This is a genomic window from Ruegeria sp. HKCCSP346, assembly GCF_017872595.1.
GTDB lineage: Bacteria > Pseudomonadota > Alphaproteobacteria > Rhodobacterales > Rhodobacteraceae > Ruegeria.
Map to the genome: position 1 here is coordinate 1 of NZ_JAEDOT010000011.1, position 57,671 is coordinate 57,671.

Annotated in this window: 46 protein-coding genes and 1 pseudogene (1 of these 47 running past the window's edge); 20 read left to right on the forward strand and 27 right to left on the reverse strand. The window is 57.0% G+C overall.

Translation table 11 applies throughout. The annotated features are described in order from the left end of the window. On the forward strand, positions 1-194 hold a 194-nt coding region (locus tag I9185_RS19165), incomplete at its 5' end, for a hypothetical protein (protein ID WP_210093853.1). 141 nt (positions 195-335) lie between these two features. Here the strand turns inward: I9185_RS19165 and I9185_RS19170 are convergent. Together I9185_RS19170 and I9185_RS19175 are read right to left on the reverse strand one after the other, a co-directional pair. Further along, a complete protein-coding gene (locus I9185_RS19170; protein WP_210093854.1) occupies positions 336-1,355 on the reverse strand; it encodes a ParB N-terminal domain-containing protein in 1,020 nt (339 codons plus the stop codon). Between the two features lie 77 nt (positions 1,356-1,432). Beyond that, positions 1,433-2,845 (reverse strand): AAA family ATPase, encoded by a 1,413-nt coding sequence (locus tag I9185_RS19175; RefSeq protein ID WP_245223642.1) that lies wholly within the window; start codon positions 2,843-2,845, stop codon positions 1,433-1,435. A 400-nt stretch (positions 2,846-3,245) separates the two neighbouring features. On the opposite strand from I9185_RS19175, the gene I9185_RS19180 reads away from it, so the two are divergent. Beyond that, positions 3,246-4,253: a replication initiator protein A gene (locus I9185_RS19180; protein ID WP_210093855.1), complete on the forward strand. Its 1,008-nt coding sequence runs from the start codon at positions 3,246-3,248 to the stop codon at positions 4,251-4,253. Positions 4,254-4,257: 4 nt separating this feature from the next. Here I9185_RS19180 and I9185_RS19185 read toward each other — a convergent pair whose 3' ends face one another. The 4 genes and pseudogenes from I9185_RS19185 to I9185_RS19200 all read right to left on the reverse strand — a co-directional run bounded on the left by I9185_RS19185 (position 4,258) and on the right by I9185_RS19200 (position 8,060). Continuing rightward, entirely contained in the window at positions 4,258-4,470 is a 213-nt protein-coding gene (locus I9185_RS19185) for a hypothetical protein (RefSeq protein ID WP_171172364.1), read from the reverse strand. A gap of 464 nt (positions 4,471-4,934) precedes the next feature. Then, positions 4,935-5,990 (reverse strand): tyrosine-type recombinase/integrase, encoded by a 1,056-nt coding sequence (locus tag I9185_RS19190; RefSeq protein ID WP_171637963.1) that lies wholly within the window; start codon positions 5,988-5,990, stop codon positions 4,935-4,937. A 244-nt stretch (positions 5,991-6,234) separates the two neighbouring features. After that, positions 6,235-6,342, reverse strand: a pseudogene (locus I9185_RS19195) (IS6 family transposase); the annotation flags it as partial. Positions 6,343-6,425: 83 nt separating this feature from the next. Further along, positions 6,426-8,060, reverse strand: a complete 1,635-nt coding sequence (locus I9185_RS19200; protein ID WP_209835511.1) for a hypothetical protein — start codon at positions 8,058-8,060, stop codon at positions 6,426-6,428. Positions 8,061-8,719: 659 nt separating this feature from the next. On the opposite strand from I9185_RS19200, the gene I9185_RS19205 reads away from it, so the two are divergent. The 3 genes from I9185_RS19205 to I9185_RS19215 all read left to right on the forward strand — a co-directional run bounded on the left by I9185_RS19205 (position 8,720) and on the right by I9185_RS19215 (position 12,058). Then, positions 8,720-8,953, forward strand: a complete 234-nt coding sequence (locus I9185_RS19205) for a hypothetical protein (RefSeq protein ID WP_209835510.1) — start codon at positions 8,720-8,722, stop codon at positions 8,951-8,953. Between the two features lie 239 nt (positions 8,954-9,192). Further along, complete coding sequence (locus I9185_RS19210; RefSeq protein ID WP_171637864.1) at positions 9,193-10,380, forward strand: glycosyltransferase family 4 protein; 1,188 nt, start codon at positions 9,193-9,195, stop codon at positions 10,378-10,380. A 214-nt stretch (positions 10,381-10,594) separates the two neighbouring features. Then, positions 10,595-12,058 carry a glycosyltransferase family 39 protein gene (locus I9185_RS19215; protein ID WP_171637866.1) on the forward strand — a complete coding sequence of 488 codons (1,464 nt, stop codon included), beginning with the start codon at positions 10,595-10,597 and terminating at the stop codon, positions 12,056-12,058. 10 nt (positions 12,059-12,068) lie between these two features. On the opposite strand, the gene I9185_RS19220 is transcribed toward I9185_RS19215, so the two are convergent. The 5 genes from I9185_RS19220 to I9185_RS19240 all read right to left on the reverse strand — a co-directional run bounded on the left by I9185_RS19220 (position 12,069) and on the right by I9185_RS19240 (position 19,192). Then, positions 12,069-13,067, reverse strand: coding sequence for a glycosyltransferase family 2 protein (locus I9185_RS19220; protein WP_171637868.1), 999 nt, complete (start codon positions 13,065-13,067; stop codon positions 12,069-12,071). Positions 13,068-13,270: 203 nt separating this feature from the next. Continuing rightward, entirely contained in the window at positions 13,271-15,112 is a 1,842-nt protein-coding gene (locus tag I9185_RS19225; RefSeq protein ID WP_171637870.1) for a glucosyltransferase domain-containing protein, read from the reverse strand. Positions 15,113-15,160: 48 nt separating this feature from the next. After that, positions 15,161-15,988, reverse strand: coding sequence for a class I SAM-dependent methyltransferase (locus tag I9185_RS19230; RefSeq protein ID WP_209835505.1), 828 nt, complete (start codon positions 15,986-15,988; stop codon positions 15,161-15,163). 175 nt (positions 15,989-16,163) lie between these two features. After that, complete coding sequence (locus I9185_RS19235; protein ID WP_171637872.1) at positions 16,164-16,877, reverse strand: methyltransferase domain-containing protein; 714 nt, start codon at positions 16,875-16,877, stop codon at positions 16,164-16,166. Between the two features lie 269 nt (positions 16,878-17,146). Beyond that, positions 17,147-19,192: a right-handed parallel beta-helix repeat-containing protein gene (locus tag I9185_RS19240; RefSeq protein WP_210093856.1), complete on the reverse strand. Its 2,046-nt coding sequence runs from the start codon at positions 19,190-19,192 to the stop codon at positions 17,147-17,149. Between the two features lie 555 nt (positions 19,193-19,747). On the opposite strand from I9185_RS19240, the gene I9185_RS19245 reads away from it, so the two are divergent. Both I9185_RS19245 and I9185_RS19250 read left to right on the forward strand, forming a co-directional pair. Continuing rightward, positions 19,748-20,929 carry a right-handed parallel beta-helix repeat-containing protein gene (locus tag I9185_RS19245; protein WP_210093857.1) on the forward strand — a complete coding sequence of 394 codons (1,182 nt, stop codon included), beginning with the start codon at positions 19,748-19,750 and terminating at the stop codon, positions 20,927-20,929. 115 nt (positions 20,930-21,044) lie between these two features. Continuing rightward, positions 21,045-22,403, forward strand: coding sequence for a hypothetical protein (locus I9185_RS19250; protein WP_171637877.1), 1,359 nt, complete (start codon positions 21,045-21,047; stop codon positions 22,401-22,403). Here the strand turns inward: I9185_RS19250 and I9185_RS19255 are convergent. From I9185_RS19255 to I9185_RS19270, 4 genes are read right to left on the reverse strand one after another with little or no spacing between them, the layout of a single operon-like run. Further along, positions 22,400-23,080: a polysaccharide deacetylase family protein gene (locus I9185_RS19255; protein ID WP_171637879.1), complete on the reverse strand. Its 681-nt coding sequence runs from the start codon at positions 23,078-23,080 to the stop codon at positions 22,400-22,402. The genes I9185_RS19250 and I9185_RS19255 overlap by 4 nt on opposite strands. After that, the gene (locus tag I9185_RS19260; protein ID WP_210093858.1) at positions 23,077-24,120 is read right to left on the reverse strand and encodes a GNAT family N-acetyltransferase; all 1,044 of its coding nucleotides are present in this window, start codon (positions 24,118-24,120) and stop codon (positions 23,077-23,079) included. Before I9185_RS19260 ends, I9185_RS19255 begins: the two co-directional genes overlap by 4 nt. A gap of 7 nt (positions 24,121-24,127) precedes the next feature. Further along, a complete protein-coding gene (locus tag I9185_RS20630) occupies positions 24,128-25,330 on the reverse strand; it encodes a GNAT family N-acetyltransferase (RefSeq protein WP_210093859.1) in 1,203 nt (400 codons plus the stop codon). After that, entirely contained in the window at positions 25,327-26,286 is a 960-nt protein-coding gene (locus I9185_RS19270; protein WP_210093860.1) for a glycosyltransferase family 2 protein, read from the reverse strand. Before I9185_RS19270 ends, I9185_RS20630 begins: the two co-directional genes overlap by 4 nt. Before the next feature lie 156 nt (positions 26,287-26,442). Between I9185_RS19270 and I9185_RS19275 the strand changes: the two genes are divergently transcribed. From I9185_RS19275 to I9185_RS19285, 3 genes are read left to right on the forward strand one after another with little or no spacing between them, the layout of a single operon-like run. After that, the gene (locus I9185_RS19275) at positions 26,443-27,540 is read left to right on the forward strand and encodes a GNAT family N-acetyltransferase (RefSeq protein ID WP_348539751.1); all 1,098 of its coding nucleotides are present in this window, start codon (positions 26,443-26,445) and stop codon (positions 27,538-27,540) included. Between the two features lie 27 nt (positions 27,541-27,567). Then, complete coding sequence (locus tag I9185_RS19280) at positions 27,568-28,200, forward strand: hypothetical protein (RefSeq protein ID WP_171637889.1); 633 nt, start codon at positions 27,568-27,570, stop codon at positions 28,198-28,200. A 14-nt stretch (positions 28,201-28,214) separates the two neighbouring features. After that, on the forward strand, positions 28,215-29,378 hold the full coding sequence (locus tag I9185_RS19285; protein ID WP_210093862.1) for a DegT/DnrJ/EryC1/StrS family aminotransferase: 1,164 nt from the start codon (positions 28,215-28,217) through the stop codon (positions 29,376-29,378). A 7-nt stretch (positions 29,379-29,385) separates the two neighbouring features. On the opposite strand, the gene I9185_RS19290 is transcribed toward I9185_RS19285, so the two are convergent. Then, complete coding sequence (locus I9185_RS19290; RefSeq protein WP_210093863.1) at positions 29,386-30,933, reverse strand: oligosaccharide flippase family protein; 1,548 nt, start codon at positions 30,931-30,933, stop codon at positions 29,386-29,388. Between the two features lie 375 nt (positions 30,934-31,308). Here I9185_RS19290 and I9185_RS19295 point away from each other — a divergent pair, with 375 nt between their 5' ends. After that, on the forward strand, positions 31,309-32,571 hold the full coding sequence (locus I9185_RS19295) for a nucleotide sugar dehydrogenase (protein ID WP_210093864.1): 1,263 nt from the start codon (positions 31,309-31,311) through the stop codon (positions 32,569-32,571). Further along, a complete protein-coding gene (locus I9185_RS19300) occupies positions 32,558-33,814 on the forward strand; it encodes a glycosyltransferase family 4 protein (protein WP_245223643.1) in 1,257 nt (418 codons plus the stop codon). Before I9185_RS19295 ends, I9185_RS19300 begins: the two co-directional genes overlap by 14 nt. A gap of 6 nt (positions 33,815-33,820) precedes the next feature. Here the strand turns inward: I9185_RS19300 and I9185_RS19305 are convergent, their stop codons facing one another. From I9185_RS19305 to I9185_RS19335, 7 genes are all read right to left on the reverse strand, one after another. Further along, positions 33,821-34,921 (reverse strand): acyltransferase, encoded by a 1,101-nt coding sequence (locus tag I9185_RS19305; protein WP_210093865.1) that lies wholly within the window; start codon positions 34,919-34,921, stop codon positions 33,821-33,823. A gap of 44 nt (positions 34,922-34,965) precedes the next feature. Further along, entirely contained in the window at positions 34,966-36,513 is a 1,548-nt protein-coding gene (locus I9185_RS19310; RefSeq protein WP_210093866.1) for a hypothetical protein, read from the reverse strand. Between the two features lie 167 nt (positions 36,514-36,680). Beyond that, positions 36,681-38,300, reverse strand: coding sequence for a VPLPA-CTERM-specific exosortase XrtD (gene xrtD / locus I9185_RS19315; protein ID WP_210093867.1), 1,620 nt, complete (start codon positions 38,298-38,300; stop codon positions 36,681-36,683). Between the two features lie 132 nt (positions 38,301-38,432). Next, entirely contained in the window at positions 38,433-39,866 is a 1,434-nt protein-coding gene (locus tag I9185_RS19320; protein WP_171637903.1) for a hypothetical protein, read from the reverse strand. Positions 39,867-40,022: 156 nt separating this feature from the next. Then, complete coding sequence (locus tag I9185_RS19325) at positions 40,023-40,634, reverse strand: polysaccharide biosynthesis/export family protein (RefSeq protein ID WP_170346999.1); 612 nt, start codon at positions 40,632-40,634, stop codon at positions 40,023-40,025. A 122-nt stretch (positions 40,635-40,756) separates the two neighbouring features. Further along, positions 40,757-43,210, reverse strand: a complete 2,454-nt coding sequence (locus tag I9185_RS19330; protein WP_171637907.1) for a tetratricopeptide repeat protein — start codon at positions 43,208-43,210, stop codon at positions 40,757-40,759. 69 nt (positions 43,211-43,279) lie between these two features. Further along, positions 43,280-43,969, reverse strand: a complete 690-nt coding sequence (locus I9185_RS19335) for a sugar transferase (RefSeq protein ID WP_348539750.1) — start codon at positions 43,967-43,969, stop codon at positions 43,280-43,282. Between the two features lie 655 nt (positions 43,970-44,624). On the opposite strand from I9185_RS19335, the gene I9185_RS19340 reads away from it, so the two are divergent. The 4 genes from I9185_RS19340 to I9185_RS19355 all read left to right on the forward strand — a co-directional run bounded on the left by I9185_RS19340 (position 44,625) and on the right by I9185_RS19355 (position 48,746). Beyond that, positions 44,625-45,482 (forward strand): AAA family ATPase, encoded by an 858-nt coding sequence (locus tag I9185_RS19340; protein WP_171637909.1) that lies wholly within the window; start codon positions 44,625-44,627, stop codon positions 45,480-45,482. Positions 45,483-45,612: 130 nt separating this feature from the next. After that, the gene (locus I9185_RS19345; protein WP_171637910.1) at positions 45,613-47,022 is read left to right on the forward strand and encodes a lipopolysaccharide biosynthesis; all 1,410 of its coding nucleotides are present in this window, start codon (positions 45,613-45,615) and stop codon (positions 47,020-47,022) included. 31 nt (positions 47,023-47,053) lie between these two features. Then, a complete protein-coding gene (locus I9185_RS19350; RefSeq protein WP_171637911.1) occupies positions 47,054-47,881 on the forward strand; it encodes a CpsD/CapB family tyrosine-protein kinase in 828 nt (275 codons plus the stop codon). Next, the gene (locus I9185_RS19355) at positions 47,862-48,746 is read left to right on the forward strand and encodes a glycosyltransferase family A protein (protein WP_171637912.1); all 885 of its coding nucleotides are present in this window, start codon (positions 47,862-47,864) and stop codon (positions 48,744-48,746) included. The genes I9185_RS19350 and I9185_RS19355 overlap by 20 nt, the downstream gene beginning before the upstream one ends. A 59-nt stretch (positions 48,747-48,805) precedes the next feature. Here the strand turns inward: I9185_RS19355 and I9185_RS19360 are convergent, their stop codons facing one another. Next, entirely contained in the window at positions 48,806-49,372 is a 567-nt protein-coding gene (locus tag I9185_RS19360; RefSeq protein WP_171637913.1) for a VPLPA-CTERM sorting domain-containing protein, read from the reverse strand. A gap of 632 nt (positions 49,373-50,004) precedes the next feature. On the opposite strand from I9185_RS19360, the gene I9185_RS19365 reads away from it, so the two are divergent. From I9185_RS19365 to I9185_RS19375, 3 genes are all read left to right on the forward strand, one after another. Next, positions 50,005-50,715, forward strand: a complete 711-nt coding sequence (locus I9185_RS19365; RefSeq protein ID WP_170347013.1) for a methyltransferase domain-containing protein — start codon at positions 50,005-50,007, stop codon at positions 50,713-50,715. Between the two features lie 200 nt (positions 50,716-50,915). Further along, entirely contained in the window at positions 50,916-52,403 is a 1,488-nt protein-coding gene (locus I9185_RS20635) for a hypothetical protein (protein WP_209835491.1), read from the forward strand. Further along, complete coding sequence (locus I9185_RS19375) at positions 52,400-53,425, forward strand: glycosyltransferase (protein WP_171617578.1); 1,026 nt, start codon at positions 52,400-52,402, stop codon at positions 53,423-53,425. Before I9185_RS20635 ends, I9185_RS19375 begins: the two co-directional genes overlap by 4 nt. A 38-nt stretch (positions 53,426-53,463) precedes the next feature. Here the strand turns inward: I9185_RS19375 and I9185_RS19380 are convergent, their stop codons facing one another. Both I9185_RS19380 and I9185_RS19385 read right to left on the reverse strand, forming a co-directional pair. Beyond that, complete coding sequence (locus I9185_RS19380) at positions 53,464-54,849, reverse strand: sensor histidine kinase (protein ID WP_171637917.1); 1,386 nt, start codon at positions 54,847-54,849, stop codon at positions 53,464-53,466. Next, positions 54,839-55,504 (reverse strand): response regulator transcription factor, encoded by a 666-nt coding sequence (locus tag I9185_RS19385; protein WP_171637919.1) that lies wholly within the window; start codon positions 55,502-55,504, stop codon positions 54,839-54,841. The genes I9185_RS19380 and I9185_RS19385 overlap by 11 nt, the downstream gene beginning before the upstream one ends. Positions 55,505-55,661: 157 nt before the next feature. Here I9185_RS19385 and asnB point away from each other — a divergent pair, with 157 nt between their 5' ends. Beyond that, a complete protein-coding gene (gene asnB / locus I9185_RS19390; RefSeq protein WP_210093868.1) occupies positions 55,662-57,608 on the forward strand; it encodes an asparagine synthase (glutamine-hydrolyzing) in 1,947 nt (648 codons plus the stop codon). Between the two features lie 15 nt (positions 57,609-57,623). Here the strand turns inward: asnB and I9185_RS19395 are convergent, their stop codons facing one another. After that, positions 57,624-57,671, reverse strand: the final stretch of a protein-coding gene (locus I9185_RS19395; RefSeq protein ID WP_245218223.1) for an NAD(P)/FAD-dependent oxidoreductase. Its footprint extends 1,437 nt past the window's final position; the window shows 48 of its 1,485 coding nt (coding positions 1,438-1,485); the start codon falls outside the window, past its right edge; the stop codon is at positions 57,624-57,626.

A 57,671-nucleotide genomic window follows, 5' to 3' on the forward strand; every position in this document is an offset into this window, starting at 1 on the left:
CTGCGCCCTTCCTGGTAAAGCTAATCCGGATACTCCCCTATTTCCCAAAAAAAAACAACGAATTACAGTTTGGCTTTAACGGCATTATCCCCGCAAGCGCAGCAAATCGTGGCATCTCAATACCAAAAACAATCTCACCAAGTGCCATGAGCACACCAATGCAACCGGTTCTGGCGCGGACTTTTGATCGTTGATGTTCCTGGCTATATCGGGTGGTGGCTCCAGGATCAGGGCCCATCTCTTTCTGGGTCACGACGTAATGCCCGCAAAAAATCGAGCGTGCAGCGTGCTACAAGAGAACCAGGCCTCTCAGCCTCTGTTTCGCGCGCGAAACATCATGTGCCGCGCGCGTGCAGCCAGGCTTTCAGCTCCGCAAGAAATGTCTCGGACATTCCCTCGCCGGACAGGGTGACCTGTGCACCGTTTCGACTCTGTTTCAACTGAATGCCGCCGAATGTCTCTTTCAGGGGGGGCTTGGCAGCAGGTGGGTTTTCCCCATTCGACCCCAGGCCGTTCACTGCACGGGTCAGAGCTGAAATCTCGGCTTCCCCGCTCTGAGGCGCGGCCTTCCGCAGAGCGGTGGTGATCAGGGAAGCTGCTTTTGCCTCCTCTTTCAGAACTTTCGCAATCGACAGCCCCAACCGTTCAGGAATAGCTGACGCAAAGCGCAGATGGTCATCCAGGGCATGATAGATCGCGATGAACGAGCCGATCTTGGATCGCTTCGCCCGGCTGGCCGAGGCGAATAGCCCGCGCAGGGCCGCAGTCTCATCCGGGTAAACGCCCTGCTCTGCCGCGCGCGCCACGATCCGGGCGCGCTCGTAGTAGCTCAGCCCGACACGGATTTCATTTTCCTCGACCATGGCCACATAGGCATCAGATGCGCTCTGCGGCTGCCTGAGAAAGGCACGCACGGTCTCAAAGCGGGCCTCGCCCGTAGTATCCTGCGCCAAAGCCCGCAGCGCTGTCAGACGCCGCCAGCCCGAGATCAACCCGTACCGCCCGCCTTCCAGTTCCACGACCTCGATCGGGGTTTGCTGGCCTCGGGTCTTCAGGCTTTCCTTCAGCGCCTCCATGTCCGCGTCATCTGCCGCCATGCGGTCACGCACCAGGTAGGTTTCCTCGATGGCGTCCAATGGCAGATCCTGCACCAAGCGCCCTTCGGCCCGCGCAGCACGCAATTCTCCGGACAGCTCTTCCAGCGCTGCCTGAACCGCCGTGGCCCCGGCCACCTGCGCAACCGGCGGCGTGGTCCGGGGGGCGTCTGTGGGGAACATGGGGTTCAGCCCGGGGGCAGGGCGGCTGTCTTCCAGATAATCCGGCCGGGCAGGGGTCAGTCGTTTGCGTTTTGCCATTGGTTTCTCCTTTTCCTGCGCGGATCAGACTCGGTTTCGGGACGTGGCAGGCGTGTTTCGCGCGCGAAACATCGCGATCAGAGCGACAATTCCGGTGTTCCCGCCTCTTCGGCCTGCCGGGCCCGTTCTTCGCCCCGCCAGACGCCGATCAGCAGCTTCTTGAACGAGGCATAGGTGGCATCAAAGGTTTCCCGCCCGCGCACATAGGTCTCGCGGTTGAAATCGCGGTAATCGGCCTCGTAGATACCGTTGACCTGTTCCCCCGCCTGCCCGATCAGCGCCGTGTAGCCCTGCCAGTGCGGCGACAGGGTCCGGCCCAGATAGGCCTGCATCAGCCCGGCCAGTTCCGCTTGCTGGCTGCCGTCATAGCGGGTGATGATCGTGCGCACCGCATCCCACTGAAACGCCATCTCGGGCCGCCCCAGGGCACGGGCAGCCATGTTCTCGCCATCCTCGATGGACTGGAAGGTGGAATGCAGCATGTCAAAGAACCGGCCAGTGGAATCAAACTCCAGGAACGACGCCCCCATGGGCACCAGCAGGATATCCGAGGCCGCAAGCCCGTTGATCGTCAGATAGCCAAGGGCAGGGGGGGTATCGATGAAGATGATGTCATAATCGTCCAGCACCCCATCTTCGTCCAGCGTATCTGTCAGCGCATCCCACAGCTTCCAGCTGCGGCCCTGCATCCGCCAGACGGGTATCTGGAATTCCGCCCAGTAGAGGTTCAGCTGCGCGCCGATCAGATCGATATTCGGCCAATGGGTGGTCTGGATCAGATCGCTGCTGCGGGTCTTCAGCGCCTCGGACAGGGTATCGTCGATCGGATGCGGGGCCTCACCCCGGTCAAGACGCCCCTGATTGTCGCGGCGCAGATGGGTGGCGTAGTGACGGGCGAGCAGAGGGAACACCGTCTGCCATTCATCGCTGACCTTGCCGCCAAAGATCGACGTCATCGAACCCTGGCTGTCCAGGTCGATGACCAGCACCTTGTAACCGTCCAGAGCCGCCGACATGGCCAGATGCGCGCAGGTCGAGGTTTTGCCAACACCACCCTTGAAATTGGCCACGGACACGATCTTGGCGGGCAGACCCTCGGGGCGGTAAGGGCGGTATTCTTTTGCCTTGGATCCTTCCGAGGCGAAATGTGCCCGCAGCCGCAGAACCTCATCCAGCGTGAACCATTTGGCACCGCCTTCGGTTTCGGACTGTCCCTGCGGCAGATCCGGATTGCCCTTCAGGACCCGGCGAAAATGAGCAGGCGCGACAGGGATCAGATATTTGGTGATTTCCCAGGTTGAAAACAGGCGCAGCTTTTTCTGACCGTTTTCTTCCAGCCCCCGGTTCGCCAGGTCGCTACGCCCCCGCGCACAGGCATCCGCGATTTGCGAGAACTCATGTGTTCCGGTTGGGTCGCCCAGTTCAGCATAGGCCAGATCCGGGTCGATATTGAAATACGGGGGAAGCCCCTCGGACGTTGCTGCTCGCATTGAAATACTGCCCATGTGCTATGTTTTAGCCAATATACCACAAAAGGAAGCATGTGAAAGCAATATGAGCACAAAACTGGATTTTCTAAGCAAAATTAAGGGGTAGAAAGCCTTCGAGACGCTGCTTTTGGGCCTATAGCAAAAAATGTTCAGTTAGAATCCTGTTATCTTATTAGTTACGGCTGAATTTGAATTCTATTAAGTGTAAGAAAAAAAAGCGGTTTTTGTATTTCTCGTAGATCATACTGAATCTGATCCCACGATAGGGTGACTCTGATCCCACGTTGCAGTGACTCTGAACCCACGTTCCGGCGGCTTTACGCATCTTGTGGATAACTCTACGGTGAGCGTCAATAAAACCACGAACAAAGATTCGGGCAGGACATATGGGCAGGGCAGTATGAGCGGGTCAGGGGCGTTGTTGCCTGACCGGCACCCAACGGGCGATTTTTTTGTATGCGATATCTTCGATGCGCTGCCCAAGACAGATATGGGTTCGATGGAGCATCCTATGTTTTCGCTCTCGACCCGGCCGGACCGGCGCATCCTCAATTACGAACATAACGGGGTCGAGATCACGGTGACGCCTTCGGTGCGCGGTCTGGCGACGATCCACGACAAGGACATCCTGATCTTTTGCATCAGCCAGCTGATGGCGGCGATCAATGCGGGCCGGACTGTCAGCCGGGTGTTGCATCTGAAGGCGCATGATCTGCTGGTGGCCACCAACCGCGAAACCAGCGGTGACGGTTACAAGCGTCTGCGCGAAGCGTTCGAGCGGCTGGCCGGCACAAGGATCACCACGAACATTGTGACCGGTGAAACGGAAACCACCACGGGGTTCGGCCTGATCGAAAGCTGGGAAATCGTGCGTCACACAAGGGCGGGGCGGATGGCCAGCGTCAGCGTGAAACTGTCGGACTGGCTGTTCCGCGCGGTGCTGGCGAAATCGGTGCTAACCCTCAGCCGCGATTACTTCCGCCTGCGCAAACCGCTGGAGCGGCGGATTTATGAGCTGGCACGCAAACATTGCGGGCGTCAGCCCGAGTGGCGGATCTCGGTCGAGGTGCTGTTGAAAAAGTCCGGCTCGGCCTCACCCCGGCGGGTGTTCCGCAAGATGATCCGTGACATGATCGCAGCCGATCACCTGCCCGATTATGAGATGACCGAAGAGCCGGGCGACCTGATCCGGTTCTCGCGCCGGGGTCAGGTGGTCGAGGGGCCGGACAAGCCGATCCTGCCGCCGCAGGCGCTGGAGGAGGCCAGGGCGATGGCGCCTGGCCACGATGTCTATGCGCTGGAAGCGGATTGGCTGGCTTATTGGGCCGCGTCAGGCCGCCTACAGATCAGAAATCCGCAGCGGGCGTTTCTGGGCTATGTGGCCAAAAGGGTCGCCGGACGGGACTAGGCGCTTAGCTGGAATAGGCGGGGTTTTGTTTCTGCACGCGTGTCTTCACGATTTTGACAGCGCCGATAACAATGAGGGCTGCAATGATGAACAGCCAGCCAAAGAGGATGTAGCTGCCCAGAGCCATCAGGATGGACGCACCGGAAATCAAAGCAAACCCGCCGGCGCACAGGCCAACTAGAATGGCTATCCCGATAATTCCAATCATCTTCTCCAAGTCCTCCGGCTATGGTCTTGGTCTGGTCAAACCCAGGTGGGCGCCGTCATGCCATTGAGCAGATGCCCAAAATGATTCCGCGATGAAATCATGGCAAAACTTTGAACCACCAGAGGTTAAAATTTGGTTATTTTTACCGGAAGGAGCATTGCTCCACTACTCGTGCGACACTGCGTGTTTTTTTGTTGAGACATGAACATGTCTTGCTTTTCTGATGTGTAACTTATGAGGGGCAGCCATTTATGGCAATGGAGGTTCGTCAAGACGTGCAAAGGTCCGCCTATCTTGATTTCAGAATGCAGCCGGTTTCGCCCATGGCCATTTTGACCGGTGCCGCCAATTCTTCCGTGCTTTTCCGATGGCCTTATTCAAAGGCAAGCAAACGCCCGGGACTCAATCAGAGTGCCGAACGGAGAGAGGCGCGAACAGAGCTTCGCCCCATGCCGCCAGAAGGGCGCTTGGATCTACCCCAACAGATCCGTCGCCGGGTTTTCGGCGATATCCACGTCGTCATAGTATTTCTGCGCCTGCGCCACAGATCGGTGCAGCGACAGGCGCATGGCGGCCTGGATCGGCGCACCGTCCAGCGCGGCCTGGGTCAGAAAGCCAGACCGCAATCCATGCGGCGAGGCGAAATCCTCGGGCAATCCGGCCAGCCTGAGACGATGTTTGACAATCTGATAGATTGCATCCGGGGTCAGGCGGCGTTTCAGCACCCGGTCCGCCTTGGAGATGGGGCGGAATAGCGGGCCACCTGTAATCTCACCAACCTCGATCCAATGCACCAGCGCCTGCGCGGCGCGGCCTTTCAGGATCAGGCGTGGCGTCTCTCCCTTGGCCGTGGTCTTGGTTTCCAGCAGCGACAGCCAGGCGACGCCGGATGTGTCGAACTCCTTCAGCGACACGTCCTCGCGCATCAATCCGGTGATCTCGGACCGGCGGCGCCCGCCGCTGGCCCAGCCCAGCATCAGGATCGCCCGGTCGCGGCAATCGCGCCGCGAGCCGCGGCAGGTGGCCAGCAACTGTTCCAGCACGCCACGGGTGATGGGATGGGCGGATTTCGGGGCAGGGGGCCGGGCGGCCGCCCGGCGCGCCTTGGCCCGGGCCTGTTTCACCTGCGGCGCATCAAACGGGCTGGTCAGGTTCTTCATCCGGTGAAAGGCCAGCCAGGAGGCAATGCGCCGGTCCAGCGTCGACGGCGCCGGGCAGGCCAGCGATTTGCGCAGCCCCCGCGCAATCAGCACCTCCGCGGTTTGACGCGCAATATCTTCATCGGGCGCATCACCCAGATCGCGCGCATGATCAAGGATGAAGGCCAGCGCCGTGGCCTCACTTTCGGGCCAGTCCAGCGCCACCCCGAAGCGCGCCATTTTCCACGCCGTCACATAGATCAGATCGCGTTCATAAGCCCGCAGCGTATTGGCGGGGGTGCCGCGGATATAAAGATCACTCAGCGCGTCCTGATCTGCCTGCGACAGGGCAGGGGCGGCGGCGGGGAGATATGGGGCAGGGGGCTTCATGGCGGCCACTCTGCGCGCAAATCGGCGGGAAATCAATCACATCTGATAAGGGATACTTATTGGGTATGAAAGAAAGATATTTGGCTCGAACAACAAGTAAACAAAATCAAAAGATAATGAGCGTAATAATGGTAGCACCCCTAATCTGGCGGGCCTTCTGAGGATCTGTTGCAACTTTTAGCCATTGACGTTCTCGGAGTTAGCAAGTGAGTAATTGTCGGTCGTATCAATTCGAAAGCAAGTTCATGATTTCTTCCAGATCACGGCACGACACCAAATAACGCAGGTAAAGGAAAACGGCGTGCAATATTATTTCCTTTGGAAAATGCGCGCCCTTGAATGACATCGTCACAGTTTGACTTTTCCGAAATCCGCCGCGCCACTTTCACGAGGACCAACCTCGAACAGAGGGTCTCAAAGCTTGCGACAGAGCCTTTATGGTCGTTGAGGGTCGATCCTGTCTGCCCCCTCCGGCAGGATACGCCCGATTAGAAACTCGTTGTTCGAAAATACTGTGGTGACGCAATCCGCTGCGGCCGTACCTGACCGAAGCCGGATTACGGCGTAATCCGCGCGCAGCGCAGTGTTCTTGGTACATTCCCCGTCAAAGAATGCGCGACGTGCCTGCAATAGCTGATACCAGCGCACTACATCAGGTTTGCTGGTTGGAATGTATTTGAAATTTACGACAAACCCTCGCCCACTCAATCGTTCCATCCCGCCGGGAAACGGATCGCCCTCCAGAATTGATCCTCCTGCAATTGCCTCCTGCACCACGATTGCCGCATTCGGTGCCGTGTTGGTGCGGATCCATGATAGAATATCGCGTTCGGAGGCGCTGAGAGCGGCTTCGAGCCTGATATGTGGGGGATACCGCGTGACGATTTGCGCCAGACTGCCCAAGGCCTGGGGCAGTAAGAGCAACAAAACTGCGGTGCAGGTTGCCAGAGCGAGCCGCGGTCGCTGGTCCTGCTCGACCAGTTCCGACAGCATATGCGCCAAAGCCAGAAGCGACATCAGACAGATTAGCCCGGCAGGACGCAGCAGATAGAAGGGTGCCAGCAAGTAGCGGCCATCGTCCAGCATGTAGATAACAAGCGCCAGAAGGACATATACATTCAGCCCGATCAACCAGATCAGCAAAGCCCGGTCCCTGAACCGGTCGCGTAGCATTACGAGCGCAATCAAAAGCGCCAAATGCACGCATGCACCGGGCAGCCAGGCTTTGAGGAAATGGCGGATGCCATCGAGAAGGGGAGCAACATGGAAGTGCGCTGAAAGTTCTGTGTAGATCGCGTTTAGCGAGCGATCGAGGCCCGAGGTATCGACCTCCACCCCGATCCGCTCCCGGATCAAGACAAAGAATAACGGCAGGATCAGCAGGAAGAATCCGATCGCGAGACGTGCGGATTGCCACATGCGACCTGTTTTCAGAAGGTGCAGCAGAACCAGTGTCACAGCCCAGAAACCACCGACCAGAAAATGCATGTAGGTTGCCACTGCCAACGCGATCATAGCCATTATCCAGCGGCCGTTCAGCGCTGAGGTGATCGCGAGGAATACCGCAGCGTAGGCAAAGACCTTCGCCTCTATTGTGTCGAACATCCATTCATTGCCAAGAATACCTTGAGCGCTTTGACAAAATATCAGGAGTGAGAGAGCCAGTTCGGCCACCCGCAATCCGAAATCGCGTGCGATGGCGGCAACCCCCAAGGCAGAGAGCAACCAGAGTGTCAGTGCGAAGATCGTCTTAGCGGCTTCAAAGCCTGCCAGTGTGATAACGTTGCCGATCAGCAAAAAGCTGACGATGCGTCCCTTTGAATCGTCGAAAACCGCATGGCTGTCTGTGAATGCGTCGGGTTGCGCAAATCTATAGGAGAGATCGAAATAGTTGATCTCGTTACCCGACCATTGCACTGGCCACATAAATGGACCGATGACTGCGATTGCGGTTAGAGCAAGTAACCAATAGCTACGGCTCGTTGCAATGTCGCCGACCTGCCCCAGCGCTCCTTTCATCAGCCCCCCCATAGCACAGGTTGCCATTGCAGTTGCAATTGATATCCGCATTCATCTTCCTATGCGCATGCGGTCGCGGTTTGGTGAGATATAACATGGTGCTGTAAATTTTTTGAAATATTTATATAGCTTTGAACGCTGGAGGTGATTTTGGGAGGCGTGGTTTGGTGTTTCGCACCCTGAAAACTGGACCGTTTGAAGCTGGAGTTTTCCGCTAAGCTTCCCAAACTGGGATAGGAGCGGAATCGCATGAAGGCATCAAAGTCCACGGGGATGCAATAGGCGTTCATCCTGAAGCAGGGCGAGTAAGATCGCTGTTTCATCAAGAGGCTCACCTGGTCGATGTTGGGTGTCAAAGCCTTCGTATCATCCGCAGTAAAATCAACGAGCCTGGAACGGGGGCGCAGCGACCTCCAGATGCTCCAACACATCTACTTGCAAGCGAAAGGAAAAGGTGGTGCTCCGCCGGTGCGGCTCATTGACGGATTTTATAACATTCCACGGTAGATCGAATTTGTAACACAACCACCTTATCCTGTCATACTCTTCAATAGGAAGTCGGGGGTGATTTTAGAAATCCGTATTTTCTATAATTGTCCTCGGAACAGTTTTGCTCTTGGAGGCAAACTCCACGCCGGGATAAGGGTCCCGCGTCTTTCTTAACCAGCAGGCGTGTGTCCGTCGTCAGGGATTTTGGGACAGATGGCGACGTGAGCTATGAGAAGATCGTGTCGCAGTATTTCTATGTCTTCTATGCGCCTGACAAACTGTCGGCGGAGCAATTTGAAAACATTGGAAACTTCTCACTCAATTCGATTAAAATGCTGGAATCCCGGGTTCAGGAAATCCTGCTTAGTGTGATTATGGGGAACGAGTATATGGACAAAGATTTCAGTGCAGCAATGGAACGCTTTAGCACAGAACTTCTGCCGCAACCTTCCTAGGATGCCGAAGGCAGACGCCTCGCGGGCCTTGATGCGCCATGTGGGTTCCCTCTCTGTCGACGATACCTTTGACGTATTACGCACCTGCCATATGATGGCTGTGTTTCAACATGGCTCAGCCTCGTACCATATCAGATCAACGGTGCTGAATCTGCAATCGATTTGGTAAAACCTTTCCGGGTGGCGGGTTTGTGTGACGTCCGCATGTGCCCCGGACAAGGGGGTAAGGGGTTTCGTCTATGGCCTATGTTTCAGGGCAACCAGAGCAGGAGGTGGATATTGCAACCGGACGTTCCACCCGGCCACTACGCGTTCTGCAATTGGGACCTGCGTTCGAACGAGGTGGAATTCAGCGCCATATTCTGGACCTGACGAGTTATCTGCGGGATCGAGGGCATCATGTCGAACTGGGTGGACCGCCCGGTCCATGGGGCCGGGAAGGGCGCGATGTCGGGTTTCATGCGTTGGACCTGAAACGTGTATCGGAAGACGAGGGTCTCAGTATGATGAGACGGCTAGGAGCCGCCGTGGGCTGTGCGCAAAAACTGCGAAAGATTGTCGCCCGCGGCCGTTTCGACCTTGTTCATTCTCACGAAACCGCCCCCGCACTTGTCGCCCGGCTGGCGCTTGCCGGCCAGCCGACCCGCCGCCTTTTCACCTTTCATGGTTCAACGCCCGAACGGTATGGCGGGGTGGCGCGCAGTGCTCAGTTCGCAGCTCATGTCACTGCTTGCCCCAGCCATAAAACCCTTGATGCATTGATCGATCGTGGCCTGCCGCGGGCGCGCACAGCCCAGCTTGGGCTTGGTGTGCCACCGCCACCGGATCAGGATCCCGCTGCAGTTCTGGCGCTGAGACAGGAACTTTTGCGCGACGAGAAAGGTGTGTTGATTTTCAGCCCGGCCCGGCTGGATCCGCAAAAGGGTATCGACCTGATGATCGATGTGCTGGCCCGGCTGGTGAAGGTGCGCCGCGATATCGTGCTCGCGCTGGCAGGTCATGGTCCTTTGGAAGATGTGATTTCGGGTTGGATTGCCTCGGCGGGGGTGAGTGAAAATATCCGGGTTCTGGGGCCGATCGATACCGTCCCCCTGCATATGGCCGCCGCGGATTTCATGCTGCTCACGTCCCGTTGGGAGGCGCTGCCGATTTCAATCGTCGAGGCCTTTCACGCCGGTTTGCCCGTGATAGCGACCGATTGCGGCGGTGTGAGTGAACTTGTGTCTGAACAGGTTGGGCGGCTTTGCCCGGTTGGCGATGCCGAAGGGCTGACTGCTGCTGTGCTGGAGCTTGCGGGGAACGAGGAACTGCGCCGGGAACTGGGGTCCAACGCTCGTGCACTGGCACGTGAGGACCGTTTCGACCCAACCCATGTGCATGAACGGATCGAACAGATTTATCGGCAGATGCTGGATGGGGTGGCATGACAGAGTGCAGGAAGTAGAAACAATAAGGGAATATTTTGTATATTATCGAGTATTTGGGCTGCTTTGAGGTGAAACCGCCTGCATCCGAGCCTTGTGTCAGTATGCGCCCCGGATACGGTGGGGTGCGAAAGAAGGACCGGCACCTGCATGCGCCGCGTCCAGGCCGACGATTTTGCCGGGTGCCTGACCTGAACCGAGTGGACTGGAGAAGCCCATGAAACAGCCTTCCCCCGCGCTTGACCGCAACGATCTGGCAATACTCCTGTTCATTCTTCTTCTTGCCGCAGTCCTCAGAAGCGCCGGGCTGAACGCGCCCCTGTGGTATGACGAAATCCGGACCGTCGATACGCATGTCAGCCTTCCGTGGAATGAGATGATGCGCGAATATTCGATGAACCATCATTACTTTTTCAGCATGAAGGCAAAGCTGGTTTCCCAGATCTTCGGAGATCAGGCCTGGGCATACCGGTTTCCGGCCGTCCTGTTCGGCGTCGGTCTTGTCGGGGTAATCTGGTGGCTGGCAAAAGAGGTTGCAGACAGCACGATTGCGCATGTTTCTGCCTTGCTGGTGGCCCTGTCCTATCATCAGGTCTGGTTCTCTCAGAACGCGCGCGGATATACCGAGCTTGCATTCTGGAGCACGCTTGGCTTCATTTTCTTTCTGCGGGGGATGCGCCAGCCAGCGACCGGCACCTGGGTTGCATTCGGCTTTACCGCCGCGGCCGCTGTTTTCACGCATCTGACCGGTGCATTTTTCTTTGTTGCACTGGGTCTCATCTGGCTGCTTTCCCTTGTGACCGGGTTCGGCCGGGGCACTTTGACCCGCGAATGGGTGCTGCATCCGCTGGTGGGTGTTGCGGTTGCGCTGGTTCTGGTCCTGCTTGCATATCTGCCGATCTTGCCAAGCATAGCGGGCACGGTGAGCGAGGTTTCGGCGACATCCGCCGTGGACCCCATGCAGGAATACCAGAACCCGCTCTGGACAATTGTCGAAGGTTTGCGGACCGCGGTTGGGGATACCGGCCCGCTGATGTTGTTCATCGCGATCGGTGGGCTGGCCGTCATCGTCTTCGGTGCCGTGGGGGCGCATGCGGTGCAGCCGTTGTTTTTCCCGTCCATCGCCATGCATATCGCCGTGACGCTACTGCTTCTGCTGTCGCTTGAGATGCGGATCTGGCCGAGGTTCTTTTTCGTCGATATCGGGCTGATCATTATTCTGGCCGTTGTGGGGTGTCGATACGGTGCTGATGCGGTGGCACGGTGGGCTCAACAGCCCCGGTTTGGATCGCCGCTCTTTGCGTTGGGCGTTCTGGCGATGATCGTGGTGTCCGTGTTCTTGGTGCAGCGGAACTATTCTGCTCCGAAACAGGATCTGGCGGGGGCTTTTGCGCTTGTTGAAGAAACCCGCAGCCCGTCAGAACGGGTATATGCGATCAACCCGGGCGGCCCCCTTTTCGAAGACCACTTCGACGCCGACTGGGGAACCATCGGGGATGCGCAGGACTATTCCGAGGCCATGGCCCAACCTGGCCCTGTGGCGCTGGTTGTTCTGTTCCCAGACCGGATGTTCCGTGCCATTCCTGATCTGCAACGTGATGCGGAAGGGCGGCTGGAACGCGTGCACGCGTTTGCCGGGACGCTGGGGGACGGGCAGGTTCTTGTCTACCGGCGCAGATGAGGCCGAGGGATCAGGATGAATGACCGTCCAGGGGCTCAAACCCCAGGCTGCTTTCGACAATGTAAAGCGGGCGTTTCTGAGCCTCTGCATAAAGCCGCCCCAGATATTCCCCGATGACGCCCAGCACGACAAGTTGCAGGCCACCGATCAACAGCACTGCAACCATCAATGAGGCATAGCCGGGTACATCCACCCCGTAGACAAGGGTGCGTGAGATCAGGAAAACACCATAGATGATCGCGGCCAACGCAGTCAGCATGCCGACATAGCCCGCAATCCTGAGAGGTACGGTGCTGAACCCGGTAATACCGTCCAGCGCAAAGTTCCAAAGGCGCCAGTAGTTGAATTTGGTCTGCCCCGCCGCACGCTCGGGGCGGTCATACGCCACCTCGGTGTGCCGAAACCCGACCCAGGCAAAAAGGCCCTTCATAAAGCGGTTGTGCTCACGCAACTGAACAACAGCCTGAACCACGCGCCGGTCCATAAGGCGGAAATCGCCGGTATTGGCGGGTATCGGTACCCCCGAAAGCCGGTTGATGACCTGATAGAACTTCAGCGCTGTCCAGCGTTTCATCGCGGTATCGCTGTCGCGGTGGCGCCGGACGGCATAGACGACATCGAACCCTTCGCGCCATTTTTTCAGAAATGTCTTGATCAGTTCGGGGGGATCCTGCAAATCCGCGTCTATCGGAACAACGGCTTCACCCGCAGCTGCATCCAGCCCCGCCGTCAATGCGATTTCCTTGCCGAAATTACGTGAAAAATTCAGCACCTTGATACGATCATCGCGCTCATGCGCGGCGGCCAGAAGCTTGGCAGTTGCGTCTGTGCTGCCATCGTTCACGCAGATGATCTCGTAGCTTTCCCCAAGCTGATCGAGGAATTGCCCCAAACGTTCGAACAGGGCCGGCAGAACCTCTTCTTCATTGAACATGGGCACGATGATGCTGAGCGTCGGAGCGCTTTGGTCCAAGGCTTTTTCCCGGGACGGAATTGTGGGGGAACTCATGTTTAAATTTACCATAACGCGTAGCCTTTCCCGTGCGTCCGGGGATAAGTGACCATGGTTTTGCCTTGGGCTCAAAAAGTTCTGTGTGCGTGCGTATTTTTTCGAATTTCAGTGTCTTTTCACAGTCACTAAGCACCTCACGCCGTGCATCGGTGATGACAAAGTTTTTAGTTTGGCGTCATTTGGCCAGTCAGGCGCACGCCTTATTCTAGGTTGCCGGATGGATTCTCTATCGCGCCAAGTGTCAGCTTTTCGGACCAGGTGACTGCACCATCCCCGTTCACCATTGATACTTCGATCTCATTTGGTACCTCTCCGTTCCAACCTGCGGTATAGAAACACCCGCCATGTATGGTGTGGCCATGGTCTTGGATTGCGCTGCGAACGGTTGGCATCGCGGTGCTTGTAACGTCAATTCTGTCCCCTCGAAGGGGGGACGCACAGATCTCCGAGAGCCGCAGAACTGCTTTTGGCGTGACGCAGATACGACCGATTTCGGGCTTGTCGCTGTCAGCGCACATGAGGTTGCCGGAAAAGCCGGAGCTTTGCGACAGGCAGACATAGGCGGCACCATGATGCAGATAGACGGAATTTTCGGCTGGGAAGGCCTCGCAGGCCAGCGGTCCTTCATACAGCCCGCCCTCGGCGTACCAGTCCAGGTCATACATGTCCTTGAAGATGCCCGGGCGGGAGTTGCCAGCGTGAAATACGGTCCAGCCAATCATGTCCCCCCAAGCCAGATCGGGGTAATCTGTATGGCCGACGATGCGGAATGGCGCGCCGTCATACCCTTCCAGCTCCGCGAGCCGTGTCATGATTTGTTCGGCAAGCGTCTCATCACGGTCCCCCATTTCGGACTGATCGCTCCAGACGAAAGGCGCCATGAAGGCGTATGTGAGTGCAACGATCAGGGGCAGGCCCAGAATGACCGGTGCCGTGAACCCTCTTGCCCGTATTTCGGCATCAACGGCCAGGTAGAACACCGCAGCCAGTAAGCCGACATAGGCTACGGCCCGTGACGGTATCCACTGCCCATCGTAGGAGAACCAGATCAGCAAAGGCAGCAAGAGAATACCGGTCATGCCAATCAGGATGCGCAGGGCATGCACCCAATTGTGCGGGTTCCGTACAAGGACAGAAATGCTCAGCCCAACGCCCAGCAAGAACCCAATTCCGATATAGGCGCTGTTCAGGGTCTTGATTTCCCAGGGTATTCTTTGTAGCGACCCCCGCCAGATTTGGCCAAGCAATTGAAGGGCTGTTTCAAGCTTGCCCTGCAACTCGTGGAGAGAGGGCATCGCGATACGGTTGGTCGTGGGGACATGATCATGCAACTGGGCAGCCAGATGGGCCTGCGCAAAATAGACCAGAAGGCCAAGACATGATCCAATTGCCGACAGCAGGATGAATGTGCCCACATCTGTGGTCTTGTATCGGTCGGTTCGGATCATCGAGACAAACAGGATCACGGCGCCAAAAGGGACGAAAGGCTGATAGAGTGCTGCACAAAGCGCGATGCATTGCGCACCGATCAAAAGCCAGATCACCCGCGCGCCAAACGCATGAAGGATGCCGCGTTCAAAACATTTGAAACCGGCAACGGAAAGCAGCAACGCCAGTGGGAACGCAAACACGTGGCTCGAAAAAGTAAGGGCGTTGATCATGTAGATGTGATGAACGCCAAGCGTGAAAATCAAAAAGGTCGCGAAGGGCCGGGTGTCACGATCGCCGGACTGCCGCGCCAGAATCCACGACAGCAGAAGGAAAACGCCTGCCGCTAGTCCAGTCTGCAAAACGGGCAGAAAACGTTCCTGGAGAACATGGACATACAGCACCTCCATCGCCCAGCGACCTTCCTCGGTCGTCCAGTTAAGAGGCATCCCGCCCTCGGGTGCACCATGGACCTGACGCCAGTCATCGGGGTTTCTGCCATCCCTGATCAGGCCCGGTGCGGTTGTGAGTGCATAAATGAGCAGGCTGGCGGAAATCGCATGCGGCCAGCGGAACCTAGTCGAGAGGATATGTGCGGGTCGTGCAATGCTCATGCTATACATTTCCCACAAGAAACGTGCACACAGCTGTCTCTGACCCGGTCAAAAATACTCTTTCAACCTGCGGGCGCGCTTCATGTTGGATGGCAGCGACACGATGTTTCGTACCAGCCTGGCTGCGGCACGCATCCCCGGAATGGCCTTGAGCGCCGAGAGCCCTTTGGATGTTTTCAGAAGAGCTTCGTAGGTCTGATTGTCCGCATGCCTGAAGTCTTTGGCATGCAGGTCCTTGCCAGCGTTTTCTGTGGGCGCCGATGCGACCGAGGTCGCCTTGCGGTTCACGTCAAAGACGACAAAAGACTCAAAGAAGCTAATCCCCCAGGCACGCTTTTCCGAGGTGTCAGGCGTCAGCCGCGAGAACCGATGGTTGATACGGTCCACCATGTTCATGGCATATTTGATGAAGGAACGGTGCCTGAGGCCGAACCCTTCCATGTAAGAGGTATGCGTGTCTTCGACCACAAGCATCCCGCCATCCTTGATGTGTGGCAACAGGCATTCCGTCGTAATGATCTGTTGTTCATAGGTGTGGCCGCCATCATCCAGAACGATGTCGATATCACCGACTTCCCTTACGATTTTTTCAAGGAAATCCGGATCGCTCTGGCTGCCGATGAAAATCTCGAACCCTTCCTGTTCCCAGCGCTTTGCATCGGGGTTCAGTTCAACGCCGATGATGCGGGCCTGAGGGCCAAAGAATTCCCGCCACATGAAAAGAGATCCACCACCCAGAACGCCGATCTCAACAAACGTGATATCCTTTCCGATGTAAGGAGAAAAAAGTTTGTCATACACATCGAAGTAAGTGGAATGCTTACTGCTTTTGTATGGGCTGTTCATATAGGCCTGATAACTTTTCGACTCTAACATCTCTACGTCCTCGGATCTCAACTTGTCATGCGCTCCACCTGTCGAAGCGGGTATTCATAAACTGGGGCGTCAATTCCATTACTTCGTCTGTTTGGCTGTTTTGTGGCTCCGCTCTTTCCACAGCCTCCGGTCTTGCTGGTTTCCTGTCAAACGCCGTGGGCCCGGTCTGGGGCACTTACTTGCGCGTTATGATGATGGCATAGGAAGAATAAACCGCCCATTGGTGCCGGGCGCACAGGCGCGCCAGCCCGTTATCCAGCTGCCGCAGGCCGAAAATCTTATCATAGTAATGGTGCCCGTAATATTCATGTACTTCGATGCTCGAAAACCCGACATCCGCCAACGCCTTTCGCATGTACGGGGTCGAGCCGCGACACAGTGAGTAATAGGCGGGGAATTTGCCGGTATTCTGGCCATCAAAGCGCCGGGGCTGCAACAGTTGAACCGCCTTGCGTGTCAGTTGTTCGGGAAACAACCAGTTGATCAGGAACGGCGAGGCGAAAATGGTCGGCACCAAGTGAACAGCAACGCCACCATCCGCCAGAAGGTGATGCATGTTTTTGTGGAACTGCTTGCCGTCGGGCATATGCTCGCCACAAAACTTGGACATGATCAGATCGAACCTCTGATCCACATGGCTGACATCGCCGCAGGCGTTGATCTGAAGGGTGTCGAACTCATCGGAAACATGGGAAAGTTCTTCGGCACTTATGTCACTGATCGTGAAGGATGTGACATGATCGGGCAGTGTCTTGTCGCCGGTCGATCGGCTGGTCGTGCCACCGATTTCCATGATCCGGGCCGGTTTTTCATCTGTTATGATGTTCCAGACCGTATCCAGATAATCCTGTCTGCAATCCGTGTGCCAGCGTATTTCTGACTGTACCATTTACTCTCCCAAAAAACCCGTAACCTTGCGCGGCGTTCGAAACGGGGCCAAATCGCGATAAAAAGATTTTTGCAATACGCCTTTTAAGGCAGTGACATGGCTGTTTGACCAATCTTTAGATGAATGCTGGCAGCATTCAAAGAACGTATGCACCCAAGCTTACATAACTGGCAATGCCGGTGGTCAGAATAGATATGGGCGGGTCCGATTTCCCGGAACCCGCCCATACAGTAGTGATCAATAAGTTGCTTTTCCGGCGATCTTTGCCGTTACGCGAACAAATCGGAATACGGCTCGACAAACGGGGTCTCGTCACCGATCGCAAAGGTGTCGACGCTATCACCAACGTACCAATCCCTTTCCCGACCGCCGGCGAAATCGAAATCCGTATTGGTTTCGTCCAGGACAACGGCACCATCGACCAGAACCTGAAGGCGATCGGTGTCCTGATCGACCATCAGAGTGACCTGATGTGTTTCACCGTCGCTCAGATCGACATCCGTGATCTTGAAGCCGTCGCGGAACCCACCATCATTGTTGTCGACTTTTGCGACCAGATGCCCTTTCTTGTTCAGCTTCAGGCCGAAATTCGAGTGGTTCCACACAAGCCGCTCGGCTGTTGTGTCGCCTTCTTCCCGCGTCACGTCGATCGAGAAGCTGACCTGCTCAGCGTCAGAAATCCCGTCCAAGTGCCCGATGTTCCCCCGACTGTCCTGATTGGTGATGTCGATCACCGACATTTCGTCTTGTGAGCTGTCAGCAAGGACAAGTTCGGAGTCGGTGTCAGGCTGCTCTGAACCCGTGTCGGGTTGTTCCGAGCCTGTATCAGGTTGCACGGCGCTTGTATCGCCTTCGGCCTGCGTCGCGTCGACCGGGGAGGAGACTTTGCTGATGTCAGAAATTCCGTCCTGGTACTCAACGCTCTCCGGGCTGTCCTGATGGGTTATGTCGATCATCAGTTCGCCCTGCGGTTCGCCACTAATAGGCTCGGACCCGGTGTCGGGCTGTTCAGACCCGGTATCAGGTTGCTCGGACCCAGTGTCGGGCTGTTGGACTCCGCTGTCCGGAGACGTGGTGCCACTGTCGGGAGACGTGGTGCCACTGTCGGGGGACGTGGAGCCGCTGTCCGGGGACGTGGTGCCGCCCTGCTGCGGAGTGGTGGAGCCCGAGGCGCCATACGAATGGGCCGAACCGGCGTTCAGTGTGTCAGCCAGGCTGCCTGGGATGACGACATACTGGTTGTAACCATTCCCCTGCGCCGTTGCCTGATAGGTGAAGTTCTGGTCGTACTCACCGGGCTGGATCAGGGCGTTGTTGCTGACGTTCCAGTCGGATTGCCCGTTATACCCTACGATCTGAGATGTAATGTTCTGATCGATGGTGACGTTTGTGGAACCAGAGGAAACGTTGATCACCGGAATCTCGATCCCGCCGGTCAGCGTCTTTTCGTCCACGTGCAGAACCGAATTCTGGGTGATCGTAAGCCCATCCACACCATAAAGGGAAATGCCGTGGAAGTGGCCATTATAGATCGTGTTCCCTTCGATCAGCACGTTGTGGTGGATCACATTGGGATCGTTGATATCCTTGCCGTCACCACCAGCCCAGATGGTTTGGGTAAAGTCCCCGTTCCCCATGTCGAACACGTTGTTGCGGATGGTGATGTTGTCACTGCCGCTGCCGTTGGCGCGCTGAATCTGGATCATGTCGCGGTGATCGCCGGACCCGGCTGCGCCGCCGAAATCGTGAATATAGTTATTCTCGACCAGAATGTTGTCGACATTGTCGAAGACCAGACCGTCGGACCGTATCGTGTGGATATCACTGCCGGTTACGCTGACCCCATTGGAGTTCACGGCAATGACTGCTTTCCACCACTTCAAGAACTCGGTGTTGTCGATAGTGACATTGGTCGAACCGCTGATTGTCAGGCCTGTTCCATAACCGGTACCATCTGCGGATGTGCCTGTGCCGCTGGCAACGTCGCCATCGAAGATCGAGTTTTTGAACGCGATGTTCTGGCTGTCATAGACACTGAACGGACTTTGGAAATGGTAGTCGCCACTATTGTAAGTGTAGTCGAACTTGATGCCGTCGAATGTGACGTTCGATGATTGCTTGACGTGAATACCGGAAAAGCTGGCTTGCGCATTCGGATCCGCGGATTGGATCGTCACATTCGATGCGAAATTCGTGTAGTGGAGGTTGAGCTGACCGTAATCGCCCGCCGCAAGCAGTATGGTTTCCCCACCTGTCGCCTGAGACAAGGCCTGGTTCAGCTCTGCCGCAGAGGTTACCGTGATTGTCGTCGACATATTTCACCTTCTGTTTCATAGGCGCTGTGAGTGGCAGCGCACGAGTTCCCGCACACCCAGGACGGATGGAACAGCCGCCCGAGGGCGGCAGAGTGGCCGAAATATGGCTATGTTTGGAAATTGTTGCCTGTATCGGGACAATTCTGCCCCTGTGCGTTTATTTCCGAGTGAACTCGATACTCGATACCGGGAATTGTTCCACTTCCCTTAGCGGTTGCCTAGGGTTTGGCGAATTGATTCCCGTAGGGCAACAATGGCCACAAAATAGCCATCATTCAGGCATGTCCTTGCGTATGGGCGATAGGCATCGGCAATGAATTGCCCGGTGCCGTAAGGGAAACCTGGGCGTTGCAAGGGCTATTCGGACGTGCCATGGCGCCAGACGGGCAAGCAGGCGCGATAGACAGTGGAACCCGCCTTGCCTACACTTTCCTGCAAGTGTGGTTATCAGAAAGGTGCGTTATGGCCGGGTCCCGGATTCTCGTCTTGGCAGGGGCGCTACTGCTCATGTTGGGTTTTGATGTGGCGGCCCAGCCCCCCTGTCAGGGGCGAGACGTGCGAACGCACCTTCCCGCAACTCAGACCAAGGGGCAGCGGGTCGCGAATGCCGCCGATCTTGGCGCAGCCCTGCAAAATGCCCGGGGCGGGGAAATCTTTCTTCTGGCGCCTGGGAATTATGGAACCCTTAGGATGAACACGGCATACCGGTCACCCGTGGTGATCCGGTCCGCCGATCCTGCCGCACCGGCCTGCTTTACCCGTCTGGTTCTGGAAGGAGCCAGGAATGTGCATCTGGATGGTGTCTATTTCGATTACACCTACAATGGGGGCGATCCGCATTTCATTGCCTATTTCGTCATCCTGAACAGTACGGACATTGTGATATCGAATTCCGTGTTCGACGGTGGGACTGCAAGGGGAACAGGGTCCGAGGCGGACGGGTACAGTATCGGGATCGGCCTGAAAATCGAGCGGGGCGGGAACCTGACCCTTTCAGGCAACGAATTTCGCAGATGGTGGACAGCAGTTCTGTCCGTGCAGTCGCGGCAGTTTGTCTTTACGGGCAACAACATTCACACGATCCGGTCCGATGGGGTTGACGTCGATGCTGCGGATGGCCTGAGAATCGAGCGGAACCGGTTTCACGATTTTGGCGGTGCGGCTGGATCTCAGGATCACCGCGACATGATCCAGATTATGCGGGTATCGCCCCGGGGATCTTCGGACATCGTCATCCGTGACAATATATTCGACATGGCCGGCGGCGATTTCACACAGACCATCTGGGCTGGCGGAGACGGCAAGGACCTCGGCAACCCAGTCATGCGACACCGCAATGTGCTGGTTGAAAACAACATGATCTACAATGGTCATATTCACGGCATTTCGATCCATGGCTCGGACAATATCTCGATCAGAAAGAACTCGGTGATCCATGTGCCCGGCGGTCATTCGGTTCCGGTCATCAACATTTCTCCGGATTCGACCTCGGTGGTCATTGAGCAGAATGCGGTGGCCAATGTCATCGGGCACGAGAACCAGCGCGATTGGGTTGTGCTCAACAATGCGTTGATTCAAGATCAGACCCCCTCTCAGGGTGGGCATTATGACAGCCAGTTCATCTATTACGCGCAAGGCAGGAAAGACGGATACAACGAATACGGCGTGCGCCCCGGCAGCCAGCTTGATCGCCTGAATGCGGGGTCCAGCTTGTCGCAATCCTACCCCTCGCGATGAGGACATTGCGGGCAATGTTGTGGAAAAGTGATTGGCTTCGGGCGCGCGGCCAGAATACTGACAATATGTTGGTGCAATCTGTAATATGTTATCCGTTTAAAGGCAGGAATTTTAGATGACAGCCGTTTTGTCAGCGAAAGCCAGCGCCCCGGCGACAAAGCCGGTCGTTCTCGCCTTGCTCATTGTCTCCTTCGCGATGCCGTTCTATTTCCACCTGGGGGGGCTCAAGCTCAGCGGGTATCGGGTGATCCTGCTGCTGTTCATGTTTCCTGCGATCATCGGATGGCTGAGCGGCAAGGCCGGAAAGATCAGGGCCGTTGATATTCTGGCGATCATGTTCAGCTTTTGGTCGGCCCTGTCCATTTCTGTCAATAATGGTTTGGCGCAAATGTGGCAGTTCATCGGGATGTTCATGATCGAAACCCTGGTGCCCTATTTTATTGCCCGAACCTATATCCGGAACCTGGAATCGTTTCGGTACTTCGTGAAATGCCTGTTTCTGCTTATCCTCATTTTGCTGCCCTTTGCCTTGTTCGAATCCTTTACGGGCAAGACCCCGCTGTTGAACCTGTTCGGCAAGGTTCTAAGCGTTTATCAGAAATGGATTTTCGAACCTCGGCTTGGGTTGCTGCGGGCGCAGACAACGATGCCGCATCCCATCCTGTTCGGCGTGTTCTGCGCGCCGGCCTTCGCGCTGACCTGGTATGTGCTGGGATGGCATAAATCGTTCTTCAAGAAGGTTGGCCTGACCTCGGTAGTAGGGGGGGCGGTGTTCTTTTCCCTTTCATCGGGTGCGTTTCTGAATGTCGTCATTCAGTTGGCGTTGATGGGATGGAACTGGATTTTTAGTTTCCTCAAGAAGAAATGGAAAGTTCTGCTGAGCATATTCTGCGTTCTGTATTTCATTGCCGAGATTGGCTCGAACCGGAGTATGTTCCAGATTTTTGCAACCCATTTCACGCTGACCCCCGGTACGGCATGGGCCCGCATCCATACGTTCAATTTCGCATCCGACGATATTCTGCGAAACCCGATCTTCGGTATCGGCCTGAATGACTGGACGCGCCCCCACTGGATGGTACTGCTGAGCAGCGTCGACAATTTCTGGCTGGTGGTCACATTGCGACATGGTTTTCCGGCCCTGTTCCTTCTTGTAGGCGCGATGATTGTCACGTTCTTTAAGCTTGGCAGCAGAAATCTGACCGGGGCAATGGCGGATGCGCGCCTTGGATATCTGATTTCGCTTCTGGGCCTTTGTGTATCTGCGGTGACCGTCCATCTTTGGGATGCCACGTTCTGCTTTCTGATGTTCCTGCTGGGTGCGGGGGTCTGGTTTTTGGATGCGGATGACGGGTCCGGTCAGGATGGGGACCAGGCCCAGGCCGAGGAAGGAGGGCGGAAGATGCGGTATACCCGGTTTCCCAAGGCCCTGCCCGGAGAACTGTCTACCGGGCGTGTCGCACGCGCCCGCTAACCTGTGGTCGTCCAGCGCCGACGGGTCATGCCCAATGCGCGCCGAAAGCGGCGCGCGAGCGGCATGTGACCCGACAAGATCGCCTTCAAATCCTGATCGCTCATATCCTCGCGCAGCGATGTGCGGGGGCGTATAAATGCGTTTTTGCGCCAGATGCCTCCGTCGCTTGACCAAGCCGTAGTGTAGCCCGCATCGCGCAGCGCACGTAACACCCGTGTATCGTAGCGGCCAAAGGGAATGCCCGCTTCGACCACCGGGCAGCCGCATATCATTTCCAACTGCGCGCGGGATTCGCTGAGTTCTCGGATCAGAGCAGCGTCATCCAGTGTCGGCCAGGCAAGATGGTCAATTCCATGGCTGCCGATTGTCATATCCGCATTCTGCAAGCGACGCAGATGGTCTGCATCCAGTGATCCGGCCTGTCCGATCCGTCCGGTCAGAACAAAAAACCGGGCCCGCAGGCCTCGGGTAACAAGTGCTGGCAGGGCGATGTCATGATCAGAAAGATTGCTGTCATCGAAGGTGATGGTGAACCGGCTCGGATTGGGGGCCGCAGCGATCCGGTCCAGAACCCGCTCAAACTTGCCAACGGACAGCCAGTAGGGGGCCTCGCCCGGTTCCAGAGAGCGTTTTGGTGTTCCGATGCCGTGAAAGTTGATACCGATGGGCTTTGTCATGAGCGCAGCTTCTTCAGGCGGGCGTGAATGGTTTCGGCGATGCTGATCAGGGCAGAGCTTGCGCCGGCAGGGCGGAACTCGTACGGGCCCGCTGCGCGCAGCTCTGTGCCGCCCGTGCGCAGCTTGTAACGTGTGACGGAAGGGTTGGCTTCAGGATCTATCCCGCCCAGGTCGAAATACTTCAGGCCCAGGTCGCGACAGCGCAGCATGGAATGCCACATCAGATAATGCCCGGCATTCAGGCGCCGCCCGGTGTCCAGAGTGGCCCCGAACAGATAGACGGCATTGGACCCAGCCCGTCCCAGCGTCATCGCGGCAATGTCGGCCCCGTCCTTGCGGGCAAACAGAACCTCATGGGCAAAATCAGCCCCCTCAAGGCCATAATAGAATTCTGGCGGGATATCCGGCCGAAAGCCTTTGGCTGCCTGAACCTCGGTATACATCGGATGAAACCGGTCGGCTGCCTGTGCAATCGGCACGATATCCAGATCAAGGCCGGCTTTCAGCGCATTGCGCAGGGGGTTGCGCCATTTTCCGTGCAGGGCACGCATCAGTGTATCTTCGTCCTGGGTACAATCCACGACCACGGTTCGATAGGTCGGGGATCGATCGGTGGGCAAAAACGCTTCGCTACGGGCCAGCTGATCCAACAATGCAACATCATGCCAGGGTGTGGCCGGAAACCGCAGGCGCAGGATATGCCCGCTCTCCTGAGCATACGTACGCAGTGCGGACAGCACGGCACGCAGTGTTGCAGCGTCGGGATCAGGCCGATCGACATGCAGCACCAGCGGTCCGGCGGCAAGCCATGCAATGCCACGCCGCAGGCCAGGAACATGTTTGATGCGCAGACATGCGGCGGCAACAGGCTGCCCGTCCGGGGTGGTGAGCATCAGGAACTGTACGTCTGCCCCGATCCGGCGGGCCGCCGCGCGGGCATAGGTCAGGCTGTGTTCAAGGGTCAGGTCGCGGAACGACGCGCTGAGGGCGGGCCACTTGTCTTCAGGCAGAACCCGTGCAGAGAACTGATATGCGATCATATCCGCCTCATATTCTTGTTTTGATCCAGCTGGACCACAGCGATTTGTTTTTCAACGGGATCACGGCCCTCAGCCGGGGTGCAACCCGCCCGAACCAGAGCCTGTAATAGACCAGGTGCAACACACGCGCCCAACCAAGGCAGAGCTTCAGCAAGACAGGGGATATTCCTGATCGCCGTGAGACGATCAGGCGATGAGTGGGCACCGATTCACCGCCATAGACCAGCTTGTAACCATATGCGCCAATCCCGGCTTCGATCCGCGTCACGCCAGCGGCGATCAGCTGTTCGATCATCTGAACCAAGCCGATTTTCCCAAGGCTGAGGCGTTCCAGTTCCGGATCGGTCGATCTGGCGGGCAATCGCCAATGGCAGGTCTGTCCCGCGACCAGACAGAATTGGGTGGCAAGGGGGCCGTTTCGACCATGTTGTTCGACGAACCAGGTTTCCTGCCCCTGCTGGGTGGCGTCTGCCAGATCGCAGTAGAAGGCGGCGCTGCCAGGCCAATCCGCGAAATGGCCTCCTTTTCCAACCTCCTGCCATTGCCGGTTGTGGAAGGAGACGAAATCCCTGAACTGATGCGCATCAGGATGGACCATCCGCGTTGTCAGGCCGTGGTCATTCTGTAGATGTTTCAGATCCCGTCGATACTGACTCCGCCGTTTCTTGGACAGGTTGGCAAGATAGCCCTCAAACGTATCGGGCAGTTCAAAAACCGTATGGGTGCCAGCCGGCGTGTCGGTCAGCGCCAGCCCCGGTGCCACCCCATTGCGGATGGCTGCCAGCATGGTGCCGCGTTCCGAGGCGGGGGTGAAACTGACCAGATGCGCCCGGCCATCGCCGAGAAGGCCGTTCAGGGCCTCGGCGCAGCTGTTCTTTAGCGCGGTTTCCGTGGCGGCCAGTTGGAAAATCACCGTGTTGGGATCGGTTGCGGCCAATTTGGCGATACGGACCCTCACAGGCCCCAGCCAAACCGGATAGATCATGAACGGCAGCAAAGCGACCAGCTGCCCCTGGGCGTCATATGCCACAAGGGTCCGGAGCGTTTTACCGCGCCCGAAATGAGCCCACCAGGTCAGGACCCAGACCGGAGCGGCATAGATGTCCGCGCCGGTCTGTCGGGCCAGTGCGGCCCACGCATCGGTCATGCGTTCAAGGCCCGTGACCCCATCAACCCATTTGAATGTCAGCCGGACGTCTGTGTCGGTCACTCTGTCGGCTCCTGGCTGGTCAGGTGATAGCGCAGCGAGGCCCGGGCCAGACGCCGCCGCGCGGCAGCTTCTTCCCGCCGATTTGCGACCGACATGACAAAGCGCAATACGGATGACCCCACAAACACCATCCGGCCGCGGAACAGGCCCCAAAGGCCATAATGTTTGCGCAGATAGATCATCTTGCTTTTCTGCATCTGTACGTACATCCGCGAGCGGATCTGGGCGGTGCTTTTGCCGCCTCCCTCAAGGTGCAGGATGCGCGCTTCGGGGGTGAACACGCATTTCCAGCCTGCATCGCGGATGCGACGGCACCAGTCGGCCTCTTCCGAGTAGACGAAGAATGCCTCGTCCAGAAGGCCCACGGCCTCGAAGACACGACGGGGCACAAGCATGAACATGCCCGAGACGACGTCGACCTCGCGTTGCGAACGCCGATCCCAGTCTCCGTACTCGGCGCGGGCCAGAAGCGGATTGCGCCGAGACAGGCGGTGCAGCCCAAACTCGATCAGCGCCAGGTTTCCCGGACCCGGGTCGGCAAAACAGGTGCGCTGAATGGTGGTTTCATCTTCCAGGACCTGACATCCAGCGCAGCCGACATCCGGGTGCTGATCCAGCCAGTCCAGCATGGTATCGATCGCACCATCCAGAATGATGGTATCGGGATTGAGCAACAGCAGATTGTCACCCCGTGCGATTTCCAGACCCTGATTGTTGGCCGCGGCAAATCCCCGGTTCGTGTCATTGGCGATCAAGCGAACATCAGGGAATTCGTCACGGACAAGATCGACGGATCCGTCGCTTGATGCATTGTCGACGACGATGACCTCATGCGGCTTCCGGGTCTGCCGGGAAATCGATATCAGGCAGTCCCGAAGAATGTCCCGGGTATTCCAGTTCACGATGACAATGGAAACAGCGCATTCGCTCTGCGTGCCGTGTGACGGTGAAGTCATGAAACCCTGTTCTCGTTACTCACTTACATTTTCAAATTGTTTAGCCATTGTTCTGATCTATGAATACACTCAACGTCATTAAGCGACGGCTGTTGTTAAATAGTAGCTGTGAAATTCAGAGCGAATAAACCGGTATATTGAGGTATTAGTTTGGCTGTGCAGGAACTTGAAGGGCAAGATAGTGTTGCGATTGAATGCACTGAAACCCTGACCGCAGACCGGAATGCCGAATGGATGACGTTTCTGAATGCGGCCCGGCATCAGCATCCGCGGCAATCTCCGTTGTTTACGAATTCGGAACAAAGATTGAAACGCAAGGTGATTTATGCCTCGGCGCGCCGGGATGGGGCGCTTGTGGGTGTCGCTCTGATCTCACTTGAACCGCACCCGTATCTGCCCGGCGCCTGGGCCCGGGCCCGCTGCCTGAGCGGCCCGGTTTGCGACGATGCCGCCGACATGGTGACGTTTCTGGATGGCCTGTGCCGACAGCCGGGGTTTTCAAGGGTCGGCAGCCTGACTGTCACCCCGTTCTGGACCGAAGAAGAGGCCGACACACTGGATGCCGCGCTGTCTTGTGCAGGTTGGCGCGTGGCTGAAGAAGATCAGTTTCGTGAAACCGGATGGGTCGACATATCGGTCACGAGCGAAGAGATCATGGCGGCGTTTTCCAAAAGCGCCCGTCGCGAGGTCAGGCGCGCCGAACGGCAGGGCGTGACGTTCCGAAGCGCGCGAACCCCGGAAGAGTTCCGCATTTTTCTCGAGAGCATGAACCGGTTGCGCGTCTCGCGCAGGCTGCCCGAGCTGAGCCTTCCCGCCTATGAGGCGATGTTTGAAGATGTATTGCGGCCCGATGAGATTGGCACCGTGATCATGGCCTGGCAGCAGGAGGCCTTTCTTGCCGGGCTTTTGGTGTATCGCAGCAGGGACATTGTGCACGGCCGGCATTTCACCACCGAGCCGGATCATCTGCGGGCGGCGGGCAATCTGCGTATCGCCCCGGCCTTGTGGTTGGAGGCCATGAGATGGGCCAAGGGCAAGGGCTGTAGCACCTTGGATGTCGAGGGCTATCACGTACCGGTTTCGGGCGAGAAGAAGTTCAACATTCACAAGTACAAGTCAGAGTTCAATCCGCGTGTCGTGCAGCGGATTTCAGCACGTGAAAAGGTGTTGAACCGGTCTGTGTACCTGACGGGAAATGCGCGTGATCTGATCCGGGGGCAGTTGAAAAAGCTCAAGAGGGCAGCGGCGGGTTAGGTCCCTGAACGATTGGTAAGGCGAAGTATGAATCTGGCCAAGAAAGGCAAATTGCAACTGATCCGGGGGGCCGCGCGACGTGGGCCGGTTGTTCTTGTCCGGCAGCTTTGGCTGGCCCTGATGGACAGCTTTGTGCGCAAACGCCATCTGGTATTCCGGCTGGGCGCGACCAGTTGTGCTGCCCACTCACAAGCCGGGCAGGACGCGCAACAGGTGCGGGAAATCCGATCACGCGAAGACCTTACCAGGGACGAACTGGCCAGCCTGACGGACCCTGAGGCGGCGCATGACTGGGGAATGCTGGAATGGCTGGACGCCGGGTGGCAGCTTTGGGTGCTGACGGAAGAGGGGCGCATCCAGGCGGTGGCCTGGGTTAGGGATGCCGCGCATAGCCGCGATTTCTTTGTGCCCCTCACTGATACGGAAGAGCTGTTCTGGCATGTTTATGTCCTGCCGCAATACCGCGGCAGAAATTTGCAGGGCCGGCTTTGGGACGCGATTGTTGCCAGCAAAATATCCGCAGGAATCGACGGGTTTTATACCAATTGCCGGGATTACAATTTACCTTCCAGGCTCAATATCCTGAAAACGGGGTTTTCACCGGTTGGGCACTGTAATGAATACCGCCTGACACATCATCGGACTTGGCGGCAGTATTGAAATGCGGGGTTGGCATGAGCAGCAACACACATGAGACCACGCTTTATTGCGGCGACCCGCCCATGCAGTTTGCCAATCTGTTTCGCCGGGACCCGGCAGGCGGATATACGGCCCTGTTTCGGAAACGCCCGGTTTTCTGGAGTTTCAATACCCGCGTGGCGATCCGGGCGGCATGTGATCTTTTGGCCTTGCAGCCCGGGGACGAGGTTTTGGTGCCAGCCTATAATTGCGGCTCAGAGGTTGACCCGCTGATTGACGCGGGTCTTTCGGTCCGGCTGTATCCTGTCTCAGACAATTTACTGGCTGATCCGGATCGCATTGCACCGCTTATCACGGAGCGCACGCGGGCGATTTACGTGACGCATTACTTCGGCGTGATCCAACCCTCACTGACCGGGCTGCGGGCGCTGTGTGACCGGCACGGGTTGCGGTTGATCGAAGATTGCGCGCTAAGCCTGCTGAGTGGCCAGACCCCCGCCGAAGGCCGGGTGGGTGACGTTTCGGTCTTCTGTTTTTACAAGTTTGTTCCGGTTTTGGGCGGCGGCGCCTTGGTGATCAACGCGCCGGATCTGCATGCTGAGCATCCGTTTACACGCCCGCCCCCCCGCAAGATGGTCACCAAGATGCTGCTGCGGGCCGGGCTGGGCAATGTGCTTGGTACAGCGCGCCTGAAAGGGCTGGTGCAAGCGTTGCGGGGCGGCGAACAAATACCCGTGGACATGTGCCCTGAGAGAGAACTGGAAGATATTCCAAGCCATTACTACTTTGATCCGGCTCTGCGCAGTACCCGCATGAGCGCGTTTGCGGCCCGCCCCTTGCGGGCGTTTTCCGTATCCGAGGCCATCGCAACGCGCCGGGCAAACTGGGAAAGGTACCGTGAACTTCTGACTGATGTCGCGGGTGTGCGCATGCTTGTGCCCGAGCTGACGGTCGACACCTGCCCGCTGAACATGCCGGTGTTGGTGGAGGAGCGCGACCGTGTCGTGCAGGCTTTGCAACACGGCGGGATCGGGGCAACACCTTGGTGGGCGGGATTCAACCGTAATCTCGACTGGACCGGACAGGCCGAAGCGATGGCGCTTAAGAATGACGCCGTGTCACTGCCGCTGCACCAGTATCTTTCCGAGGCGCATGTTGATTACATCGTCTCGGAACTGAAGCGGGCATTGCAGGGGTGAGTGTGTCTCAGGACACCCTGGCGACAATCCTGTTGCGCAGTTTCGATGCGAGTTCGAGCGTCAGGCTTTCAAATCCCTTTGGGCGCCCCGACAGCTGCCAAAGCAACAGATGGGTCGCGATATAGGTGAACACGCCGACGATGACCTTGACGGCAAAGCGGATGCGCAGCAGGGGCAGGTCTTCGGCTGAATCGTAAGCCCAGCCGATTGCGTCGCCACTGCCATAGGCGCTGCTGACGATGAGAACCGCGGTGACCATTGCGATGGCCGCGGCGAAGGTGCGCCAGGCCATGAGAATGGGTGTAAGAAGCCCCCCGGTTCCAAAATCCTTGGCCATGACCAGCGCCAGGCCAATCGCGAACAGGCTGGCTGCGCCGGATCCGAGGATCGCGCCCACAAATCCATAGTTGGATCCCAGCAGCACCAGTATGGTTGTTACGACCAGCAGGATACTGTTGCGCAGGCACAGCCGTTTCGTGTCACCCTGCACATAGCTTGCCGAACGGACATTGGCTTGTAGCGTTTCAATGGCCTTGAGCGGGGCGAGCACCCAGATGACCTGAGAGGCTGCCAGCCATTCATATCCGGCCACCACGACGATCAGGTGATTTGCGACCAGCGCCATTCCGACACTGACGGGAATGATGATGCCCAGCAGAATGGCATTGGCCTGTTCAAAGGCTTCGCGGTCGTTGCCCTGAGTTCTGGAGATGCTGGCGAGCCCGGGATAGATCACCCGCTCAAGTGGCCCGATGACCTGGCTGGTGAACAGCGACACAAGGCGAAAGCCGATTCTGAAAATACCCGCATCCGCCAGCCCCAACGTGGCTCCGATAATGATTTGCGGCATGTTGGTCGTCAGGAATTGCGTGATCTGTGCGCCCAGTGACCATGATGATACGTCGATACAGTCATGCCAGCATCTGAGCGTCAGCTGGGGCCGCATCGGTGCGACGGAAAAGGACCAGATGACGCGTGCGACCTGAGTCAGGAAATTGGCTGCCACAATGGCCCAGAAATCGCGCCAGAACCAGGCAAGGCATACTGCGAACAACGTATATGTGATGCGGCTGATGGCTTCTTCACCAGCCACGAATCCAAACCTGAGATCCCTTTCCAGCAAGGGAAACCGTGTGCTTTTGAGCGAACTGACGATGGCGATCAGGCATAGGGCGGGTATCAGCTCGGTCAGGGCAGGCAAGCCCAGAAACCCCATCAGGGGTGCACTGATCCAGATCAGGCCAGCGGCGGAAGTGCCCAGCAACAGCTGCATCGTGAAAACTGTATTGAGGTGCGCTTCGGTTACCTCGGGTTGCCGGATCAGGGTCATGGAAATCGCCCGCTGCGCGATTTCAAGCAAGGCCACTGCGATGACGAAATAGGCGATTACACCGAAATCCGTCGGGGTCAGCAGGCGGGCAGTGACGATAAGCGTCAGCAGACCAAGAAACTGGCTGAAAACACCCGACGCAAACAGTGCTGCGGCCCCGACGACAAGGGGTGAGCCGCGCGGGACTGCGGCACCGGTCGGTTCGGATTTAGGCGAAGGCTTCAACAGCTTTGTCTTTCCACATTCAAAACAAACAACAGAATACCGGGTTAGTGTTTCCTTTTTATCTCCTCTCTCAGGTATTCCAACCAGATAGAGAAGTGCCGTTCTGGCAATTGGGCGGGGTCGCTGCTACTCAAGGAAGACCGCGCTTTTTTATGTCGAAATCACATGATTTTCTTTCAATGTCAGAAGGTTGTTTCATACTCGGTGATACCTGCGGGTCTAGTGTCCGAAAGTTATCTGCTGTTTCAAGGAGAATTTCTGGCCCAGTGTCTCAGATCAGGCTCCTCATGGGCAAGCGCGTCAAGTATGTGATGCCTGATATGTGTCCGGTGGCGGCCAGTGCCCGGAAGCCGGGGTTCAAAATGGTGTAATGGTATGAAGATTGCGATTTTTGGTCTGGGGTATGTGGGGTTCACGGCAGCGTGCTGTCTGACCCGTGAGGGGCATGAGGTGATCGGCGTCGATGTGAATGCCGACAAGGTCTCGGAAATCAATGCCGGGCAGCCTCCGATCAAGGAACCCAAGGTGGCCGAACTGCTGACCGAGGCGCTTGCAAAGAACCTGATCCGCGCCACGGTTGAAATCCCCGACCTGTCGGATGTGGATCTGGCCATCGTTTGCGTCGGCACGCCCAGTTCCACTGACGGGTCGCACAACATGAATTTCGTGGCCGAGGTGACGCGGCAGATTGCCAAGGCCGTTTCGCCCGACCGCGCGCGACCGCTGACCGTGGCGTACCGATCCACCTTCCGGCCGGGCACGGTGCGGCAGCTGATCGAGCCGATCTTCCAAAGCTATCTGGGCGATCGGACGGGTCAGGCGATCGAGATTGTCTATAACCCCGAATTCCTGCGCGAGGCTTCGGCGGTGGATGATTTCTTCAACCCGCCCAAGATCGTTGTCGGCACGGCAGACGGAAATCGCTCGGCGGTGATGGACGAGATGCACGAAGGCCTGAATGCGCCGGTGTTCTATACCGCGTTCGAAGAGGCCGAGATCACCAAATTCGTCGACAACACCTGGCACGCGACCAAGGTGGCCTTTGCCAATGAGGTGGGCCGCATCTGTCACAGCATGGGCGTGTCGGCAAAAACCATGCACGAGATTTTCGTCTCGGACACCAAGCTGAACATCTCGGCCTATTACACCCGTCCGGGGGGCGCGTTCGGGGGGTCTTGCCTGCCCAAGGATGTGCGTGCGCTGCAACATATCGCCGGTGAGGTGGGGGCGCATACGCATCTGATCGACAGCCTGTTGCAGACCAATCAGGCGCATAAAACCTATCAGGCGCAGGATATCATGGCGCGGCTGCCCGAAGGGGGCCGGGTGCTGATGGCCGGGCTGGCCTTCAAGGCCGGAACCGATGATCTGCGCGAAAGCCCCAATGTCGATATCGCCCGGCGCCTGTTGCAGGCGGGCTATCAGCTGTCGATCTATGATCCGGCCATCAAACCGGCCGATCTGCGGGGGCAGAACCTTGGTTATGCCTTTACCCACCTGCCCAACGTGGGCAGCCTGCTGGTGGACCGCGCCACGGCCGAGGCCGGGCCTTGGGATCTGGTGGTCGGTTCAAACCGGATCGTGAATGATCTGAACCTGGGTGATGCAGAGGTGGTAAGAACCTATGAATATGACTAGCCCTGTGCCCGCCGTTCAGCCGATCTCGTTCGAAGAGCTGCGCCAGAGCCAGCCCCTGAAGGGCCTCAAGGTTCTGATCGTGGTGGAAAACCTGCCCGTCCCCTTTGACCGCCGCGTCTGGATGGAGGCGCGCACGCTGGCCGCCGCAGGCGCGCTGGTCTCGGTCATCTGCCCAACCGGCAAGGGCCATGAGGAACGCGTGTGGGAAGACGAGGGCATCAAGGTCTATCGCCACCCGCTGCCGCTGGATGCCAGCGGGGCGCTGGGGTATCTGCTGGAATATGGCGCGGCGCTGTTCTGGGAAAGCTGGCTGTCACTGAAGATCAAATTCACCCGCGGCTTTCACGTCATCCATGGCTGCAACCCGCCCGATCTGATCTTTCTGGTGGCGCTGCCCTTCAAGCTGTTTGGCGTGCGCTATCTGTTCGATCACCACGACATCAACCCCGAGCTTTACGAGGCCAAGTTCAACAAGCGCGGTTTCTTCTGGAAACTGATGAAAACGTTCGAGCGGCTGACCTTTGCCTCGGCCCGTGTGTCGATTGCCACCAATGAAAGCTATCGCAAGATCGCCATCGAACGCGGCGGCATGGCGCCCGAGGATGTGTTTGTCGTCCGCTCGGGCCCCGACCTCAGCCGGTTGCAGCATCTGCCGCCGAACCCGGCCTGGCGCAACGGGCGGAAATACATGGTGGGTTATGTCGGCGTCATGGGTGATCAGGAAGGGATCGACCTGCTGCTGGAATCCGTGGCGCATCTGGTCAAGGTTCAGGGCCGCGACGATATCCAGTTCTGCCTTGTGGGCGGGGGGCCCAGCCTGGACAAGCTGCGCGAACAATCTGCTGAAATGGGCCTGTCAGAGTATGTCACTTTCACTGGCCGCGCCCCCGATCATGATCTGTTCGAGATCCTGTCAACCGCCGATGTCTGCGTGAACCCGGACCGGGTGAACGAGATGAACGACAAATCCACCATGAACAAGATCCTCGAATACATGGCCTTCGAGAAACCCATCGTTCAGTTCGACGTGACCGAAGGGCGGTTCTCGGCGCAGGAGGCCTCGCTTTACGCCAAGGCCAACAATCCGGTGGATATGGCCGACAAGATCACCGAATTGCTGGCCGATGACGAACGTCGCGCCGCCATGGGCCGCTATGGGCGTGCCCGGGTCGAGTCCGAGATGGCCTGGCCGCATCAGGTGCCCGCGCTGATCGCGGCGTATCAGCGGATCTGGAAGGGGTAAGGTCTGCTATTCAGCAGCCTGTTTGGTCTTCAGGGGCTTTTGAGCCTTCCGGTGCCGCAATTGCATGGCAGGGGCCTCAACATAATGCCATGACAGCATCGCGCAGATCATCGTTAGTGGAAATGACATGGCCATGTTGACGATGGGGGTGGTGACCCCGGCCTGCGCCACCAACTGCTGGATGGGAAAGGCATAAATATAGACCCCGTAGGAATAGTCGCCCAGCTTGTTGTAGTGCAGCAGCAGAGGCGTTTTCGCGTAACCCAAGAAAAACACCACATATGACAGGCAGACGGCAAAGACCGGCAGAAACAGCGGTGTGAACCAGGCCACAATGGACAGCGCCGTTGCCGTGATGAAGAGGGTCGGGGACAGCGGGATGTGCTGGCGCCAGATATAAAAGACCATCCCCGTGAGAAAAGGGAGGCCAAGCCGGGTGAGCTGCTCGATGCGCGGGTTCAGATCGGTCACCATGGCCACCGCATAGACGACCAAGAACAGCAGGGTAACAACCGCAAAGATTTTTTTCCGACCCAGAATGCCGAGGATGCCGCAGATCAATACACCGATATAGCAGGTGACCTCGTAAGACAGCGACCAGAGTGAGCCGTTGATTGCAGGGCCGTACGGGTTGGATTCGAACACGCCGGGCAACACGTATTGAATCTTGAACAGCAGCATGTTGCGCACAAAAAATTCCCCGGCCTGCGCCCAGAAAACGGATGCAGGGGCCTGTGTCAGTATGAACCCGGCAACCAAGAGCGTAATCCCTGTCACGACCGCAAGTGCCGGAAACAGACGCAGCGCGCGGGCGATCAGAAATGAACTGGCAGAGCGTTTTCTATCGAAGCTGCGTGTGATGAAGAATCCTGAAATGGCGAAGAAGATCCATACGCACACCATGCCCAGGGACAGCCCGTGAAGAGCAGTTTCAAACGGTTGACCAACCGCGCCACCCCAACTGAGCGGATAGGCGTGCGATACAAGCACGCCGCTGGCGGCAAGAATCCGGATCAGGTTGAAATTGTTGTCCCGCCCGTCTGCCCGGTCCGCGATATAGCAGCGCGCAGGATTGCCCGAGGCTGCATGCGCATCCTGGTCTTTCATCCGCGAGTCCTCTGGGTTGGTGGCGTAAACATATGGGTCCGCAATTATTTGGAAGTTATCCTTTGATACAATATCCACGGTTCAGTTGCTGCAAGTATCTCGAAACCCTGAACCTGTGGCGGAAACGATTCCGTGGAACATGTCACGATTGTATCGGCTTTGGCGTTCGATAATGCATTCAAGGCCGATGGCAGCGTGTGATTGGCCTCCAGCGCAATTTTCTGAACTGCGCCTTGCACACTGGCTAACGGACCAACTATGCGCAGCGGTTGCTGCGTGGGGTTGGCAAAGGTCGGAACTGCCGTACCATTGAAGATCATGAGAAAGGACAAGGGTCTGCAACTGGGCTTGAAAACCCACGAGTCCTTTGCGTCTTCCACATAAGCCCCGGCGCCCAGACTGCGCGTGTCGTGGAGGTTCAACGCCTCAAGATAAGAGGCGTAAATTTTGCCATCCTGATACCACCCGACGGTCAACATCAGATTGCGCAACAGAAACAGCCCGGCGATCGCCGCAACAGCTATTTGTTGTGATCGCAGCCTGGCGCTGGGATTCAGAGACAGGCTGGCGGCCAGAAGGGCCAGCATCAGAAGCGGGATCCGCTCACTCAGATGTCCGACGCCGAACAGGTTCGGAGGGGTTATCAGGATCAGCAAACCGCACAGCGCCACGGCAAGCTTCATACGCCGGTCGATCCGCCATATCCCGGTGATGAGGCCACCGATCAGCACGCCCCATAACAGGACGCCAAAACCCCAGTCGAACGTGCGCCATGTGGATTCAGCCACGCGCAGGAACCCGTCAACGCGCAGATAGGCCTCGGTGCTCAGGCGTGCCCACAATGTTCCTTGCTCGGCATGAGCCAGTAGGTTCGAGACAGGCGTGGCGACGCCTCCGCTTGCGGTTTTCGTTTGCAGGAAGATCACGGCCGGTGCGATGGCGATCGATGCAAGTCTTGCGGCTTTACGCAACAAAACCGGTAGCCCGGGATAGCCTGATCGGAACGCAAGCGACAGTTCGACCATACCCAGCAGCAGCCCCCACAGCGCAAAGGCCAGCCCGTGAATGAAAAACAGGATCAGCCCCAGGCAAGCCGTGACAGCCAGTTGCCGGACGGGGCGGTCCTGTGTCGCAATCCAGTATCCGATTGCGCCCAGCAGAACCCCCAACCCAAGCAGGAAATTCGAAAAACCCCAGATCAGGATATGGTTATACGCCACCAAACCGGCCAGAAATACGGTCAGTGCCGAGAGGCGGCCGTGCAGAACACGTGACAGGTACAAAATTCCCGCGAACGGGGCCGCAATGATCAGGCCAGCGATCAGCTTGGCACCCAAAAGCGGGGGCAGCACTTTCATGATACCCGTGCCCAGAACATCCAGCCCGAGATTGGGCAGCAGTTGCCAAGCCGCCTCATAGTTCTGTTGCAGTGTGGTCGAGTCCGGAAGATTGGCCAGAATGTAGTAACGGGCGATATGAGCGTAGAAATCCGTCAGTGGCAGAACGGGTGTCACGCACAAGGGGATAAGGCTGGCAAGCAGAGTCAGTGCCAGAACTGGTCGCAGAGAACGGCTTTGAGGTGTCGTAATCATTTCTGCCGCAGGCACTTTTCTAACCATATACTAGAAACTAAAAACTGATCCATCAGGTACCGATAGCACATCATTGTGCAATCTATTTTTCTTATCGCGACCACTCAAAATCCAACTGCGATGACTTGGCGTCAAAGGCTTAGAAGCCTGAGCGCCGAATTTCCTCCTCAAAACGGTACAAAGCGGGGCAGGCGGTTCAGGCTTGGCTCCATGAAATGTTGCAACCTTGCATCCGCATCCGCTTCGGTTTCACCGGGCAGGATGGGGGTCACAAACCGGACCAGAGCGCCATCGGTGCGCCCCATGGTGAAGCCGTCCTGAATGACGCTCATCTTGGCGCGGAAATCATTGACCATACGCTTGCCGCGTTGTTCGAACCAGTAATAGACCAGCTGTTTTGACAGCTCTTTCTGGATCACGGCGCGGTTGACCGTAAAGCGGCCATAAGGCGTGTTGCCCGGGTTGATCTCATACGGTTCAAGGCTGAAGATTTCCCAACCGCCCACCGGCAGGCACACTTCGGGCGAATGGATGCCGTCGCCGTCGGTCTGCTTGTCGTAAAAGGCCACGAACATGTTCACGAAATCGCCCGATCCGGTGTTGATATAGGTGGCATTGAGGTAATCGCTGGCACCCAGAACCTGTTCAACCTGTGGATCCAACGTGGTGGGCGACCCGGACCAGGGGCCAAGCTGCCGTGGATAGAGAACAAACGGGTCACGTTCCACAGGCCGCACTTCGGAAGCGGGCCGCAGGGTCCAGGCGGTTGAAACCGCCAGCGTCAGAAGGGCCGCAACCGCCAGCGCCACCGATGCGCGAATGCCAAAGATACGCAAGGCAACAGAACCCAGCCCCTGGGTATCCAGATCAATGGTCTCGGCAAAGGGTTGCGGATTCGGCGCCAGGCGCTGCAAGCCGATGGCCATCAGGAACAGAATGGCGACGCAGAGCAGGAAGATGATCCAGCCTTCAAAGAAATGCATGAAGCCTTCAGCCTGCTCGATGCCGTGCTGATTGACCAGCACGCCGATCACGCCAATGCGGATCGAGTTCATCAGCACGGTCAGAGGGGCCGCCGAAACCAGCAAAACCACCTTGTGCCAGATCGGGCCACGGTAAAGCAGGGCAAAGAGATACGAGAAGCTCAGGATCGGGAACAGATAGCGCAGCCCGGAACAGGCCTCGGCCACCTGCAGTTTGTAGACCCCCAGATCGATGATGTTGCCTTCGATGAAAACCGAAACACCGGCCATCTGCACGAACCAGACGCCCAGTTCGGACGAAATCCATTGCAGGAAGATCGTGAGCTTCCAATAGACGAACTGCGGCAGCGGCAGCATGAACACCAGATGCAGCACGGGCAGCTGGTGGTATTTGCCCCGCTGCCAGCCGAACACGGTCAGCATGACGCCGCCCACCCAGATGATCATGGCATAGGTGACGATATCGGGAATACGGGCCAGGTTGCCCAGAATGGCGATGATCAGGGCCACGGCAATCACAAGCACGCCCGGCCAGCGATCATGCACAACCGGGTTGGGGGGCGGCATATCCCGCAATTCACGCAGGAACAGATACAGCGAGATGATCGGGATCAGCGGGCCATGGCTGTATTCGGGGGTGCTCCAGGCGGCGCCCAGAGACACGATCCCGATCCAGAAGACGGGTACCGATCCAAGCAGCAGCAGGACAAACCAGAACAGCCCGACGGTGTTCAGGACCGGCAAGCCTCTTCTGGCCGCTTCAAGGATATTACTGCGGCTGTTTTTCGAATCGAGGTGATGCATCACGGTCCATCATGCACAATAAGGTGTGGCCTGAAATTATGACGGCTCAAGTTCCCGCTATTTTGATCCGTTTTCGGGACATTGGGCGCGGGATGTCCTGATTGTCGATATCATGAACCGCGTGAATGAACGTCAGGGTTTGAGAGAAAAGCGTCGGCCCAAAGTCAGAAAGACCGAGTTTGAAGTTGCCTTAAAGCCGTTCTGATCGTCCATTTCATATTGGTACCCCACGTTTACAGCCCAGTCTTTCGTGACCGCCCGTGTATAGGACGCACTGAACGTACCGCGCTGGCGCGGGTTGGGTTGACCGGTTCCCTCGTCTTCCTGGTCGATGTAATCGACGCTGAAAGACAGACCCGATACCGGGTTGATGAAATAGTCATATGTCAGAAACACCAATGTTTCACGTGTTTCTATGCTCTGCGTACTGGTGCCGACCCGGCGTTGCACCGTTGCTCCGATCCGGGAACTGGCCAGCTGATAGCTGTAGTCGAGCTGCCCGATCGGTGTGACTTCGTCGAATGGTCCTCTGGTCAGGCCCAGGTTGAAGCTGAATAGTCCGTTGGCGCGCTGAAAACTGCGGCCGGCCGTTGCGTTTATCCGTGACCCATTGACCCCGAATGTCTGGTCAATCTGAAAATCCGCCGAACCATCTGGCAGGGTTTTGTTCCATGCGAAATCCCAGACGAAATCCTCGGTCACGGTGTTGGTATTGGTTGTGCGCTGCGTGTCATCCACCTGACTGTAACCGATATTCGCACTGACGGTGGTGACAGGGGATATGTCATAGGTCCCCCCTACTGTCACAACCGTTGTTTGCTCATCGGTTCGCACGTTGTCTTCTGCCGAGAAATCAGTGTAGCCGAGACGCAAGTTGGCTTGGAAAACCGGTGACACCCGCAATGTCGTGATCGCCGTGTAATCGCTTGATTTGTTGTCGAACAGGTTCGGATCGATCGTGTTTGTATAAGTGCGTTCGCTATAGCCGTAGATGAATTGGAACCCGATTGGATCATTCAGGCCGGTTTGCCAATTCAGGTTGCCCAAGGAGTTGACCTGATCCCCGATGGTTCCGGTCACATCGGCGGCATCGATTCTGCCATCCAGATTGGTGTCGGTCAGTGAACGATTAAAAGCCAGATCCTGTTCGCGGTAATCCAATAGCAGGTCAAGCTGGCTGTTCTGGCGCGACCGCTGATACGACAGGCGGGCAGACGGGTCCGCAAAGCTGGAATCCGTCCCGATAATCGGCTCATTGGCGATCCGGTACAGTCCGGAAAGGTCAAGAGCCAATCTCGAATCCGAGGTCTGCTTCAGAATACCCAATGCCAGCGTATTCTCCCACCAGGTCGTGGACCCAAGCGAAGGATCGGTCAGGCGAAGATTGCTGTCATGTCTGAGCGACGAGAGATAATCCAGGGTCACACTCAGGCCGGTCCCGGTCCCAATCTGCTGACCGGTCGGCAGGCCGACCCTTCGGGCCGGGTTTCGCTGTGCCCGTTGTGCGATCAATTGCTGGCTGGGTGTCTGCTGCACAACTGTCGGTGCGACGGTTGTCTGCTGCACGGATGTTTGCTGTGTCGAGGTTTGTGTTTGCTGCGCAGTCGTTTGCTGTGTCGAGGCCTGCTGCCCGACAGCTGGTGTAAACGAACTTATGACAGCGATCCCGCCCCCCAGAATGGTGGACAGCCTGCTCCTGGATTTCCCCACCTGTATCAGCCCCTATTCGAACAAGCGGCGTGCTGGTACGACAACCACGTCTCCGGGTCTAAGCACTGTATTGCCTTGGATGCCACCGCCCGAGCCTTTGTAGTTATAGGTGTATTTTCTCATCACGCCTGTTTTACTGTCAGCCCGGCGCAATTCGATGCGCTTGCGAGCCGCGAAATTGGTCAGACCACCGGCCTGAGCCAAAACCTGAAGAATTGTCGTGCCTTCGGTTGCCAGATGCTTGCCGGGCACATTGACCTCACCCATGATGAAAACATCGATGGTTGGTCCGGATGCGGCCTGTCCGCCCAGAAGCGGCGGCGGAGCCAGCGACGCCACTGAAATAAAGACTGTCGGCGGCGTATTGAAATTCGAGGCCAACGCCGATGAGAGCGACGCGCTTAATCCGCTGGTCGACTGACCGGCCGCACGGATCGAGCCGGCAAGCGGAAAGTTGATGGACCCGTCCGGCAGAACCAGAATGGTCCGATTCAGGGTGGGGTCTTCGAGAACTTCAACCTGCAGCGCATCACCCGGTTGGATTTGATAGGATTGCGCCCATGATGCGGTGGCCACGATCATGGTAATGACAAGTGCGGTCAAGGACCCGATGACTGTACGCATATTCAAATCTCTCACTTTTTCCTACTTATGCCTTCCCACAAGCTGCAAAACAATCAGCAGGGAGTCTGATACATACAAGATGCGGCAGAAATGCAGCGGCGGCGCGCGTGCACTCTGTGCGCTTACTGACCTGCGTTGCTCATCGTGACCAGCCGTTCGATCTCGGCCTCTATGGATGAGGCAATCTCAGCCGAGGCTGCCCCGGTCGCTTCAGCTGCACGAAAACTGCGCAAAGCTTCTTCGTGCCGGTCCAGAGCGGCGTATGTTTTGCCCAGATGGTACAAGACCAGAGGATGCCCAGAGAAAACCTGTGCCGCAGATTCCAGGTACTGGACGGCCTCTTCATAATTGCCGACCTGATACGCCACCCAGCCATAGGTATCTTGAAAGGCGGGCTCTTGCGTGCCCCGCAGACGCTGCGCCAAAACATGCGCTCGTTGCAGGCTTTCGGCATCGTTGCGCTGGGTTGTCAGCAGGCTGGCAAGGTTGTTGGCAACCAAAATCGACTGACCACTGAGGGGGTAGAGCTTTTCGTAAACGGCAATGGCCTGCTCCATATCGCCGGCCTGTTCGTGAAGCGCTGCCTGCACAAATAGCAGATCGGGATTTTCGGGCAGGGCAATCAGTGCCTCGGCCAGGACATCCTGGGCTTTTTCGATATTGCCACGCTCGGCTTCCAGCATGTGAAGCGCGACCCATGCCCGTGTTATGTCAGGGCGCTCATCGATGATCGCGCGATAAATCTGTTCGGCCTTGTCAAGTTCCCCTTCTTCTGCCAGCGCACGTGCCTTTACAAAGCGCAATGGCAGGGAATCCGGGGTTTCCGTAAGTTTCCGATCGATCCGGGCAAAGGCTTCTTCGTGTTTGTCCTGAGCCAGCATCAGTCGGATAACCGCGATATCAGCGGGCAAGCCGAATTGGGGATCTGCGGCCAATTCGTTGAGAAATTCCATCAGGTCGTCAGAGCGGTTCTGGGAGGCCAGCATGTATGCCCTGAGCTCGTTCGAAAGGCGTTGCGCGTTGGGATCTGTCAGCGCTTCGAGCGACTTCAGAACAGCTTCAAGGCGGTCCCAGTCCTGCTGACGCATATAGGTTTGGGCAAGCAGAGACAGCAGGTCCGGATTTTGCGGGCTTTTACGCAAGGCATCCAGCAACACGCTCTGGGCGATTTCCAAGTCATTTTTTGACAGCAGATATTGACCGTAGCGCGCAGCCTCGGTTCCTGCGTTCTGGGACATCTCCGCAGCCAGGGCAAGCATTTCGCCCATCAGTTCGTGATCGCCGTTGCGCTCGTGAGCATTGGCCATAAGGGTCATCAATTGCGGATCGCGGGGGGTCTGGCTCAGGGCTTCGCGCAGCAGGATAATCGCATCACCGGTCTGATTATCCTCAATCAACCAGGCAGCCTTGAACTTGAGTGCCCCCACCTGTTTCGGATCTTCTTCAAGAATCTTTTCGACCAAAGCACGAGCTTCTTCAGATTCCCCCTCGCTGAACAGCATCCGGGCAAATTCTACTTCGTTTTCCCGTGTTTGTGCGGTTCGCTCTGCATCTGCCAGAAGATTGCGCATTTCAGAAAGCGCGGTTTGCGTGTCCCCGCTGTGAAATTTCAAAGTGGCCCGCCATGCGCGGAGCTTTGCGGCGTTTGTACTATCCTGCGCGATGATTGCATCAATTTCGTTGATAGCGGCTTGGGGACCGCGATGGTCGTTCAGGAATGCAATAAGGCGTTGAGTTGGCATGTGATCTTCGGCCTGAGGGTCGATCTTCCCGCGCAGAATATCCTCAGCCGCATCCAGCTCGTTCCAGTCGATGTAATGCTGAACCAGCATCGCCTCGACGCCCTCATCCTCGGGGTAAAGCTGAAGCATGCCTTTGAGCTGTAAAGCTATCTCTTCGTGTTTGTTCTGAGCCTGTAGGGCACGCAGTCGGATCGCGTACAAATTGTCCTGCTTCGGCACTACGGCCAGTGCGGCATCAATCTCGTCGATAGCATCATCCCAGAGCTCGTTGCGGACAAGCCAGTCGATCACGATTTTCCGCGCGCTCATCAGATCGGGTTTTTGGTCGATCATTTCGCGTGCGGTCCGAATGATGGAATCCGTTCTGGCCACATCCCCGTTACGGATCGAGTCGGTATAGGCCAGGCTGTTATTGATGGACTCGACCTCTATATTGTCGGGTTCCAGTTCGGCGGCTATCGCACCATGGCGTCTGACAGCGTCCCAGTTGCCCAAGTCAAACGCCATCTCGGCCAGTGCGAAGTGGCTTTCGAAATTGTCCGGGTATTGTTCGACCAACAACAGGTACTGGCCGAATGCGACAGGGATGTTCTCTCGATCACGCTCAAGCCGGGCATAGGTCAGGCGCGCCTCTTTGTGCTGGCCGTTCAGTTTGAAGACGTTGCGGAATTCGACCAGAGCGCGCTCGACGTCGCCCTCTTCCAGCAAGGCCAGCCCGGCCTGGTAATGTTTCTCGGCCCGCTCTTCAGCGGTGTCACAGGCACTCAGGAACAGGAACGCAGCACACAGAAGCGATGCAAGACGTGGGAGACGGGAAAAGACGGACTGGTTCATGGGTAGGTTTCCACACGATCTGGGCGCAACAAGGATACAGCCATCCCAAAAGGCTGCAAAATGACCGTTTCAGCAACCGGTCCCACGCAGAACCGCAAAAATTGTCCGAAACAGGATATGCATGTCCGTCTTGAGCGACATATCCTTCCAGTATTCCACATCATGCTGCGCGCGCTCGGCGAATGTCGAGTTGTTTCGGTTGGAGACCTGCCATGAGCCGGTAATGCCGGGGCGCATTCTGTAGTACATGTTGTTTGGATAAAGCTCTTTCTGGCAAACCATCATGGGGCGGGGCCCAACCACGGACATTTCGCCAACGAAAACATTCCAGAATTGCGGCAACTCATCCATCGAGGATTTGCGCAGGAATGTCCCGAACTTGATGATGCGCGGATCATTCCGCAGTTTCTGGTCGCGATTCCATTCCTCACGGGCTTCAGGGTTTTCTTTCAGATGTTCTTGCAGCACATTTTCGGCGTCATGCACCATTGTGCGTAGCTTGATCATCTTGAACGCCTTGCCGTTCTTGCCCAGCCGTTCCTGCCGATAAAACGGAGTCACGCCCTGGAATGCCAAAAATGCGGCCAGCATAAGAACAAAAGGCACAACGAAAGGTGCTGCGAGCAAAGCGAACGCAATGTCAAAAAGACGCTTGCCCGCACTTCTGTACACCCCTCGACACGGCAACGGAGTGGGTACAACAGAAATACCGGAGTAGCCCGCGCCAGCGTTGGCCACTTCTTTCGAATGACTTGTCACTATTTAAACCCCCAACACACACAATTACTCACGAACCACTCACCAAACTTACGAACCGAACACGCTCGACCTCAACCACACATATTTAAAATCTTATATTTTTATACCACTTCGACCCTGCACTTACTCACTTGCGAGGCCGCTTTCCCGTATCCAACTGTTAACAAATTCCACCTGCCTTGCAAAACATTAATGCTGGCGAACGTGTTCTCTGGTCGCTGAATACAGGTGCTTTTTTATAGTATCGTGAAGATGCGATCAGCTGATTGGCCGCAAATTCATGAACTTTCGTTTCCCCGTGGGACACAATGAGCGAAAATTTCACCCTTTGGGTTTGATTCCCGCCCTTAGAATCTTTTTTAATGTGTGATCACATCAGGTTCTGGTCGCCTCTTTTTTGGTCAACCTAATAAGGACACAACGGAAACAATCGCACCGATCACTCCAGATTGAGAAAGCGGAAAGGTCAATTCACCGCGTGTGCAGTTTAGTGGTGCCTGCTATCTTGATTTTGTGACAAACTAGTACCCAAGTACTTTTTGTTTATGTGATGTGTTCTTTGTGTAAGGGATTTCTGGTGGTTCAGAGCATGAGTTTGGATAATCTCCGGGGGGCCAGTACGAGGTTTGACAAGGCAGAAGGCAACCGAGGTGCAATGGCGTCCAGCGACGGGTTTTATCTAGATTATTTCGGGCTTGACCGACGGCCCTTCACGCTGCTTCCGGATCCCGGATTCATGTACTGGTCGCCGCTGCACAAGCGCGGTTACTCGGTCCTGCAATTCGGCATCATGAGTTGTGCGCCCATCACCGTGCTGACCGGGGAAATCGGGGCCGGGAAAACAACCCTGATACAGCATCTCCTCAGCGAGATGGAGCAGTCGATCACCGTAGGGTTGATCTCGAATGCGCAGGGCGGTCGCGGAGAGCTGCTGCAATGGGTCCTGCACGCGCTGGGTCTGCCGATCGAGGCGGATGCAAGCTATGTACAGATATTCCGGGCGCTGCAGGATTTCCTGGTCGCGGAATATGCCGAGGGCCGGCGGGTGGTTCTGATCTTTGACGAAGCGCAGAACCTGACCGTCGAAGGGTTGGAAGAAATCCGGATGCTGACCAATATCAACTCGAATACGGATGAGCTGATCCAGCTTGTTCTGGTTGGTCAGCCTGAATTGCGCGACATGGTTCTTGATCCCAAGATGCGCCAGCTGACACAGCGCGTTGCCGCAAGTTTTCATCTTGAACGGATGGATGAGTCTTCGGTCAAAGCCTATATCAGCCATAGGATGAAAACGGCTGGCGGTTCAGGCGATGAATTCACCGAAGAGGCCTGCAAGCAGATTTTCAAACAAACGCGCGGTGTTCCGCGACTTGTAAATCAGTTCTGCGACTTTGCCCTGCTTTATGCCTGGACGAATGAGGCCGAGAAGGTGGATGAAGAGGTTGTGGAGCAAGTGGTCAAAGATGGCGTGTTCTTTGGCGGAAACTCACTCGAGAAGGAGCTGACAGTCTGATATGGGCCCGGTTCGCTATTACTTTTCCATTTTCCTGAGACGGTTTCCGTATTTTCTGATCGTCGCACTCATTGTCTCTGTGGCATCGATCATCATAGCACGGGCGCTGCCCCCGACCTACCTGTCTCAGATGCGCCTGATCGTGGAATCGCCCCAGATTCCAGGCAGCCTGGCCGCGAGTACTGTGACCACACCTGCAGCAGAGCAACTGCAGATCATCGAACAGCGCCTGCTGACCCGGCCAGTCCTTCTTGATATCGCCCATGAATTTGAGGTTCTGCCTGATCAGGACGAGGCAACCCCCGATCAGATCGTCAACGCCATGCGCAAGAGCACCTCGATCTGGATCACCGGAGGTCTCAATCAGGCCAATCTGATGACAATCACCTTCGAGGCGCGCAGTGGCCAGATTGCGGCAGGTGTGTTGAACAGATACCTGACGGAAATCCAGAAGCTGGATGTCACCTATCGCAAGGAACGCGCGACCGATACGCTGGCCTTCTTCCAGTTGGAAGTCGACCGCCTCAGCGACGAACTGAGCAAACGTAGCGCCCGTATTCTTGAGTTCAAGAATGACAATTCCGATGCGCTCCCCGACAGTCTACAGTTCAGGCTGGCGCAACAAGGGGCGTTGCAAACCAATCTTGAACAGACGGACCAGCAGATATTTTCCCTCAAGGCGCAGCGAGAAAACCTTATAAGCATCTTCAGCTCGACAGGTCAGGTTGTCGGTGTTTCACCACAAAATCAGACCCAGGCACAGCAGCAACTCAGTCAGTTGCGATCTCAACTCGACAACCAACTCGTGGTCTATTCCGAAAACAGTCCGCAGATCAAACTGCTCCGCGCCAGGATCGAAAAGCTTGAGCAGGTGGTAGCTGCCGAACAAGCAAACGCCCCGGCACCATCTAACCAGACAGGCAATTCGTCCCTTGATCTGCAGTTGGCGCAAATCGACTCGCAGATTGCGGCGCTCGAAGATCAGCGCCGCGTGCTTCAGGACCGGCTCGACGCACTCACCCTGACGATTGATCAGACCCCGGCCAATGCCATCACACTATCTGAACTGCAGCGCGAACATGACAACATCCAAACCCAGTACAATGCCGCAGTCAGTCGTCTGGCCGCAGCCTCGACCGGGGAACGGATTGAGGTCACGTCCCAAGGGCAACGTATTTCCGTCATTGAGCATCCCTCTACGCCAAGCGAGCCTTCGAAACCCAACCGCCTGATGATTGCCGGAGGGGGATCGGCCTTTGGTATCCTGCTGGGGCTGGGGCTGGTGGTTTTGCTGGAGGTCCTGAATCGGTCCGTGCGCCGGCCCGAAGACCTGATCAACAAGCTTGAGGTCTGGCCGATCGCCACTATTCCCTATGCTCCATCACGCGGTGAAGTGTTGATGCAGCGCGCGGTATGGGGTGGGATCATACTGGCCATTCTAATCGGAGTGCCAGCCGGGGTCTGGGCGGTGCATACCTATTACCTGCCCCTCGATCTTATTACCGAGAGAGTGATGGATAAACTGGAGACATACTGGTGAGTATTGTTTCGATTGATTTGGTGAATGTGTGATGGACCGTCTTCAGAAAGCGATTCAAAAGGCGCGCGAGGAACGGCAGAGCCGCGAAAGCCCGCCGCCGGTCATGGAACAACCGCCCCGTCACGCCCCGTCAGAAGACACTCGTGACGCCCGGTGGCAAAGCGTGCCCGAGATACAGATCGACCCAAAGCTCGCAGTGCGCAACCGGCTTGCATCTCTGGCTGGCGGCGCGGACGCCACCCCCTACGACATGTTGCGGACCAAGATGCTGCAGCAGATCTTGTCCAACAAATGGCGCAGGGTGGCATTGACCTCCCCGTACAGCGGGTGCGGCAAAAGCACGACGACGGCCAACCTGGCGTTCAGCCTGGGGCGGCAGGAAGATCTGCGGACGATCGTGATCGATTTCGACATGCGGCGCAGGGGGCTGGCCGAGATTCTGAAGCAAACCGGCAACCACAGTATGGCCGACGTCATTCAGGGGGCGGTGCCGTTTCATGAACATGCGCTGCGGTATGGCAAGAACGTGATCTTCGGGCTGAATTACACGCCCACGCGCAACCCGGCGGAGATCTTGCAAAGCCGACGGGCAATCGAATTCCTCGAACAGCTTGAGGCGGATTACAAACCCGACGTCATTCTGTTCGACACGCCCCCCCTGATGATGAGCGATGACAGCCACGGGTTTCTCAGGAATGTCGATTGTGCCCTGCTTCTGGCGGCCGCCGAAGAAACCAGCATTGACCATATTGACGTTGCCGAACAGCAACTGGCGGAACTGACCAGCGTCATGGGGATCGTGCTGAACAAATGCCGATACATCAGCGGGACGTTTGGCAATGAGTACGGATCCTACTGATACGGCCCCGGCCGATGCAGTGATCATTCCCCATTACAACGATTTGCCCCGGCTGGAACGATGTCTTCTTGCCCTGAGAGAGAATGATCTGACGGCAACTGAAATCGTTGTCGTTGACAACAACTCTCCGGTGTCGCTGGATACGATGCGCCGGGCCTTTCCCGAGGTGCGTTTTGTGGTGGAAACCCAAAAGGGCGCGGCCCATGCCCGCAATCGCGGAGTTGCAGAAACCAGAGCGCCCCGACTGTTTTTCATTGACGCCGATTGCGTACCCGCGCCGGACTGGTTGAGCGTCGGGCGTCAGGTCGCGGATCAGGCCGATCTGATTGGTGGCCGGGTAGATGTTTTTGACGAAACCCCACCCCCGCGCAGCGGCGCAGAAGCGTTCGAGGCTGTTTTTGCATTCAACTTCCGCAGGTATATTGAGGTTCAGGGGTTCTCCGGCGCCGGCAACCTGCTGACCCGACGCGATGTGTTCGATGCGATCGGCGGATTCATCAACGGTGTCTCGGAAGATCGGGAATGGACCATGCGCGCGGTCGCGCGCGGGTATAGCCTGATCTACCGGGATGACTTGCGTGTCAGCCATCCATCCCGGCAGAACTGGCCCGCGCTCAAGGCCAAGTGGCGGCGCACGACACAAGAGGCATATCTGCTGCACGGCACCAACGCGGCCGCGCGCATGCGGTGGGCGATCCGTGGATTGGCCATGCCGGCCAGTGCAATTGTGCACACCCCGAAAATCCTCAGCAGCGACAAGCTGTCCTCGGCGGGCGAAACCAGTCGGGCGGTCATCACGTTGTTCCGGCTCAGATGTCAGCGGATGATCTGGATGTTGCGCCAGGCGGCAGGTGGCAACATCTGATCAAAAGAAAAGGGACCGCGAAACGGCCCCTTGTCCTGTTTGTCAGGTTTGTGTGTCGCTCAGGCGGCTTTGCGGCGACGCGTCAGAGCCAGACCACCAAGCGCGGTCAGAAGCAGCAGACCACCGGCGGGCAGCGGAACTGGTGCGACGTCGAAATCAAACGTAACCGGCACCGGATTGCCATTGGCATCGGTCGCCCCTTGAGAGTTGGCCCAGCTAAACACCAAATTCTGGCTCAAGGTGTTCGGGCTGACGCTGCTGAACAGCGTGCTGAGTGTCGTCTGAACACCACCCAGAACCGACGTCGATGCCAGCACGTTGGCCGGGTTCAAGGCGTCGACCCAGCTCACCGTCAGACCTGTGAACGTGTTCAGCAGATTGATGGTGATCGAAGCGTTCGCAACACCAAAAAGAGGATCAATGGGCGACTGGAAGTTGATCATGTAAACCCCGGGTCCACCCATCGTGGAAACCGTACCGGAGAAGAGCGTGTCGGAGGTGATGTCATATCCACCCCCTGGCAGAGGACCACCACCCGCTGACACCGAGGTCAGAGCGCTGGCCGATCCGGCCATCATCACAGCAGTAGCAAGCCCCGCCGCCATCATCTTAAAAGTTCTAAACATACAAAGTCCCACCTTTGATTTTTATACACACAACCCGCTCGAAATCTCGGCAGGGCACCTACTGCATTTATTAATAATTCATTTCTATTTGATTGCGAAGGATTTTTCTCGGAATTGTGGCTTTTTTTGGGCGCAAAGGCCGATTGCTCGGCACAATGGGCGCTCGAATTATAGTTTGTTTCCCCATCGTGAACCAGAATCACCCGAATAAGGCGAATCTGCGTCTGGAGAACATGCCAACTTTCCGGCGATTCCGAGCGTTTTCACACTGCACCAAACATAATCCAAACCGGTTCAGGCAATGCAGAACCAACCCCGATCACTCTGTCATGAAATGCAACCGGCACGCCTTTTCACATGACGGGCGCCCCCGTTCTGCGCAAGGCGAGAAACAATACAAACCATTTCAGCGCACTGTCTACTTTCGGACCGCCGCAAGGACCCTGCGGATCACAACAGAAGGGAAAAAGGCCACAAACCCGGGTTCCACCATATTTATTCTTCGACGGTCCGAAAGTTTCGTGTAGCTTTGGATTGTTATTGTACCAAGTTCAGGCACGCATTTTCAATCGGAAGCCCTTGTTTAGCCGTTTGTCCATTGTGCCTGCCTATTTAGCGAGGAGACATTGCGCATGGGCGTTGGCCAGAACATAGCCGCTGAGAATGCGAACTGGACCTTTGGGGGCAGTGTTCCCGATACGTTTGTCGACCACATCAAATTGTCTGTTCCTCTTTATGAAATGGGTCACGGCCTGATCTGTCAGGTTTCCGATTTCTTCGTCCGCAATGACAGTCTCTGCTATGAAATCGGCACATCGACCGGAGAGTTGATCCGCAAGCTGGCAGAACATAATGCGGGAAAGCCTGACGCACGCTGGATCGGCATCGATGTCGAACCTGAAATGGTGAAAGTCGCCGAAGCTCATTGCGCGGATGTCCCGAACATTTCCATTCTTCATGACGATGCCCGTCATATGGAGATGGAAAAGGCGGACATGATCGTCAGCTATTATACAATGCAGTTCATCCCGCCCCGGTACCGGCAGGAACTGTTCACCAAGATCTACAACACCCTGAACTGGGGCGGTGCGTTTGTCATGTTCGAAAAGGTCCGGGGGCCGGATGCGCGGTTTCAGGATCTTGTGACCCAGCTCTACAACGAATTCAAAATCGGCAATGGATTCTCAAGCGAGGAAATCGTCGAAAAGGCGCGCAGCCTGAAAAGCGTGCTGGAGCCGTTTTCCACCCAGGGCAATCTGGATCTGCTGGGCCGGGCCGGTTTCAAGGATGTGATGAGTATTCAGAAGTATATTTGTTTTGAAGGTTTTCTTGCTATCAAATGATTGCTTAACGCCATGCCGGCAGAGACCGGAGTGGGATAACACCGCTTATGGCCCGATTGATGGAGGCTGCCGAGGACGCTGATGAACGCGCCTGATTTTGATCCTTGTGAAATGGCACTGGAAGACGGGCTGAATGCAGTAGTTGCTTGCTTTCAGCACACCGTACTTGCGGCGAAGCTGGTCGCAGAACGGATATGACCGTGTCGGCTCTTTCGGATAAGCCATCTTGGACGGTCGGGGCTTTCCTCCTGTTGATCGCGGCGCTGCTGGTCTGCCTGTCCGTTCTCATAATCAATGGCGGGCCGCTTTATTACTTCGATACCGGCAGTTACATCCGGCAGGGAAATGTGGCCTTGAGCAGTTTCCTTCCGCCGACAGCTGACAGCGTTGCGGCAGGTGTAACCCACACCGCCGATGAGGATAACACCGCAACCGGATCACGGTCACTGATCTATGGCCTCATCATGGCTGCGCTTGTTCGGATCGATGCCCAGTACGTCCTTCCGGTATTGCATCTGGTTGCTACGCTGCTGGCCGTCTGGATGCTGGCGCGAACCGCTGGCCGGGCGCCGGGCGGGGCACCGAACACAACCATTATGACCGCAGTGCCTTTGTTGGTGGCAGCCAGTACTTCATTGCCGTTTTATGTCGCCTATATGATGCCGGATATTTTTGCACCGGTGCTGCTGATCGTGATTGCCTCACTGACGGCCTTTGGGCGGATGATGCAAACCTGGGAACTGTTTTTGGTATCCAGTCTGGCCCTGTTCAGCGCCCTTCTGCACCCGTCTCATCTGGCGGTTGCGGCGTTAATGATACCTTTTGTCGCTTTGGCCGCGCTCTGGGGGAAAAGACCACGGCGCTGGCGCGCGACAATCTTGATGATGATGGTTCTGGCGCTGGCACTGGCCGAGCGCAAGGCCTTTCAGGTCACCGTGGAAATCGCCACCAACAAAGAGGTCGTCTATACGCCGCATATCACCGCGCGGCTCATCGTTGACGGGCCGGGCATGGATTATCTGGACGAGGTCTGCCCGAATGCCGAAGTGCCCACCTGCGCACTACACGAAGCGCTGTCGTGGTCAGATGATCCCTACAGGCTGACACCCTCCCATATCATTTTCGAACGCTCCCCCAACCTGGGTTCATTCCGGCTCATGTCACCCGAAGATCAGAAACGGGTTGCCCTGTCCCAACGGGAATTCGCCAAGGCGGTTTTCCTGTCCCGGCCTCTTTCCACCTCGTTGGCACTGGCCCGGAACGGCTATCAGCAGGTATTGCGCTATAGCATTGCCATGACGATCCCAACGGATGTGGAGCTGGAAAACGCCCGCTGGTTGGCCAGAATGGAAGATATCCGGCCCGATATGTTCCAAGGCGGTTCATTGTCTCAGGACAGGGGCTGGATAGAAACGGCCGATATCGTGCACGGCGTGATCTATGCCGTCTCTTTTGCCTTTATCGTGTTTATTCTGCTGCGGCCGGGTAGTGTGTCGCGTGACATGAAGCTGTTTGCGCTGTTCATCCTGATCGGAATAGCGGTCAACGCTCTGGTCTGCGGGGGAGTATCACAACCCGCAGATCGTTACGGCGCGCGCGTGATGTGGTTGTTGCCCTTTACAGCGGCCTTTCTTTTCCTTGTTCAGCGCTCAGGCGCTTCGCGTATCATTGCCGGAGATCCTTCGTGAGTTCAGATCACCCCCTTTCCATCAGCGTGGTCATGCCGGCCTACAATGCCGAACATCTGCTGCCGCGCGTTTTGCCGCCATTGATTGAAATGTTGAATACCGGACAGGTGCAGCAGGTTCTGGTGGTGGATGACCAGTCCCCCGACGGTACCGCGGCGCTGGCACGGGAAATGGGCGCAACTGTTCTGACCACGCCCGTCAATGGCGGGCCAGGGGCTGCCCGCAACCTGGCCGCCCAACAAGCCACGGGCGATATCCTGTGGTTCGTGGATTCCGATGTCATCGCCTGGCCGGACGGGCCTGACCATATTCGCCGGGCGATGTCCGAAGACAATGTGGGCGCCGTGTTCGGATCCTATGATGATGCCCCGGACGGGCAGGCCTGGTTTTCACGCTACAAGAACCTTCTGCACCGCTATCACCATCAACGCGCCCGCCGCGAGGCGCGCACCTTCTGGGCCGGGTGTGGCGCCATCCGGCGCGACGTGTTTCTTGAAGTCGGTGGGTTCGATGTCAAAACCTATGAGGTGCCTTCGATCGAAGATATCGAACTGGGCTACCGGATAGCGGCCACCGGTCGCCGTATCCTGGTCGAGCCGCTTTTGCAGGGCAAACACCTGAAGGTCTGGACCATCCGCAACAGCCTGAGCACGGATATCTTCTGCCGTGCCCTGCCCTGGGCCCGGCTGATGATCTCGCGTGAGGGGTTGACCGATGATTTGAACACCTCGATGGCTGAACGTGCACGGGCCGCAATTGCCGGGCTGTTGCTGCTGTCGCTTCTGGCCCTGCCGTTCTGGCCGGGAAGCTGGCCTTTGCCTTTTGTGTTACTGGCTGCGGCCTTTGTCGCCAATCTGGATCTGGTGCGCGCCATGTCCGGGCATGGCGGGCCGTGGTTTGCGTTCAAATGTCTGCTCTACCATCAGGTCTATTACGTCTATTCGGCCACCATCTATGTCTGGTGCCTGTTCGAATATCACATGCTGGGCAGACGGCATAACTTGTCGGTCAGGCGAAGTTAGCCTGTCCGGTTTCACCCGTCGGAAACCGGGCAAACCGATCAGTTTGCCCTGCGCAAGTTTCCTTTGAGGGACCGCGTTCTGGGCTTTCTGGCAGCTTCAATCTGGCCCGGCAGCGTTACCGAAACGCGCGCACCACCCAGAGAGGATGTTCCGATACTGACGGATCCGCCGTAAAGTTCAGCGATATCCTGCACGATCAAAAGCCCCAGCCCATGCCCCTCGGTCTCATCTGTATTGTCTTTCCGAGCCGACCCCTCTGATCTGCCCGCCCCCATTCCGGGGCCATCATCCTCGATACTCAACGTGATCATGCCCGGCTCGGGTGCCGTCACGGATATGCGCACATGGCTCTTGGCCCAGAGACAGGCGTTTTCAAGCAGATTGCCCAGGATCTCCTGAATGTCGGCCTCCTCGCCCCAAAAGGTGGTTCCGGCGTCTATGGCGTTTTCGATATGCGGCATCCTGTTTCGGAGTGTGATGCCAAGTGCAAACGATACATCTTCGGCGCAGGCATGCACCGGAGAGGATTTTCCATAGGGGCGTTCGGTACGCGCGCGGCTAAGGTTGCGTTTGATGACACCGGTCATACGCCCCACAAAATCCGTTATCTGATCTCTTTTATCTCCCTCAAGCTCTTCGGCAACGCGCGCCAATGCCGCCAGCGGCGTTTTCAGGCCATGCGCCAGCTCTGCGTTTTTTCGACGGTGTTTTTCGATGATCGTGCCGTTGCGCCAGTGCAGCTCGCGCAGTTCCTCGACCACGGGAACCAGATCGGGGGGCCATTTCTGATCGTCTATGATGGTGTCGTTTTTACGCATGACCTTCACGGAATTGCTGAGCCGCTTGAGCGGCATCAGCCCCCTGTTCACAGTGATGTAGACCGAAACCGAAACCACTATGGCAAGACCAATGAAAATCAATGCAATCAGCTTTGCAGCCCGGTTGGTTTCTTCCGTGACATGCATCAGTGGGGCCGCAATCCGGAAGGTCAATGTCTCATCCGGTTCCATCCCGGGAAACGCAGCCCGCCTTCCACGCAGAACATCTCCGCCCGGGATTACGAAATTCCCCCCGGCTTCCGGGACGTCCAGAACCCAGCTTTCTGCGGTGACAGGGCCAAGTGACGGGGATTGCAGCAGGATTTCGTCAGACCCGTCACGCGTCAATTGCCAGAACCATTGCTCATTGGTCAGGTCATAATAGCTCGGGCCAACGCTCTCGAGCAGTTCAGCCTGTGCCCCGTCATAGGCGACCCGCCGGGCTTCGATCAACAAATCCTGCCCAAGCAGCAAATCCATTTCGCCGATTTCATGAGCCCGGTAGACCTGAATGCAGATCATGGCCCCGATACCCAGTATGGCGCAGCAGATCGCTATCGTGGCAATCGAAACGCGACGGGGGATCGTAGCCCAATTATGCGTCATCTACCGGAATCCGATACCCATGCCCCCGCACGGTTTCCACCATTCCCGCCGAAGTCTTCCGACGCAAACGTGAGACAAGAACATCGATGACGTTCGATTGCAGATCCATATCCTCGGCATAGATATGTTCGATCAGATCTGCCCGGCTGACGACAGATCCCGCATGTCGGGCGAGATGCTCCAGCGCCCGGAACTCGAAAGCGGTCAGCGATACGCTGCGCCCTTTGAAAAAGGCAGCTTTTTCATCCGGCATAACCGAAAGATCTCCGACATCGATCGAGGGCGTGCCACGCCCGCTTGCACGGCGCACCAAGGCCTCGAGCCGCGCCAGAAGTTCTTCTGAATGAAAAGGCTTTGACAGATAATCATCAGCCCCGCTGCGCAGCCCGGAAACGATATCGTTCCAGCTGTCACGCGCCGACAGGATCAGAACCGGTGCTGCAACCTTGCGGCTGCGCCATTCCCGCAGGATCGACAACCCGTCCAGCCCCGGCAGCCCCAGGTCCAGCACGATCGCGTCCCAATCCTCGGTCTCTCCCAGAAACAGCGCATCATTGCCGTTTCCTGACAGTCTTACGATATCACCCCGGGCGCGCAGCAAACATTCAAGATCACCGCGCAGTGTATCGTCATCTTCCGCAACCAGTACCTTCATAACCCCTCATACGGGACAAACGGTCCAAACGTGAACACAGCATGACAAGACCCGACATGCACCGTTCACCCCCCCTTTTATATATTTCACCAGATCGGTTGTCGAAAGCGATCCGTTTCAGAACCCGAAATTAAGTTTTAACGATTTGAGGTGCCGGATGTGCGGTCTGTTTGGAATTTTCCCAGAGGATACAACCTCATCCCCTGATGTCACACGGCTTCGTCAAAGCGGTTTCGCCATTCGGCACCGCGGCCCCGATGCCGGCAATATTCTGAGCGAGCCCGGTCTTGGCCTGGCCCATCAACGCCTGTCTCTGGTTGATACCGACACCCGGTCGGATCAGCCCTTTACGGACCCAAGCGGCCGCTACATCCTTGTCTACAATGGCGAAGTCTACAACTTCAGAACCCTGCGCGCTGAACTTGAGGCATTGGGCATCCCGTTCCGCACCACCTCGGATACCGAAGTGGTGCTGCACAGCCTGATCCAATGGGGCGAAGATGCGCTTGCCCGGTTCGATGGCATGTTCGGACTTGCCTTTATCGACCGGCAGACACACCGGGTTCTGCTGGCCCGGGACCGGTTTGGCATGAAACCTCTTTACTGGATGCAAGGCATGACCGAACAAGGCCCCGCCTTTCTGTTCGGTTCAGAGATCAAGGCCTTCGAACCCTGGATAACCCTGCAACCCGATGTCAACTCGATCGCGGCTTACCTGATGAAATTCGGAGGCCCGACCAGCGGCCCGACCTTCTATCAGGGGATCCGCAGCCTGACACCCGGCACTTACCTATGGCATGACGGATCGGGCAATATCGACACCGCCTCTTTCTTCCACCTGACCGACTTTCTCGATCTTGATGAGATGACCCGTCTCGATGGCCTGTCGGCTGCCGATATCGTCGATGAATATGCGGATCTCATGCATAAATCCGTGGCCTCACATTTATTCGCGGATGCACCGGTTGGCGCGTTTTGCTCTGGCGGGGTGGATTCATCCCTGATCGTTGCTATCGCAGCGGCCCAACACCAGAATATCGCCCTGTTCCACGCCAATGTGAAAGGCGCCTGGAGCGAGGTGGACGCCGCCTCGGAACTGGCCAAAAGCCTGAAACTTGATCTGCATGTCATCGAGGCTGAAGAGCAGGATTTCGTCGACATGATCCCGCGCGTAATGCGTCACTACGAATACCCGTTTTCCTATCATCCCAATTGCGCGCCATTGATGATGATCGCCCAGCTCGCGGCGGGTTCAGGGATCAAGGGGCTGTTGTCAGGCGAAGGATCGGATGAGCTGTTTCTGGGCTACCCCTGGCTTGGCCGCAAACGCCTGACAGACGGGTATGAAAGGATGATCAGCGGGTTGGGTTCGGCCATACGCGCAATACCGGGGGTTGGCCCGATCCTGGCACCTGACCGGATGGGAAACATGGAAAACGTCCGCGACATCCTGAATGGTCGCGAGATGGCGCAGGACAAGCGGGCCGTAGCCGACAGCCTGGCACAGCTGCCTCGCAAGTTTCAGGAAAGAGGCCGGCAATGGAGCCTGGATTACATGCACCACCATCTGCGAACGCTTTTGCATCGCAACGATACAATGGGCATGGCTGCCGGGATCGAGGCGCGGTTCCCGTTTCTGGACACACAGGTTGCCCGGTTCGGGGTCAATCTGCCGGCACGCTTCAAGCTCAGAGCCTCTCCGTTCGTTTTCGAGAAGGCACACCCCTTCATCCGCGACAAATGGGTGGTCCGCGAGGTTGCCAACCGCTACATCCCCAACACCCTGAGCCAGCGCATCAAGATCGGGTTCTGGACGACGGTGTTTCAGCGGCTTGAGATCCGGCCGGAATACTTCAGGAACGCCCATTTGGGGGATCTTTTCAGCCTGACCCGGACACAGATGACAAACACCATCGAAGAGGCCGGTCCGGATCTGCGGCTGCGGTTGCTGCTGACCGAGGTGTGGCTGCGATGCCGGCTGGATCATCAGGACGAAGATTGCGAAATCAACAGATTACGCGATCACGTCAGCATCCGGCCGGACAGATTTCGCCCCCGACCCTCCTCTGCCAACAAACCTGTGGGCGCTGCGGTCCACAGTTGAAGGGCTGCCCCTTCCTCAGAGGGCCCTGCTTTTGCGGACGGCGGATTGCGGGGCCGCCTTTTT

Excerpts from the sequence above, each read along its gene's own strand:
- I9185_RS19345 (WP_171637910.1), top strand. The coding sequence starts at position 45,613 with ATGCGCCTGATCGTGGAATCGCCCCAGATTCCAGGCAGCCTGGCCGCG.
- I9185_RS19330 (WP_171637907.1), bottom strand. The coding sequence starts at position 43,210 with ATGAACCAGTCCGTCTTTTCCCGTCTCCCACGTCTTGCATCGCTTCTG.
- I9185_RS19220 (WP_171637868.1), bottom strand. The coding sequence starts at position 13,067 with ATGAGTTCCCCCACAATTCCGTCCCGGGAAAAAGCCTTGGACCAAAGC.
- I9185_RS19225 (WP_171637870.1), bottom strand. The coding sequence starts at position 15,112 with ATGAGCATTGCACGACCCGCACATATCCTCTCGACTAGGTTCCGCTGG.
- I9185_RS19170 (WP_210093854.1), bottom strand. The coding sequence starts at position 1,355 with ATGGCAAAACGCAAACGACTGACCCCTGCCCGGCCGGATTATCTGGAA.
- I9185_RS19270 (WP_210093860.1), bottom strand. The coding sequence starts at position 26,286 with ATGACTTCACCGTCACACGGCACGCAGAGCGAATGCGCTGTTTCCATT.
- I9185_RS19310 (WP_210093866.1), bottom strand. The coding sequence starts at position 36,513 with ATGATTACGACACCTCAAAGCCGTTCTCTGCGACCAGTTCTGGCACTG.
- I9185_RS19295 (WP_210093864.1), top strand. The coding sequence starts at position 31,309 with ATGAAGATTGCGATTTTTGGTCTGGGGTATGTGGGGTTCACGGCAGCG.
- I9185_RS19360 (WP_171637913.1), bottom strand. The coding sequence starts at position 49,372 with ATGTTTAGAACTTTTAAGATGATGGCGGCGGGGCTTGCTACTGCTGTG.
- I9185_RS19355 (WP_171637912.1), top strand. The coding sequence starts at position 47,862 with ATGAGTACGGATCCTACTGATACGGCCCCGGCCGATGCAGTGATCATT.
- I9185_RS19300 (WP_245223643.1), top strand. The coding sequence starts at position 32,558 with ATGAATATGACTAGCCCTGTGCCCGCCGTTCAGCCGATCTCGTTCGAA.
- I9185_RS19385 (WP_171637919.1), bottom strand. The coding sequence starts at position 55,504 with ATGAAGGTACTGGTTGCGGAAGATGACGATACACTGCGCGGTGATCTT.
- I9185_RS19180 (WP_210093855.1), top strand. The coding sequence starts at position 3,246 with ATGAGCGGGTCAGGGGCGTTGTTGCCTGACCGGCACCCAACGGGCGAT.
- I9185_RS19255 (WP_171637879.1), bottom strand. The coding sequence starts at position 23,080 with ATGACAAAGCCCATCGGTATCAACTTTCACGGCATCGGAACACCAAAA.
- I9185_RS19350 (WP_171637911.1), top strand. The coding sequence starts at position 47,054 with ATGGACCGTCTTCAGAAAGCGATTCAAAAGGCGCGCGAGGAACGGCAG.
- I9185_RS19305 (WP_210093865.1), bottom strand. The coding sequence starts at position 34,921 with ATGAAAGACCAGGATGCGCATGCAGCCTCGGGCAATCCTGCGCGCTGC.
- I9185_RS19325 (WP_170346999.1), bottom strand. The coding sequence starts at position 40,634 with ATGCGTACAGTCATCGGGTCCTTGACCGCACTTGTCATTACCATGATC.
- I9185_RS19210 (WP_171637864.1), top strand. The coding sequence starts at position 9,193 with ATGGCCTATGTTTCAGGGCAACCAGAGCAGGAGGTGGATATTGCAACC.
- I9185_RS19190 (WP_171637963.1), bottom strand. The coding sequence starts at position 5,990 with ATGAAGCCCCCTGCCCCATATCTCCCCGCCGCCGCCCCTGCCCTGTCG.
- I9185_RS19235 (WP_171637872.1), bottom strand. The coding sequence starts at position 16,877 with ATGGTACAGTCAGAAATACGCTGGCACACGGATTGCAGACAGGATTAT.
- I9185_RS19215 (WP_171637866.1), top strand. The coding sequence starts at position 10,595 with ATGAAACAGCCTTCCCCCGCGCTTGACCGCAACGATCTGGCAATACTC.
- I9185_RS19260 (WP_210093858.1), bottom strand. The coding sequence starts at position 24,120 with ATGATCGCATATCAGTTCTCTGCACGGGTTCTGCCTGAAGACAAGTGG.
- I9185_RS19380 (WP_171637917.1), bottom strand. The coding sequence starts at position 54,849 with ATGACGCATAATTGGGCTACGATCCCCCGTCGCGTTTCGATTGCCACG.
- I9185_RS19240 (WP_210093856.1), bottom strand. The coding sequence starts at position 19,192 with ATGTCGACGACAATCACGGTAACCTCTGCGGCAGAGCTGAACCAGGCC.
- I9185_RS19280 (WP_171637889.1), top strand. The coding sequence starts at position 27,568 with ATGAATCTGGCCAAGAAAGGCAAATTGCAACTGATCCGGGGGGCCGCG.
- I9185_RS19250 (WP_171637877.1), top strand. The coding sequence starts at position 21,045 with ATGACAGCCGTTTTGTCAGCGAAAGCCAGCGCCCCGGCGACAAAGCCG.
- I9185_RS19285 (WP_210093862.1), top strand. The coding sequence starts at position 28,215 with ATGAGCAGCAACACACATGAGACCACGCTTTATTGCGGCGACCCGCCC.
- I9185_RS19200 (WP_209835511.1), bottom strand. The coding sequence starts at position 8,060 with ATGCGGATATCAATTGCAACTGCAATGGCAACCTGTGCTATGGGGGGG.
- I9185_RS19175 (WP_245223642.1), bottom strand. The coding sequence starts at position 2,845 with ATGCGAGCAGCAACGTCCGAGGGGCTTCCCCCGTATTTCAATATCGAC.
- I9185_RS19365 (WP_170347013.1), top strand. The coding sequence starts at position 50,005 with ATGGGCGTTGGCCAGAACATAGCCGCTGAGAATGCGAACTGGACCTTT.
- asnB (WP_210093868.1), top strand. The coding sequence starts at position 55,662 with ATGTGCGGTCTGTTTGGAATTTTCCCAGAGGATACAACCTCATCCCCT.
- I9185_RS19340 (WP_171637909.1), top strand. The coding sequence starts at position 44,625 with ATGGCGTCCAGCGACGGGTTTTATCTAGATTATTTCGGGCTTGACCGA.
- xrtD (WP_210093867.1), bottom strand. The coding sequence starts at position 38,300 with ATGCATCACCTCGATTCGAAAAACAGCCGCAGTAATATCCTTGAAGCG.
- I9185_RS19230 (WP_209835505.1), bottom strand. The coding sequence starts at position 15,988 with ATGTTAGAGTCGAAAAGTTATCAGGCCTATATGAACAGCCCATACAAA.